This is a genomic window from Methylibium petroleiphilum PM1 (assembly GCF_000015725.1).
Lineage (GTDB): Bacteria > Pseudomonadota > Gammaproteobacteria > Burkholderiales > Burkholderiaceae_C > Methylibium > Methylibium petroleiphilum.
Genome location: NC_008825.1, coordinates 1,119,282 through 1,176,232 on the forward strand (window position 1 = coordinate 1,119,282; position 56,951 = coordinate 1,176,232).

Annotated in this window: 50 protein-coding genes and 1 tRNA gene (1 of these 51 only partly in view); 26 read left to right on the forward strand and 25 right to left on the reverse strand. The window is 67.2% G+C overall.

Translation table 11 applies throughout. From position 1 onward, the window contains the following. Positions 1-7: 7 nt before the first annotated feature. Positions 8-904: a LysR family transcriptional regulator gene (locus MPE_RS05230; RefSeq protein ID WP_011828646.1), complete on the reverse strand. Its 897-nt coding sequence runs from the start codon at positions 902-904 to the stop codon at positions 8-10. A 94-nt stretch (positions 905-998) separates the two neighbouring features. Between MPE_RS05230 and MPE_RS05235 the strand changes: the two genes are divergently transcribed. Continuing rightward, positions 999-1,187 carry a YjiS-like domain-containing protein gene (locus MPE_RS05235; RefSeq protein WP_011828647.1) on the forward strand — a complete coding sequence of 63 codons (189 nt, stop codon included), beginning with the start codon at positions 999-1,001 and terminating at the stop codon, positions 1,185-1,187. Positions 1,188-1,377: 190 nt separating this feature from the next. On the opposite strand, the gene MPE_RS23175 is transcribed toward MPE_RS05235, so the two are convergent. Beyond that, a complete protein-coding gene (locus tag MPE_RS23175) occupies positions 1,378-3,087 on the reverse strand; it encodes a right-handed parallel beta-helix repeat-containing protein (protein WP_083767941.1) in 1,710 nt (569 codons plus the stop codon). Positions 3,088-3,635: 548 nt separating this feature from the next. Between MPE_RS23175 and MPE_RS05255 the strand changes: the two genes are divergently transcribed. After that, a complete protein-coding gene (locus tag MPE_RS05255; RefSeq protein ID WP_011828650.1) occupies positions 3,636-4,790 on the forward strand; it encodes a glycosyltransferase family 4 protein in 1,155 nt (384 codons plus the stop codon). Positions 4,791-5,241: 451 nt separating this feature from the next. Then, entirely contained in the window at positions 5,242-5,841 is a 600-nt protein-coding gene (locus tag MPE_RS05260) for an acyltransferase family protein (RefSeq protein WP_083767942.1), read from the forward strand. 119 nt (positions 5,842-5,960) lie between these two features. Here the strand turns inward: MPE_RS05260 and MPE_RS05265 are convergent, their stop codons facing one another. Next, on the reverse strand, positions 5,961-6,974 hold the full coding sequence (locus tag MPE_RS05265) for an IS5 family transposase (RefSeq protein ID WP_011830032.1): 1,014 nt from the start codon (positions 6,972-6,974) through the stop codon (positions 5,961-5,963). Positions 6,975-7,049: 75 nt separating this feature from the next. Between MPE_RS05265 and MPE_RS05270 the strand changes: the two genes are divergently transcribed. Further along, positions 7,050-7,580: a hypothetical protein gene (locus MPE_RS05270; protein WP_011828652.1), complete on the forward strand. Its 531-nt coding sequence runs from the start codon at positions 7,050-7,052 to the stop codon at positions 7,578-7,580. Here the strand turns inward: MPE_RS05270 and MPE_RS22680 are convergent. Then, positions 7,572-8,390, reverse strand: a complete 819-nt coding sequence (locus MPE_RS22680) for a WecB/TagA/CpsF family glycosyltransferase (protein ID WP_083767943.1) — start codon at positions 8,388-8,390, stop codon at positions 7,572-7,574. The two genes, MPE_RS05270 and MPE_RS22680, sit on opposite strands and share 9 nt — an antisense overlap. Positions 8,391-8,475: 85 nt before the next feature. Further along, on the reverse strand, positions 8,476-9,705 hold the full coding sequence (locus MPE_RS24265) for a HupA family protein (protein WP_158304597.1): 1,230 nt from the start codon (positions 9,703-9,705) through the stop codon (positions 8,476-8,478). 20 nt (positions 9,706-9,725) lie between these two features. On the opposite strand from MPE_RS24265, the gene MPE_RS24270 reads away from it, so the two are divergent. After that, positions 9,726-10,040, forward strand: a complete 315-nt coding sequence (locus MPE_RS24270; RefSeq protein WP_158304598.1) for a hypothetical protein — start codon at positions 9,726-9,728, stop codon at positions 10,038-10,040. 44 nt (positions 10,041-10,084) lie between these two features. Here the strand turns inward: MPE_RS24270 and MPE_RS05290 are convergent, their stop codons facing one another. Beyond that, entirely contained in the window at positions 10,085-10,669 is a 585-nt protein-coding gene (locus MPE_RS05290; RefSeq protein WP_011828655.1) for a glycosyltransferase family 4 protein, read from the reverse strand. Between the two features lie 88 nt (positions 10,670-10,757). Here MPE_RS05290 and MPE_RS05300 point away from each other — a divergent pair. Then, a protein-coding gene (locus MPE_RS05300; protein ID WP_085984391.1) for an IS3-like element ISMpe1 family transposase occupies positions 10,758-11,950 on the forward strand; the annotation gives its coding sequence in 2 pieces (ribosomal slippage) (positions 10,758-11,013 and positions 11,013-11,950; 1,194 coding nt in all). An 8-nt stretch (positions 11,951-11,958) separates the two neighbouring features. Here MPE_RS05300 and MPE_RS22685 read toward each other — a convergent pair. From MPE_RS22685 to MPE_RS05330, 6 genes are all read right to left on the reverse strand, one after another. Next, the gene (locus MPE_RS22685) at positions 11,959-12,657 is read right to left on the reverse strand and encodes a hypothetical protein (RefSeq protein ID WP_011828658.1); all 699 of its coding nucleotides are present in this window, start codon (positions 12,655-12,657) and stop codon (positions 11,959-11,961) included. Beyond that, positions 12,654-14,192, reverse strand: coding sequence for an oligosaccharide flippase family protein (locus tag MPE_RS05310; RefSeq protein ID WP_011828659.1), 1,539 nt, complete (start codon positions 14,190-14,192; stop codon positions 12,654-12,656). The genes MPE_RS22685 and MPE_RS05310 overlap by 4 nt, the downstream gene beginning before the upstream one ends. Next, on the reverse strand, positions 14,189-14,995 hold the full coding sequence (locus MPE_RS23895) for a polysaccharide deacetylase family protein (protein ID WP_011828660.1): 807 nt from the start codon (positions 14,993-14,995) through the stop codon (positions 14,189-14,191). The genes MPE_RS05310 and MPE_RS23895 overlap by 4 nt, the downstream gene beginning before the upstream one ends. 56 nt (positions 14,996-15,051) lie before the next feature. Then, positions 15,052-16,404, reverse strand: coding sequence for a glucosamine inositolphosphorylceramide transferase family protein (locus MPE_RS05320; RefSeq protein ID WP_148210895.1), 1,353 nt, complete (start codon positions 16,402-16,404; stop codon positions 15,052-15,054). Positions 16,405-16,578: 174 nt separating this feature from the next. Next, positions 16,579-17,835, reverse strand: a complete 1,257-nt coding sequence (locus MPE_RS05325) for a porin family protein (protein WP_011828662.1) — start codon at positions 17,833-17,835, stop codon at positions 16,579-16,581. A gap of 184 nt (positions 17,836-18,019) precedes the next feature. Next, positions 18,020-19,414: an undecaprenyl-phosphate glucose phosphotransferase gene (locus tag MPE_RS05330; RefSeq protein WP_011828663.1), complete on the reverse strand. Its 1,395-nt coding sequence runs from the start codon at positions 19,412-19,414 to the stop codon at positions 18,020-18,022. 208 nt (positions 19,415-19,622) lie between these two features. On the opposite strand from MPE_RS05330, the gene MPE_RS05335 reads away from it, so the two are divergent. The 12 genes from MPE_RS05335 (at position 19,623) to MPE_RS05390 (ending at position 32,100) form a co-directional block, all read left to right on the forward strand. Beyond that, positions 19,623-20,186, forward strand: coding sequence for a hypothetical protein (locus MPE_RS05335; RefSeq protein ID WP_049820770.1), 564 nt, complete (start codon positions 19,623-19,625; stop codon positions 20,184-20,186). Next, on the forward strand, positions 20,183-21,760 hold the full coding sequence (gene ubiB / locus MPE_RS05340; protein WP_011828665.1) for a ubiquinone biosynthesis regulatory protein kinase UbiB: 1,578 nt from the start codon (positions 20,183-20,185) through the stop codon (positions 21,758-21,760). Before MPE_RS05335 ends, ubiB begins: the two co-directional genes overlap by 4 nt. 95 nt (positions 21,761-21,855) lie before the next feature. Beyond that, a complete protein-coding gene (locus MPE_RS05345) occupies positions 21,856-22,242 on the forward strand; it encodes an FmdB family zinc ribbon protein (protein WP_011828666.1) in 387 nt (128 codons plus the stop codon). A gap of 43 nt (positions 22,243-22,285) precedes the next feature. Beyond that, complete coding sequence (locus MPE_RS05350) at positions 22,286-22,936, forward strand: DUF502 domain-containing protein (protein ID WP_011828667.1); 651 nt, start codon at positions 22,286-22,288, stop codon at positions 22,934-22,936. A gap of 107 nt (positions 22,937-23,043) precedes the next feature. Then, positions 23,044-24,843 carry an aspartate--tRNA ligase gene (aspS, locus tag MPE_RS05355; RefSeq protein WP_011828668.1) on the forward strand — a complete coding sequence of 600 codons (1,800 nt, stop codon included), beginning with the start codon at positions 23,044-23,046 and terminating at the stop codon, positions 24,841-24,843. A gap of 67 nt (positions 24,844-24,910) precedes the next feature. Beyond that, positions 24,911-25,393: a dihydroneopterin triphosphate diphosphatase gene (nudB, locus tag MPE_RS05360; protein ID WP_011828669.1), complete on the forward strand. Its 483-nt coding sequence runs from the start codon at positions 24,911-24,913 to the stop codon at positions 25,391-25,393. Next, positions 25,390-26,202 carry an endonuclease/exonuclease/phosphatase family protein gene (locus MPE_RS05365; protein WP_011828670.1) on the forward strand — a complete coding sequence of 271 codons (813 nt, stop codon included), beginning with the start codon at positions 25,390-25,392 and terminating at the stop codon, positions 26,200-26,202. The genes nudB and MPE_RS05365 overlap by 4 nt, the downstream gene beginning before the upstream one ends. A gap of 4 nt (positions 26,203-26,206) precedes the next feature. Further along, positions 26,207-27,520 (forward strand): cardiolipin synthase ClsB, encoded by a 1,314-nt coding sequence (gene clsB / locus MPE_RS05370; protein ID WP_011828671.1) that lies wholly within the window; start codon positions 26,207-26,209, stop codon positions 27,518-27,520. A gap of 98 nt (positions 27,521-27,618) precedes the next feature. Beyond that, the gene (gene folE, locus MPE_RS05375; protein ID WP_011828672.1) at positions 27,619-28,350 is read left to right on the forward strand and encodes a GTP cyclohydrolase I; all 732 of its coding nucleotides are present in this window, start codon (positions 27,619-27,621) and stop codon (positions 28,348-28,350) included. Between the two features lie 5 nt (positions 28,351-28,355). After that, positions 28,356-28,784: a BLUF domain-containing protein gene (locus MPE_RS05380; RefSeq protein WP_011828673.1), complete on the forward strand. Its 429-nt coding sequence runs from the start codon at positions 28,356-28,358 to the stop codon at positions 28,782-28,784. A 135-nt stretch (positions 28,785-28,919) separates the two neighbouring features. After that, positions 28,920-31,151, forward strand: a complete 2,232-nt coding sequence (locus MPE_RS05385; protein WP_011828674.1) for a TonB-dependent receptor family protein — start codon at positions 28,920-28,922, stop codon at positions 31,149-31,151. A gap of 55 nt (positions 31,152-31,206) precedes the next feature. Further along, entirely contained in the window at positions 31,207-32,100 is an 894-nt protein-coding gene (locus MPE_RS05390; RefSeq protein ID WP_011828675.1) for an EamA family transporter, read from the forward strand. A 23-nt stretch (positions 32,101-32,123) separates the two neighbouring features. Here the strand turns inward: MPE_RS05390 and MPE_RS05395 are convergent, their stop codons facing one another. After that, positions 32,124-33,224, reverse strand: a complete 1,101-nt coding sequence (locus MPE_RS05395) for a DUF748 domain-containing protein (protein WP_049820771.1) — start codon at positions 33,222-33,224, stop codon at positions 32,124-32,126. Positions 33,225-33,261: 37 nt separating this feature from the next. Between MPE_RS05395 and MPE_RS05400 the strand changes: the two genes are divergently transcribed. Genes MPE_RS05400 through MPE_RS05410 form a run of 3 tightly spaced genes read left to right on the forward strand, consistent with a single transcriptional unit; the run spans position 33,262 to position 35,029 of the window. Further along, positions 33,262-34,134, forward strand: a complete 873-nt coding sequence (locus MPE_RS05400) for a DUF429 domain-containing protein (protein ID WP_049820772.1) — start codon at positions 33,262-33,264, stop codon at positions 34,132-34,134. Next, the gene (locus tag MPE_RS05405) at positions 34,131-34,526 is read left to right on the forward strand and encodes a YkvA family protein (RefSeq protein WP_011828677.1); all 396 of its coding nucleotides are present in this window, start codon (positions 34,131-34,133) and stop codon (positions 34,524-34,526) included. The genes MPE_RS05400 and MPE_RS05405 overlap by 4 nt, the downstream gene beginning before the upstream one ends. After that, entirely contained in the window at positions 34,523-35,029 is a 507-nt protein-coding gene (locus MPE_RS05410; protein ID WP_011828678.1) for a thermonuclease family protein, read from the forward strand. The genes MPE_RS05405 and MPE_RS05410 overlap by 4 nt, the downstream gene beginning before the upstream one ends. A 26-nt stretch (positions 35,030-35,055) precedes the next feature. Here MPE_RS05410 and rocF read toward each other — a convergent pair whose 3' ends face one another. The 5 genes from rocF to MPE_RS05435 all read right to left on the reverse strand — a co-directional run bounded on the left by rocF (position 35,056) and on the right by MPE_RS05435 (position 40,461). Continuing rightward, entirely contained in the window at positions 35,056-35,991 is a 936-nt protein-coding gene (gene rocF / locus MPE_RS05415) for an arginase (RefSeq protein ID WP_011828679.1), read from the reverse strand. A 13-nt stretch (positions 35,992-36,004) separates the two neighbouring features. Further along, on the reverse strand, positions 36,005-36,910 hold the full coding sequence (locus tag MPE_RS05420; RefSeq protein WP_011828680.1) for an LOG family protein: 906 nt from the start codon (positions 36,908-36,910) through the stop codon (positions 36,005-36,007). 9 nt (positions 36,911-36,919) lie between these two features. Then, on the reverse strand, positions 36,920-37,684 hold the full coding sequence (locus tag MPE_RS05425) for a HesA/MoeB/ThiF family protein (RefSeq protein ID WP_011828681.1): 765 nt from the start codon (positions 37,682-37,684) through the stop codon (positions 36,920-36,922). A 97-nt stretch (positions 37,685-37,781) separates the two neighbouring features. Next, positions 37,782-39,224, reverse strand: a complete 1,443-nt coding sequence (locus MPE_RS05430; RefSeq protein WP_011828682.1) for a S41 family peptidase — start codon at positions 39,222-39,224, stop codon at positions 37,782-37,784. A 145-nt stretch (positions 39,225-39,369) separates the two neighbouring features. Further along, complete coding sequence (locus MPE_RS05435; protein ID WP_041929554.1) at positions 39,370-40,461, reverse strand: ABC transporter ATP-binding protein; 1,092 nt, start codon at positions 40,459-40,461, stop codon at positions 39,370-39,372. Positions 40,462-40,577: 116 nt separating this feature from the next. Between MPE_RS05435 and MPE_RS05440 the strand changes: the two genes are divergently transcribed. Then, on the forward strand, positions 40,578-42,191 hold the full coding sequence (locus tag MPE_RS05440) for an ABC transporter permease (RefSeq protein ID WP_011828684.1): 1,614 nt from the start codon (positions 40,578-40,580) through the stop codon (positions 42,189-42,191). Positions 42,192-42,328: 137 nt separating this feature from the next. Next, positions 42,329-43,537 carry a tyrosine-type recombinase/integrase gene (locus MPE_RS05445; protein WP_011828685.1) on the forward strand — a complete coding sequence of 403 codons (1,209 nt, stop codon included), beginning with the start codon at positions 42,329-42,331 and terminating at the stop codon, positions 43,535-43,537. Positions 43,538-44,921: 1,384 nt separating this feature from the next. On the opposite strand, the gene MPE_RS05450 is transcribed toward MPE_RS05445, so the two are convergent. From MPE_RS05450 to MPE_RS05480, 7 genes are all read right to left on the reverse strand, one after another. Then, positions 44,922-44,996, reverse strand: a tRNA-Arg gene (locus MPE_RS05450). Between the two features lie 33 nt (positions 44,997-45,029). Further along, positions 45,030-49,334 (reverse strand): translocation/assembly module TamB domain-containing protein, encoded by a 4,305-nt coding sequence (locus MPE_RS05455; protein ID WP_011828687.1) that lies wholly within the window; start codon positions 49,332-49,334, stop codon positions 45,030-45,032. Continuing rightward, positions 49,334-51,280, reverse strand: a complete 1,947-nt coding sequence (locus MPE_RS05460; protein ID WP_011828688.1) for an autotransporter assembly complex protein TamA — start codon at positions 51,278-51,280, stop codon at positions 49,334-49,336. The genes MPE_RS05455 and MPE_RS05460 overlap by 1 nt, the downstream gene beginning before the upstream one ends. A gap of 14 nt (positions 51,281-51,294) precedes the next feature. Then, positions 51,295-52,476 (reverse strand): vWA domain-containing protein, encoded by a 1,182-nt coding sequence (locus tag MPE_RS05465; protein WP_011828689.1) that lies wholly within the window; start codon positions 52,474-52,476, stop codon positions 51,295-51,297. 138 nt (positions 52,477-52,614) lie between these two features. Beyond that, entirely contained in the window at positions 52,615-53,214 is a 600-nt protein-coding gene (locus tag MPE_RS05470) for a GNAT family N-acetyltransferase (protein ID WP_011828690.1), read from the reverse strand. Further along, the gene (locus MPE_RS05475; RefSeq protein ID WP_011828691.1) at positions 53,211-53,444 is read right to left on the reverse strand and encodes a hypothetical protein; all 234 of its coding nucleotides are present in this window, start codon (positions 53,442-53,444) and stop codon (positions 53,211-53,213) included. Before MPE_RS05475 ends, MPE_RS05470 begins: the two co-directional genes overlap by 4 nt. Before the next feature lie 11 nt (positions 53,445-53,455). Beyond that, positions 53,456-54,310: an AAA family ATPase gene (locus MPE_RS05480; RefSeq protein WP_011828692.1), complete on the reverse strand. Its 855-nt coding sequence runs from the start codon at positions 54,308-54,310 to the stop codon at positions 53,456-53,458. 83 nt (positions 54,311-54,393) lie between these two features. Here MPE_RS05480 and MPE_RS05485 point away from each other — a divergent pair, with 83 nt between their 5' ends. The 3 genes from MPE_RS05485 to MPE_RS05495 form a co-directional block, all read left to right on the forward strand. Then, a complete protein-coding gene (locus tag MPE_RS05485; RefSeq protein ID WP_011828693.1) occupies positions 54,394-55,056 on the forward strand; it encodes a c-type cytochrome in 663 nt (220 codons plus the stop codon). Positions 55,057-55,214: 158 nt separating this feature from the next. After that, positions 55,215-56,444: an HD-GYP domain-containing protein gene (locus tag MPE_RS05490; protein WP_011828694.1), complete on the forward strand. Its 1,230-nt coding sequence runs from the start codon at positions 55,215-55,217 to the stop codon at positions 56,442-56,444. 59 nt (positions 56,445-56,503) lie between these two features. After that, positions 56,504-56,951, forward strand: the beginning of a protein-coding gene (locus tag MPE_RS05495; protein ID WP_011828695.1) for an ABC transporter substrate-binding protein. Its footprint extends 1,139 nt past the window's final position; the window shows 448 of its 1,587 coding nt (coding positions 1-448); the start codon lies at positions 56,504-56,506; its stop codon lies off the right edge, out of view.

Genomic DNA, 56,951 nt, shown 5'->3' on the forward strand with positions numbered 1-56,951 from the left:
GCGGCGCTCAGCGCTGCCTGAAGCGTTCCAGCGTGGCGAGCACGATCCGCGTCGCGCCGTCCAGCGACGACGGCGCGCGGTGCGCCACGCCGAGGCTGCGGGTCAGCGCCGGTCGCAGCGGGATCAGCTGCACCGGATCGGCGCCCGCGGCCACCGCGACTGCCGAGCTCTCCATCGGCAGGATCGCGGCGCCATACCCGGCCGCTACCAGGCTCTTGATCGCCTCCGTGTAGTTGAGCTCGATACGGGCACGCGGCGCGTGGCCGGCGGCGGCAAACCACTCCATCGTCATCCGGTACATGCGGGTCGTCGCATCGTTGAAGATCAGCGGCTGCGCGGCCAGCCAGTCCGGCGTGGCCGCCCGGGGGGCACGCCAGCGCGGCGGCACGAAGGCCCTCATCGGGTCGTTGCGCCAGTGCGTCACCACGAGATCGCGCACCGGCGGCTGCGGCAGTGCGATCAGGCCGATGTCCAGCGTGCCGGCGGTGAGCCGCTCCATGCAGTGGTTCGATCCGAGGATGGCCACCTCCACATCGATGCCCGCATGCTCATGTTCGAGCACCTTCAGCACCTGCGGCAGCAGGTGCACGATCACACCGGTCGAGGTGCCCAGGCGCACGCGCCCGGCCTGACCGCGGGCGTGGCGCTGCACGGTGTCGATGGCCTCGTCAGCGTCGCGCAGCAGGCGCCGGGCACGATCGATCAGCGCGGCGCCGGCGGCCGTGGGCGAGACGCGCCGGCTGCCGCGCACGACCAGCGGCGTTCCGAGCCGCGATTCCAGCTCGCCGATGTGCAGGCTGACTGTGGGTTGAGCCAGGTGCAGCGCCCTCGCGGCGGCCGAGAACGTGCCCAGGTCGGCGATCGACACCAGGGTGCGCAGTTGGTCGAGGTTGAGCTCACGCATCAGGAAGTCTGATAGAAAGCCTCAGTAATCTCAACTTTCACGATATCACGCGCGGTTGCACGATGACGGCATGAATTTCCGAGGAGTGCTTGTCATGACACCGAGTTCCGACACCGGGTCCGGCCTGCGGCCGTCCCTGCTGCGCTGGCTGCGCGCGGCGTGGTCGACGCGCCGCCGACGCCTCGCCGCCGAACGCGCACTGCAGGCCCTGTCAGAGCATGAACTGAAGGATCTCGGCATCGGCCGCTCGGAGATCCCGGCATTGGCGCGGATGCCCCGTTAGCGTGAAGAGGCTGAGAGTCTGGCCGACGGACGGGAGGCCGGAGCTCAGAGCATGCCTGGCGTTGAACCTGAGCAGAATGGCCGCAACCCGTTTTCCATGACAAAGGGCGAACTTTCGTCCGCCCTTTGTCACCGCTCAAAATTCCGGACTCAGTCGATCCGGCTCACTCGTCCGCGTTGCGACGAATGGATCACTGGCATTGCGAGGGAACCTCGTTGAACATCGAGGAGGAGAGCGAGGTGTCGCCCCACACGTTGCTCACCAGTTCCACTGCACCACAATTGCCACCATTCCACCACGGATTCTGGGCACCGTTGGAACTGTTTACCCAGGCGCGGTTGCCGGTGACCGAGTGCCCGCTGCACGAGCCGCCACCTTGGCTCCACACGTACAGGCCGACATTGGTATAGGTGGCCGCCCGGTCCATGTAGATCCGATTGGATTCGACGTCAATGTTCGTCCCGCCCGCCACGCCGATCCCGACGTTGCGCACGTTGACGATCGTGTTGTGGTGCACCCAGGCGTTGCCGCCCGAAGCTCCATCGCCGACCATGATCGCCGTGCCGGAGTTGCTGGTGGGGGAACCACCGCGCAGACGGTTGTACGCGATCTCGGTGCGGTCGTTCGATAGCCCACCGGAATCGTACATGTTGATGTGATCCTCGACATTGCTGTACGTGGCGCCTTGCACGTCGGACACGTTGCACGTTACCTTGCTGCCGCTCGTTCCCGATTTCACGCCATTGAACTGCACCATCTGGCCGCGAGGGAAGGGACCACGGATGTTGGTGACGCGATTGCGATCGAAGATGATGGGATGGCGAGCCCCGGCCGCGTACAGCGCGGTCGCCATGTCGTGGATGTAGTTGCGCTGTACGGTGATATTCGACGCGCCGCTCTGGATGTCGATGCCCTTGGCACTGGTGTCACCCGGTTGCCCGCAAGGTCCGATCTCAGAGTCGCGGATCGTCACGTTAGTCACGCCGGTCGGAATGGTGATGCAGGAGCCGCTCGACGAGGTCACGCGCACTCGTTCGATTACCTGCCCCGTCCGAGCCGTGATCGGGCCGGAATTGGTGAACGACGTGACGCTGGGTCCCGCGCCGCCGGAGACCGATGAGGCGGACGACGTAGGCGTCGGTGACGTGACAGTCGAGGTGTTGGTCGGCGTCGTAGTCGTGGGCGTCGTTGCGGTGGTCGTCGTGCCGTTGTACCAGCACGTCTTGGTCTGCCCGACGGCGGGATCACCGAACGTGCTGTTGTTGCAGGCGACACCGCCGGTGTAGGTGGCTGTGACGAATTGGCTGGTTGTGCCGTAGCGGACGGACCGCGTTCCCGTGAAGGCGCAGCTCTGGTTCTCGATAGCGCACTGAGTCCAGGTCGTGCTGCTCGACGTGGTCGTCGTAGGGGCCGGCGCGGTCGTGGTCGTCGTAGCGGTCGTCGCTTGACTGATCCAGCACGTCTTGGTCTGTCCGTATGCCGGATCACCAAAGACGGCGTTGCTGCAGGCCACTCCGCCAGTGAAGGTGCGCGTGACGTAGTTCGTCGTCGTGCCGTAGCGGACCGAGCGGGTTCCAGTGAATGAGCACGTCTGGCGTTCGGTCGCGCAGGTTGCCCACGAGGTCGTCGTGGTTGTATCCGCAGCCGCCTTGACGTTCGGTGAAGCATTCTCGGCAGATGCGCTGTCGGTCGGCGCGTCTTGGGCCGTAACGCTGTCGCTGGCGCCGGAGCCGCCGCCGCCGCCGCAGCCGACGAGGAGCGCCGCGGATGCCAACGCCATGATCGACGCTGAACGTGAAAGCCAGTGACGATTCTTGGTTGCGCGAACGGAATAAATGTCTTGGTATTGCTGCCTGTCAAAATTAACAGGGGAAATGGAGGCGGCAAAAGTGAGTTTCATGCGGGTCAATCTCGAAATACACGCAGACAGTTAATGCCGTACACGTTGGGCCACTAGTTAATGCACCGTGCGAAGCTCGTAAGGCACATCCGATGAATGAACTTTCGCATCGTTCGGCGGAGGGGCTGTATCGAGATCTGCTTGGAGGTAACAAGGCGAACACACAGGCTCGCGCCGTCGACACGGATCGGTGGCTGTGGTCGTGTTGCGATACAAAAAAAGCGGATGCCGGTCGATCCGGCCGGACAGGCGCTGGGGCGCGTCAACGACCAAAGCTGGCGCCATGCTGACGCCACCCCCTAGATCGAGGGCGTAATGAAATGAGGATCCAAGGGGGCCGCCTTGCCCTCACAGTTGCGAACGATCTCGCAGTCTTCGTTACGAACTGCCGTTGGAGGCGCAGTGTGGATTAGTTACAACTCGCCACCTTCTGTTTCGTGACGAGGGTCCGGGCTGGCGGTCTTCCTGCCGCTTTGTGGCCTCCTGATGGACGCCTCATCGAGGCTGTCTGACAAAATTCCGGCCGAAGACATCTCCCGACTCCATCCATGCGCATCCTCATCGTCCACAACGCTTATCAGCAGCGCGGGGGGGAAGACGCTGTCGTCGAATCGGAGACCCGGTTGCTGCGATCGCGCGAGCACGAAGTCCGGGTTTTTACCCGGCACAACGATGAGATACAGGGTTTGGGCAAGGGCGCCCTGGCGCAGAAAACCCTATGGTCGCGAGATTCCGTGGCAGAGATCAATGACACGGTATCCAAATGGCGCCCGGATATCGTTCATGTTCACAATACGTTCCCGCTCATTTCGCCGTCGGTGTATTGGGCGGTGGCGGCCCAGGGAATACCAGTCGTCCAAACCCTGCACAACTTCCGCCTGATTTGTCCGCAGGCGATGTTCCTGCGTGAAGGTCGCGTGTGTGAGGACTGCCTCGGGCACAGCACCTGGCGGGCCGTCACGCGCGGGTGCTATCGAAATTCCAAGCTGCAAAGCGCCGTGCTGACGGGCATGCTGGGGTTGCATCGGTCTATCGGCACCTACCGAAACAAGGTCACCCGTTATATAGCATTGAACGATTTCTGCCGGCGCAAATTCATCGAAGGTGGATTACCCGCGGACAAGGTGGTCGTCAAGCCCAACTTCGTGGATTACCCTGCGCCCACCGCCGCTGATCGGCAAGGGTTCCTGTTCGTGGGGCGTCTGTCAGTCGAGAAGGGCATCGGTGCACTGGCCGAGGCGGCACGGCACGTACCCGAGGTGCCGATTCGCATCGCGGGAACCGGCCCGGAGGCGCACTTGCTGCAGGACGTTCCTAACGCCACGATGCTGGGCGCGTTGGGGGGCGACGACGTTCGCCGCCAGATGGAAACCGCAACTGCGCTCATCCTCCCGAGTATTTGGTATGAGAACTTTCCCCGCACGCTGGTCGAAGCCTTTGCCGCGGGGTTGCCGGTGATCGGCAGTCGCTTGGGTGCTCTGGAGGAACTGATTGAAGATGGGGTCACCGGACTGCTGTTCGATCCGGGCGACGCCGGTCAACTCGCAAGCAAGATTCGTTGGGCTCAATCGAACGTCACCGCAATGGCGGAAATGGGGCACCATGCGCGGGCGCGCTACGAAAAAAATTTCACCGCGGATAAAAACTACGAGCAATTGATTTATATATATCGGGACGCAATTTTAGCCGCCAAGATGAAGTAGTTTATGAAATAAACGTTGCTGCTTCCTCGGTGTTTATATTAATTTGCATTTATTTGCGATCTGTGTCGCGTGTCGTAAATAATGAGTTCTCATCAATCTGCCAAATGGTTGCATCCGCGAGATATTAAGAATGCGCCCCTGCAGCCGGCATTAGGGATGGCCGTGCTGAAAGGCTGTAGCTAAAGTCTGACAGGTCGCCCGTCCCCCTTCGTTCAGGGGCGTTGCCCGGTAGGCCGCGCCGTGCATAATGACTCTGCCATAGCCGACTGCGGCTCTCTGTGCGTCCTTGGTGGCGCCCCCCGGTGCATCGTAGGCAGGGCAAGGCGAACTATGTTCTTGCACAGGCCGGTTCCCGAAAGTTGAAAACGTGACCTCTGGTGGAATAGCGGTAAAGGAATGCAATGCCGGCAGTTCGAATGCGGTGGACATTGCTTTATCCGATAAGCCTGGGATGGTCGCCGCCATGCGAGCTGCAGTAGAAAATCCTGCGGTGAGCCTTATTCGTCGTCTCCAAGTCATTCGATTCCCGCTGGTGGTGAGCGTTATTTTCCACCACAACGGCATGGGGACAGTGCGGCTGGCCGATGGAGTCAATATGTCGGCGGGGCCCCTATCGCTCTGGGCGCAATTCATTCAGGGGTTTATATCGTACGGATTGGGGGGCATTCGGATGCCCACGTTTTTCCTGATCAGTGGATATCTCTTCTTCACTGGGTTCGACCGAGGTGGCGATTGGCTGTCCAAGAAGCTGGCCAGTCGGACGCGCAGCGTGCTGTTTCCACTGTTGATCTGGAATGCCATCGCCATCGTGTTGCTGCTGATCGCACAGAATGCGGGGCCGACCCGCGTGCTGTTTTCCGGGGCGGGCGCGTGGAGTCAATCCATCATCGGCTTTGGATGGTTTGACTACGTGAACGCCTTGCTCGGCATCCGCAGCGACCCCATCCTCTACCCGCTCTGGTTCTTGCGCGACCTGTTCCTGATGTGCCTGCTCGCGCCGGTGTACTTCGTGCTGCCGCGAATCGTCCAGCACGTCTTAGGGAAGCGCTGATCAACCCGCTTCGTGACCGCGACTCGGCCGACAGCGGGCGTTGATGGCGACTCGTGAACTCAGAAGTGGCACCGATGAGCCCCTTCTGCGGCACTTCGAGGCCGCTCTCAGGCCCCCGTTCATGCAGCAGACGCACTGAGGCCTTGGGCCAGCAATCGGCGCCGGGCGATGTACAAGTTGGCCAGCGCAGCGTGCGCCTTCGCGCGAGCTTCGTTCTTGGAGATCCCGCGGTAGCTGACCTTGCGGTAGCCGAACAGGTTCTTGATGACGTGGAACGGGTGTTCGACGATGGCCCGCACCTGAGCCTTGCGCCGTTCGAACCACTCGTGCATCGCCTTGGCCGGCCCTTCGGGCATGGCCTTGAGTTGGCCGCGCTTCATGGCGATACGCCAATCCATGTCCTGGCGCAGCCTGCCCTCTTCCTGCGCCGTCGTGATCTCGTCTCGCCTCTGGATGCCGGTGTAGCCGCTGTCGCCGTGAACTTGGCTCTCCTGGCCATGCAGCAGTTCGTGCGCGTGCGCCACGTCAGCCTCGTTGGCCGCGGTGCAGACCACGCTGTGGATCAGACCCGACTCGGCATCCACGCCCGAGTGCATCTTCATCCCGAAGTGCCACTGGTTCCCCTTCTTGGTCTGGTGCATCTCGGGGTCGCGCTTGCCGTCCTCGTTCTTCGTCGAACTTGGCGCGGCAATGATGGTGGCGTCCACCACCGTGCCCTGGCGCATCAGCAGCCCACGCTCGGTGAGGTGCGCGTTGACCTCGGCCAGGATGGCCGACGTCAAGTCGTGCTGCTCGAGCAGGCGGCGGAACTTCAGCAGCGTTGTGGCGTCGGGTACGTTCTCCCGCCCAAGGTCGATGCCGATGAACTCGCGCATGGCCTGGCTGTCGTACAGCGCGTCTTCCAGTGCCTCGTCGGCCAGCGTGTACCACTGCTGCAGGAAGTACATGCGCAGCATCCGCGGCACGCCAATCGGCGGTCGGCCCACCTTGCCGCTCTTCGGGTAGTGCGGCTCGATCAGCGCCTCAAGCCGCGCCCACGGAACCACCACGTTCATCTCGGCCAGGAAGCGCTCCCGGCGCGTCTGGCGCTTCTTGCCGGCGTACTCGGCAGTGGCAAAACTCGTCTGCTTCATGGCAGCATCATCGCCGCTGAATTCGCCGCACGCCATCGTGGCCTGCACGGATAAATCAGTGCTTCCTTAGTGGCAATGTTCGGGGCGCTGTGGCTGTTCGATGCTTGGCCGTACGAAGTGCCCACGGTGCAAGCGTGTTTCTTCTTCGCATTGGGCGCTTCGGCGGCGATGGCCAAGAAAGATCTGTTCGCGATGGATCCGTATTTGAAGTGGGTCTGTGCGGTGCTGCTGGGACTGGTGATTGCCGGTGCGCTCGTGCCCGCCGACGGCGCCGTCGCTTCGACCTTGACGCACCTGAAGCACCTGGCCGGTGTGATCGTCGTGTTGACGATTTCCCAGTACCTGCTTCGCATGCCTCGAGCTAGCGAGTGGTTGATCCGGCTGTCGGCGCCGAGCTTCCTGCTCTTCGTTGCGCACGAACCCTTGCTCACCATCGTGCGCAAGACCATGTACGTCGTGTTCACCCCGAGTTCCAGCAGCGCCGCGCTGTCGATTTATTTCGGTGCCGTGGCGTGCACCGTGATGTTGATCGTTGCCGCTTATTACTTGGCGGAGCGGTACGCGCCGCGGGCGCTCTCGGCCTTGACCGGGGGGCGTTCAGCCTGAGGAGGTTGCTGCGGAACGGCCGGGGCGAGAGGGGTGAGTGGCTGCAGCGAAGGCCGGGCGCAGGAAGCGGAGCTTGAGTAGCCCCTCAAGACCCGCGCGAACCACGAAGATCAGCGAGCGCCCATAACGGCGCCCGCGCAACCGAGGCTCCCGCGCTAGGCGGAACGCCCATTCGAGACCGACCGCCTGGAAGAACGGCGGCGCCCATGGGACGGTGCCGGCGTGGTAATCAAAGGCGGCTCCGACACCGATCATCCACGTGGCGTTGACGCGACCCAGGTGCTCCTGGATCCAGGTTTCCTGCTTGGGCAATCCGAGGCCGACCCAGACTATGTCCGGTTGCGTGGCATTGATGCAGTCGACGATGGCCTGATCTTCTTCGGGGCTCAAGGCCTTGAACGGCGGCGAGTACGTGCCGCAGACGATCAACTCGGGGTAGCGAGCCGTCAAGCGCTCGGCCATCTGTTCCGCCACGCCGTCCTTGCCACCGTAGAAGAAGTGCCGCCATTTCCTCGCCTGCCCGTAGTGCGAGGCCGCCAGTTGCAGGTGCGGGCCCGTGACGCGTTTGACGCTGTGCCCCCACGCCCAGCCCGCAACGACCACGCCGACCCCGTCGCACAAAGAGAAATCGGCCGTCCGGATGTGTCGTTCGATCACCGGGTTGTGGAGGCCGTGGTAGAGCGTTTCGGTGTTCGTGATGGACACGATGTGACCGGCAGACTTCTCAGAGATCTCACGCGCCATGGCTTCTAGTACCTCCGCCTCGGTCGCCGTGCTGATGGGAAGGCCTGCAATCAATGCGTTTTTCATTCTGTGTCCACGCTGAACATTCGATCGTTGCGAAGTCGGCCGCAACGAACCGCCGCGCCGCGTTTCGTCTCTGCCGAAGGCCGCATCAGCGATAGGCGATGTACCCGGCCACGACCGCCGCGCCACCTGCGCCGGTGAGCGAGAAGGCACCGCCTACCTCGGGCGTCGTGCCGCCGCTCACCGGGCCGAAGAAACGGTTGCTGATGCCGCCGCTCAGACCGCCGGCAATGGTGCCGGTCGCGTAGTTTTCTTCGCCGGCGGTTCCGCTGATGTTGATGACGGAAACGAAGCTGACAGGCACCGGCGTCGCGGTTCCCGACACCACGCAATTGAAAACCGTGACCGTGACCGTACGCGCCGCGTAATCCACCATGACCGTTGCGTCACCCGTGAAGTTTTCTTGGTCCTGGACGCCGTCCGGTGCGTACGACCCGTACACGAACCCGTCATAGCTGAAGGTGCCCGACGCTGGCACCGTAGCCGGATCGGTGACCTGGCCGTAGGTGACGATGCCCGAGCGGGCAGTGTTGTGTTCGAAGCTGCCCGGGACAGACCACTCCGCCAGATCGACGGTGTCGCGAGTGGCCCAGTAGCCGATGTTGCTGTACTGGTAGCTCCACTGGACGATCTCTCGCACGCCCTTGGAGCCGGGGAAGGGCACGCCCACGCCATTGCCGCCGGGCAAGAAACCGCCTCCGGGCGCGTCGCCGGCATGGATGTCGCCGTCTTCGTGCAGGCGTTGTCCGCCCAGGACGTTAGGGCGGGCTCCGCCAGGCCAACTGCCCGCAGTGAAGCTCAGTCCGGTTGTTTCCAGCTCCGTAGAGCACGGCGGCGTGTCGCAACGCGCTGGGTCGGAACGCGGGAAGTAGCGGTTGTTGGCGTAATGGGCCTGCGTGCCGTTCGCTCCGAGCGTTCCAAAATCGTAGAACCCCAGATCACTGCTCGGCGGCAACGTGCTGTAGACGAGCGCGCCACTGCCGCCGAGTTCGACCCGGCTGGTCGACAGCGAATCGAGCGGCCCCGTGGGGTCGAACAACTCGATGATCTGCGGCCGCTCGGTTGCGGCGTCCCATCGGATCCCCATGTTCTTCAGCAGCAGCACCACCTTGTCCGGATTGCCGCCGGTCCGGTGCGAACGGATCTCGGCCGTACCGCCCGTGGCCAATGCCAACCCAGTTGCAATGTTCGCGTTTGTCGGATTGAGGACATCGCCTGTCGAGCGGCCGTAAACCTGAACGCCCGAGCGGGTCAGCGCCACACCGTTGTTGGTTCTGAGGATGTCGGCGCCGCTGCACTGGTAGCTCACGCCTTCCACGCAGCTCATCGTCAGAGGAGTTGGAGCAGGCGCCGGAGCCGGAGCAGGAGCCGGAGCAGGAGCCGGAGCCGGAGCAGGAGCAGGAGCCGGAGCCGGAGCCGGAGCCGGAGCCGGAGCAGGAGCCGGAGCAGGAGCAGGAGCAGGAGCCGGAGCAGGAGCAGGAGCCGGAGCCGGAGCCGGAGCCGGAGCAGGAGCCGGAGCAGGAGCAGGAGCAGGAGCAGGAGCAGGAGCAGGAGCAGGAGCAGGAGCAGGAGCAGGAGCACCGCCGCCGCCGCCGCCGCCGCATCCCGAAAGAACACCCATGGCCAGCATCAAGAGACTGGCGGTTGAATTGATCCTGTTCGTGCTTTCCAAGTCGACTCCAGCGGCTTTCTATTTATTAATCATTGCCAATGACGTCATTGGCTTGATGGCGGCGAAAGATCGGTTGAGACGCGCAGGCCTCGACGCCGTTCGCAAAATTGACGGCCATGTTCTGAATGGTGTACTGGGCGGCGCTGCGTTCGCAGCCGGCACGCAGCCGATCCAGCGCCGTGGTGTCGGTGAGGATCGCGGCGACCGTGGACGCGTAGGCCTCGGCCGAATTCGCGGTCATGACGCCGTTCACGCCGTCTTGCAGGTACGCGATCTCCGGGCTGTGGAGGCCGCAGTCCGTTGTGATCATCGGCGTGCCAAGCACGAAGGCATCGAGGATGCTCAGGCCGACCAGGCCCGGATTGATCATGACCTTGGCCAGGCCGATCAGATCGACCTTCTCCTGGCCCTTGCGGATGCCGAGGTAGGTGGCCCAGGGGTGGGCGGCGCAGAACGACTCGACGATCGAGCGTTGCGGGCCGTCGCCAACCACGAGGAACTCGAACCCCGGGATCTTGTCGTGGATCTGCTGCGCAGTGGCCAACATGAACTCGATTCGCTTCTCTTCGTAGAGAGAGCCAACGTAGATGCCGACGGCATCGCCCTTCAAGCCGATGCGGGCGCGCAGCGAATCGTGACCTTGCCCCCGAAAAACGTAGTTCTTGGCTGATGATGGAATCAGAGACAGGAGCTACGAGATGAATGACAAGCAAGTGCGTGGGAAGTACACGCAGGAGTTCAAGCTGGAGGCCGTCAGGCTGGTCAGGGCAGGCCAGTCGGTGGGGATGACGGCGAAGGTGCTGGGCATTCCCAAGGCCAGCCTGAGCAACTGGGTGCGCTCCAGTGAGCAGGGGCAGCTTGGTGGCGCTGGCGACCGGCCGGTGACGCCAGAGCAGATGGAGCTGGCCAGGCTGAGGGCGGAACTGGCGCGCGTGAAGATGGAGCGCGACATCGCAAAAAAAGCGGCGGCGTACTTTGCGCAGGATGTTCTGCAAAGTACGCCTGGATCCGGACGATGAAGGAGAGCTGGCCGGTGAGCCTGAGCTGCGAGGTGCTGGGCGTGAGCGTCAGCGGGTACTTCGAGCACCAACGCCGCCAGTATCGACGCCAGCCGAGCCGGCCGGGCTCGGGGCGTCTGAGCGACGAGGCCTTGCTGGCGCACGTGCGTGCCATTCACGCCGAGGTCCGTCAGGAGTACGGATGGCCGCGGATGACTAAGGAGCTGTGCGCCCGGGGCCACCGCGTCGGCAAGGAACGGGTTCGACGCCTGATGCAGCAGCACGGCATCAAGGCTCGGGGCCGCCGCAAGTTCGTCGTCACCACCGACAGCAAGCACAACCTGCCGATCGCGCCAGACCTGCTTCAGCGGGACTTCGCGGCCGACGGCCCCAACGCGAAGTGGACGAGCGACATCACCTACATCGCTACCGACGAAGGCTGGCTGTACCTGGCGGCCTTCATCGACTTGCACAGTCGGATGATCGTGGGCTGGAGCATGCAGCCCCACATGCGCGCCAGCCTGGTGACGGACGCGCTGCGCATGGCGTGGTTCCGGCGTCGGCCACCGCCGGGGCTGATCGTGCACACGGACCGCGGCAGCCAATACTGCAGCGACGAGTTCCAGAAGGCGCTGACCGGGTACGGGATGCGCTCGTCGATGAGCCGCAAGGGCGACTGCTGGGACAACGCGCCGACCGAGAGCCTGTGGGGGCGCCTGAAGGTCGGCAGACTGCATGGGCGTAAGTTCGCCACCAGGAGGCAGGCTATGGACGAGGTCATCGACTGGATGGCCTTCTACAACCACCGCCGGCTACATTCCTCGCTGGGCTACCTCAGCCCCAGGCAGTATGAAGAGCGCTGGGTCGCGGCACAGCTCAACAAGGCCGCGTAACAAGGATGCTAAGAGCTACGGGATTCAGGGGCAAGGTCATCGAGCGACTCGCGGCTCGTTCTGGCTTTCAGCGTTTGGAGCTCCACGGTATCGACCGAGTTGTTGAGCGTGGTGATCCGGTCGGCGGGAAAGCCGCTTCGCAGGATGAGCGGCACGCTCATGTCGGTGTAACCGAACCACCAGTCCGCGCGCTTGGCGCTGATGCGCTTGAATCGCTCCCGCCAACTGTCCGTAGTGCCTTGCAGATTGGCGCCGTGACCCCACAGTCCCACGCGCACGTCGTCCGATCGGAAGAACTGCAGCGGAATGTTGTTGACGAGCTTGTTTTCCGGGGTGACGACGACCATGGCCGCGTCGCGGATCAGATGGCTGAAAGGTTGCCAGCAGAGCCGCCCGCCGAGCAGATAGCGCGTCTCCAGGGACTCCGCCCAGGCGATCGATCCGCTGTCGTTCTTGATCTGCTCTGCAGCCGTGCCCACGCCGTGAGCCAAGCGCAGGTCCCAGCCTCGGCGGCTCAATTCCACGCGCAGTGCTTCGAAATAGGGGACCCGGTAGTGCGGCAGCCGGCGTTGGACGACGAGGACCGACCTGCGAGCGCCCTGGCGCAATTCCATTCCGTCGGGCCGGGCGCCCGCACGATCTTCGCCCTTCCCGAGGCGCAAGCCCTTGCGCTTGGTCGTCAGATGACTGAAGGCCGACGCGCTCATACGGCGAACCGGCGTGCGGATTCAGCAAGATGACGCACGCCGGGCACGCGCATGAGTCCGGGATGGGTCGCGCAGAGTTGCTCCAGCAACTGCAACAGTTGCGTACCCAGAACCAACGTGGGCGCCCACGCGAGTGCACCGATGATCACGGCAGATGCGACTACGACGCCCAACAACAGATGGACCAGCGCAGGTCCGCCAGGCAGGTAGGCGGCGTGGGCCATATTCACCAGCGCGCCCACGCCTCCTGCAATGGCGGCGAGGAAGACCGGTCCGCGCAGAGCCTGACCCACTTCAGCATAAGAAAGATCGATTCGCTTCATGAGCGCAGCGTTCATCCAGAACCAGCGCACGACAAACACGAACGCCAACCCCCATGCTACCGCCACGATGGACCACTGAGATGTGACCAAAAGCACCGGGACCATGAGAAGGAGCGTGAACGCCTTGACGTTCAACTCCACGCCAGGATCTCCTCGCCCCGTCAAGACCGGGCCACAGAGCGCCTCGATGGAGTGCGCAATGGCGCCCAGCGCCAGCGGCAACAGCAGCGGCGCAGCACTGGTCCACTTTGAGCCCAGCAGCAGCGTGACCGTGGGCTCCGCCATCACGCCGATGAACAGAAACGTCGGGAACACGATGGCGGCCACGCCGGCGATGACCGTCAGATACGCGCGCCGAAGACCCGCATCGTTGTCCTGCGCACGGGAGGCCAATGGCAGCAGCACGGTCTGCAGATTGCGTATCAGATGGTCGGACGGCGTCTTCACCAGATTGTTGGCGACCGTGAACTGGCCCAGGGCGCCAGCCCCGAATGTTCTGCCCACGATCACGTGAGCCGTGCTGTCGATCGCCCAATTGACCACGTTGGTCAGCATGATCACGTTTCCGAAGCGAGTGATCGACAGCTTTCTGAACGGGTTACCGAGACGCACGGCACGCGGCGAGTAATAGATCATCACGATCAGTGTGATCACAGTGCACCCGTACCACGCCAGCACCAAGCTCCACACGCCAAGGCCCAATGAGGCGGCGACGACGCCAATGATCATGTAGCCGATGATGTAAGCGCCCAGCGCAGACAACTGTACGACCTTGAACTCGATATCGCGGCTCAATATCGCCGTGGCGGCCGAGATGCCGGCGCTTACGATCAAAGACGGTGCCATGGCGCGTATGACGGGCGCTGCGGCGGGGTTGGCGAAGGCATGCAATGCGATCTGATCGGCCAACACGAAAATGATCAATGAAGCCAGTGCGCCCACCAGCATCAAGCGCCCACAAGAGACGGCGATCATTTCGTCCGTCAAGTCCTGCGTTTGAATCAGGGCATGCTGCAGTCCCATCTCCACAATCAGCGATACCAGCGACACCGTCAGGAACGCATAGCCGAACGTCCCGAACGGTTCCGGACCCAGCAGCCGCGCCAAGATGATTTGGCTGGCAAACGTGGCGACTATGCGCCCAATCGTGCCGATATAGTTCCATTTAAGGGCGCGGAAGGCGCGACCCGTGATGCTGGAGGCTTCGCTCATGACACGCCCGCTTGGAAATGGTCATTCCCCCGCACCGGCTCCGGTTGAAGGGTATCAAGATGTTCAGACACGCTGCGAATCGGCAATCCTCGCTCCAACGCGTACTGCGTCAGGCGCTGGAGCATGGCCGTGTGATCGGGCGTGTGTTCGGTCGAACCTGGGTGCAACATCAGAATGATCCAGCGCGGCTCTCTGAGCGCGACATCGATCATGTCTCTGTACCAGTGCTCGGACGGTGCATGCTGGCTGGCGTAGGCGCCGAAAGGAACGCGACGAATAGAGTATCGATTGATACGTTTCCCCGAATTCACACCGAACCAGGTCGACACACCAGCGCGGAAGAAGGGCGCCAAGGCCTGCCGAATCCGTCGATTGTTATTGCCGCAGGGATAGACGACGGTCTGCGTCGACAAGCCTTGATCTTGAAGTCTAGACAGCCCTTCTGCGACGCTATCGGTCAGCTTCCTGAGCGGATGGATATCCGTGAACGGCGAATGATCGTTGCCGTGAAAGGCAAGCTCGTGCCCGCCGGCCTGCATATCGCGCAGTGCAGCATAGTCAAGAAATCCATCAGTGCCGACCAGATCGGGGGAGACCGAGATCACGCCCTTGAGATTCTGAGAGTCGAGCACTGAAACGATATCCTGGTCGCGCCGGGCACTGTCGTCGCATGTGATCGTCAGTGCAGACGAATCATGAGATTCGAGGCGCTCGAAGTCTCGCAGCCCCCCAATTCGCTCCTCCATGCGGTCCGCGAAATGAGCCGGCAAACGCCCTTTGATTGCATTGACGATGCGATTCATAAAATGCGGTTAGATTTGACTGAACTGACAATCGACGACTGAGAAGTCAATCGAGGTCATTTTGAGTGGTGGGTGATAGCCCTTTGCGCATCCACCACCACGTAATCTCCGCAAACATCGAGAGCGTGCAAACCATACTGAAACGGCCCTTCGGTTTGCGGCGTCCAATCGAGCAATAGCTTTTCCCTGTATTCTGTCGTGGTGAGGTTTTCAATCGAATAAAGCGCCAATCCATGACCATAACCGTTTCGCCCGTCTTGCGCGGGTCGAATTATTTGGCCGTCCTGCTCGAAAATCATTCCAGCCATCCTGGAGCCGAACAGACCTGTTTTGATGGGGTTCAGGGGGTGCGAAAAAAATTCGCCTGAAATTGAATCCGACCAAAAAAGATGAAGATTGTCGTCGACGCATGGAACAGCGCTGCGAGTGACGAAGAGCCACCATTTGCCGTCATGCCAAAAAAGCACGGGATCAAGGCCCGGAAAATCTGGCAGCAAGTCGCGATAGTGGGCCCACGCATTCGGGAAGGCGGTAGCGCGATAAAGGCGCACGGCTCCGCTCTCCCCTTGTTCGGGCAGCATGAACCAGTCCCCATCCCATCTGAACACGTTGGGGAACGACAAATGATGGGGCTCGCTGAGCACTTGCCGCGGGGCCGTCAATTCGCCGGTGCGAGGCTCGAGCCGCGCGGCGTAAAGCGTCGCCTTGGTGTCGGAGAACAGCATGTGCTCATAGAACAGCCAGTGTTCGTCCCCGTCTTTGACCAAGCAAGGATCGGCCATGATCCCGCCTGCCGGCGGCTCGATCCATTGCACGTCTTGCCAAGGGAAAGGACCATCTGCGTGAATGCTCGACCGCGGCAGTGCGCCGATCATCCATTGCTGGCGCTCCTGACGCCCGAGTCGCCACTTGATCGAAGTCCAGAGGCTGCGCGCGAACGGATCGAGCAGCCACGAAAGCGTCTTGCGCACCCCCGGTCGGGGGGCGGTCGTCAACCTCAAGTCGATTGGTTTGCCGGCCGTACGGCTCGCCACGCCTTGCCGCGTGAGAGCGATGGCGGCCCTGGCAATTTCATCTGCATTGCTCCACGGGCGCGTGGTGCTGATGCGAATCTCCGCTTCGCCCAGCAGTTCACCGACGGGACTTTCCGGTGCCAGTCGGACGGCGAGAACTCGCACCCGATTGCGCCCGGCGATCGCACTGCCTAGCCCGGCGCGACGCGTTCCCAGTCGGTACTGCTCGAGGCCGTCATCGATCAAGAACTCGACGCAAAAACGCTGTTGGCCGGCAGAAGAAAGATTGATCGTTGACGAAGCCGCGTCCGATGCGCTCCACTCCATTCGAAGCGCTTCGGCCACTTTGCACGCGTGAGAAGCGGGATGCGGATCCAGAAGTATTTCGAGTTTCATGTTTCCACTTTGGCCGCGACGCCTCGCCGACCGTCCCATGCCGACCGTCCCATGCCGACCGGAGTGCAGAGTGCGAATACCCGGATAGCGACCGGCATTCGCCGAGGATCGACCCAAAGTCGGCGTAGGTGCCTGCGTCTGCGCCGCGGCAAGGACTCAGAGGCCTGCAGTGAATCAGCGAAGCACGACCTGAGCGCCGCACATGGCGACCGTGGCGCTGTACGGGTAGGTCAGAATGGTGCCGGACGTGTTGCGTTCTTCACGGCTCACCTTGCAGGACAACTCCGCAATCCGGGTCGGTTTGTACGTGATGCCAAGGCCGAAGAGGTGCGTGCGATCGCTCTCGTCGACGTTGATGCCGCCTGTGTTCACGAGCGAGCGTCTTGCATAGCGACCGTCGGCGTCGAGGGCGATCTTCGAAGTGATGTCCCAGATCGCACCGATTTGGAGTGCCGTGGTCAACCGGCTCGTGTCACCGACCGCTTGGCCATTGTTCGTGCCGAACGACAGGAACGAAGATTCGAAGCCGGTATCCCGACTCAGCCGCGTATCGAAACGCAGTTTGCCCGTGGGTTGCCATTCCCACCGAATGCTGCCAGTGGTACCGGAAAAGTCGCGACTCGTCTGTGCGTCGTTCTCCTGCTTGCCGAAGCTGACGCGGGCATTCAGGATGCTAGCGCCGGAGGGGATCCATCGAGCCGTCAAATCCAGGTCGCGCCGCTTGTACTTGTCTTCGTCGAAGACACCAGGCGAAACGAGTACGCCTTGGGGATACTTGCCCTCGGTATAACGAACGCCTGCTCCCAGGCGGAGCGCACCGCTGACGCGATAGAGCAGGCCGGCGCGAACCGAATCCGACGTGTTCTCTTGAGCCGTAAACGCCGAAGCGCTGTAATCGAGCGAGCGGTGAACATACTCACTTTCGAGCGCCAGGATCGCCTCGCCGCCGTACTGAGCACGCGCGAGAAACTCCCGCGCTGTTTCCAGGTTCCGTTCGGTCACGACCGCAGCGTCCAGATTTTGTTGCGAACGCGCGCGCGTCATGCCGTAGCGCAACGTACCGGACAGGCGATCCAACGCCGACCAATCCATTCCGGCATTGAGGTCGTAGCCGGTGTTGCTGAGCGCGTCCAGATCTCGGAACTCCGTCCGTCGCACCGTCGCATCAGCGAAAAAACGTTGGCGGCCGAACGGCTTGTCAATGCCTGCCAGCACAAAGGCGCTTGTATATGAGTCGCTCTGATCCTGCGGACTACCCTCCGGCGCACGGAATACGTTGGAGTCGTGTCCGGCGGAGAGGCCGGCACCGAAATACAGCGGGCTGCGTTCAGCAAACGCGCCGGTTGCAAGGCACAGCGTCAGTGCGGCAACGAGCGCCGTGCGGCGTGTCTGTGAAGGAGGGGGGAGCACGTGGAGCGATGAAGCAAGCATGTCGGTTGTTCTCCGGTAACGTGGCAGATTCGGGCAGATCGGACACCGGGGTTTGGCAGCCGCGCGGGGACTAGCGTGAGCGTAACGAGACCATTCTGCTTTATCGCCTTCCGACAGGGAATCTAGGTCGGGGCGCTTGGCCATCGGATCGTCATGCAGGGGCCTCACGGGCAGACGCAGCCGGTCAGTACGCGTTCCTGTCGAAGAACATCATGCGGACCGTCCGGATGATGATCTGCAGATCAAGAGCGAGCGACCAATTGCGTAGATACTCCAAATCGTATTCGACACGAGCTTGCATTTTTTCGACCGTGTCCGTTTCGCCACGGAAGCCGTTGACTTGGGCCCAACCCGTGATGCCGGGTTTGACCTTGTGCCGAACCATATAGGCCTTTATCAACTCGCGATACATCTGATTGTGGGCGACCGCGTGCGGGCGCGGACCAACGATGCTCATGCGGCCCTGGAGGACATTGAAGAACTGCGGTAGCTCGTCCAACGAAGTGCGTCGGATGAAGGCACCGAACTTCGTGATCCGGCTGTCGCCCTTGGTGGCCTGCTTGATGACCGCACCGTTGTCTTGAGTGGTCATTGAGCGAAACTTGTACACGGTGATCTCGTCACCGTCGAGACCGTTGCGCTTCTGCCGAAAGATGATCGGGCCCGGCGAACTGAGCTTGACGCCGATGGCGACGGCGATCAGGACTGGCGAGATCAACACCAGAATGATCGACGCGATCACCATGTCACTCACTCGCTTGACCAGATCGTTAGTGCCAGTGAAGGGCGTCTCGCAAATGCCGACGACTGGGACCCCGTTGACGTCCTCGAATCGCCCTTGAATGATGCTGATGCCGAAGACGTCCGGCACGAAGTAGAGCGAGGCCGTCGTCCCCTGCACCGATTCGAGAAGTTCGACGATGCGAGGCTGTGAGCCCAGCGGCAACGTGATGTAGACCTCGCGGATGCCGTGGGTCGAAACATACGACGCCACGTCGGCCAGTCCGCCCAGACGTTTGGCCATTCCGTCGACATGCACGCGCTCGTCTGTTCGGTCGTCGAAGTAGCCGACGAAATCGATGCCGGCGTCGCCGCCCGTGGTGAGGGCTCGAGCGACCTTGACGCCGAGCGGGCTTGCGCCGACCACCACTGCAGTACGTCGAGCTTCGGGCAGTGCGGAGCGGCGCCGGATGACGACCTTGCCGATCCAGACGGCGACCCACTGCAAGACGGGGACGAGCAGGGCCCAGCTGATCAGGACGTCGCGGCTGAAGAACTGCAAGCTACGTGTTGCATACCCGCACAATGCCAAGATGGCCAGCAAGACGAGCCAGGACGACACGATGTCGATGCCGGCCGCGACCATGTTGTCTCGGAACCTATTGCGCCCCGGGAACGTGAGCACGAAGACGAGCAGGCACAGCGTAAGCGACGCACGAAGGATAGGATCATCGAACCAATGGCTGACCGCGACATAGGTCACCACCGATACCGTCGGCTCGAGAAACGCGGCAACCAGCGAGGTCACCGACTGCGGCGCGCTGTAGAACGTTCTCTTGTAGCTGCGGTCTTCGAACATGCGTGTTGGTCAGAGCTATCGCTTGGGGCATCGCCACCGATCGCCAACTTTTCGCTTCGCGGCGAAGCGGCGGTTTGCCTGGCGGCTGGTGCGATCGACGAAATCCGCGCTACCTTGGCCTCGTCTCAGGGAATTCTCGCGCAAGTCCCGAGGGCGTCAGGCCCCTATACCCGGGGGCGCGATGCGGGCGCTTGCCTACAATTCGCAAATGCTTCACGCTTTCGACTCGCCGTTGCTCGGCGCCGCCGCGGCGTCGCTCGGGCCCGCCCTGGCCGAGCGGCTCACGCTGTGGCTCAACCATCTTCTGGCTTCCGAGCCTGCGGCGGCTGAGCGTCTGGTCCGGCACGCTGGCCGGTGTGTGACCTTGCGAGCCGATGCCTTGCCGTCCTGGTTGCCGCGATCGCCGGTGCTGAGGTTCCGCGTGACGCCCGCCGGCATGCTGGAATGGGCACCGGAAGAGGGCGGCCTCGAAACGAACGACGACCTGCAGATGAGCTTCGAGGCGTCGAGCCCGGGCCAGGCGGCGCTGGACTGGTTGAACGGGCGCCGGCCGAGCGTGACGATCCAAGGTGATGCGACCTTCGCCGCTGACTTGCACTGGGTGGTCGAGAACCTGCGGTGGGATGTGCAAGCTGATCTCTCCCAGCTGTTCGGTCCGGTGATTGCCGAGGGGCTGGTACGTGCAGGGCAGGGCATCGCCGCCGCGTTGCGGGGCGCCACCCAGGCGGCTGCCAGGCTCGTCGCCGGCGCGAACGGATCGCCGTCGCGATGAGGGATCTCGCGCGCCTGGTCTACATCGTTTTCATCGTCCTCCGGTACGGGCTCGACGAACTGGCGCTGTCGAGTTTCCGCCAGCGCTGGGTGCGTGGGCTGGCCCGGCTGGTCGGCGTGGGGCGGCGCCTCGATGCGCCGCGCGGTGCGCGCCTGCGCATGGCCCTGGAGCGACTCGGCCCGATCTTCGTCAAGTTCGGGCAGGTCCTGTCGACCCGGCGCGATCTGCTTCCGGTCGACGTGGCCGACGAACTGGCCAAGCTCCAGGACGACGTGCCACCGTTCCCCGCCGAACAGGCGGTGGCGTTGGTGGAGGCGGCTTTCGGTCGACCGCTGGACCAGCTGTTCGCCAGCTTCGAGCACGAGCCGGTCGCCAGCGCGTCGATCGCGCAGGTGCATTTCGCGGTCCTGAAGAATGGCCGCGAAGTGGCTGTCAAGGTCCTGCGCCCTGGCGTGCTGCAGATCATCGACTCGGATCTGGCGCTGCTGCGTGTCCTGGCCGGCTGGGCCGACCGCTACTCGGCCGACGGCAAGCGGCTGAAGCCGCGCGAGGTGGTGGCGGAGTTCGACAAGTATCTGCACGACGAGCTGGACCTGGTGCGCGAGGCCGCCAATGCCACTCAGCTGCGCCGCAACATGGAGGGACTGGATCTCGTGCTGGTGCCCGAGATGATCTGGGACCTCTGCACGCCCGGCGTGATGGTCATGGAGCGCATGACGGGCGTGCCGATCAGCCAGGTGGCGCGGCTGCGAGAGGCGGGTATCGATTTCCAGAAGCTCGCGCGCGACGGCGTGACGATCTTCTTCACGCAGGTCTTCCGTGACGGCTTCTTCCATGCCGACATGCACCCGGGCAACATCCAGGTCAGCGTGGCGCCGCAGACCTTCGGGCGCTATGTCGCGCTCGACTTCGGGATCATCGGCACGCTCACGGAGTCCGACAAGGACTACCTTGCGCAGAACTTCATCGCCTTCTTCCGCCGAGACTACAAGCGGGTGGCCGAGCTGCATCTCGAGTCGGGCTGGGTGCCGGCCGGGACCCGCATCGACGAACTCGAGGGCGCGATCCGCGCTTGCTGTGAACCCTATTTCGACCGCCCGCTGAAGGAAATCTCGCTCGGCCAGGTGCTTTTGCGGCTGTTTCAGACCTCGCGGCGCTTCAACGTCGAGATCCAGCCGCAGCTGGTGCTGCTCCAGAAGACCTTGCTCAATGTGGAGGGCCTGGGGCGCCAGCTCGATCCCGAACTCGACCTGTGGAGCACCGCCAAGCCCTTCCTCGAGCGTTGGATGCATGAGCAGATCGGCTGGCGCGGCCTGATCGAGCGTCTCAAGGACGAAGCGCCGCGCTACGCGAAGATGCTGCCCGAGTTGCCGCGGCTCCTGCACGACGCGCTCGAGGCGCAGGCCAGGGCGCGCCCGGCGGCCCACGGCGACGGCCCGTCCGACGCCCTGCTCGCCGCGCTGCTGGCCGAGCAGCGGCGCACCAACCGCCTGCTGCAAGCGGTGCTCTGCACCGGCGTCGGCTTCCTGATGGGCCTGTTGGTGGTGCAGATCTGGCAGCGCTGGCCCGGTTGATGCGGTGCAGCGCTCGAGGCGCGCATGGTCCGCGGAGCCGGCGCCGCGCGGGGCCGCACCCTTACAATTCCGGTTTTCGAATCAAGGGTTTGGTCATGCCGATCTACGCCTATCGCTGCGAGTCCTGCGGCCATGCGCAGGACGTGCTTCAGAAGATCTCCGATCCGTTGCTCACGGTCTGTCCTTCCTGTGGCGCCAGCGCGTTCAAGAAGCAGCTCACCGCTGCCGGGTTCCAGCTCAAGGGCTCGGGGTGGTACGTCACCGACTTCCGCAATGGCGCCCAGCCCGCGGCTGCGACGGCCAAGGCGCCCAAGACGGATGGTGTCGCCACCGCCACGCCAACTGCTGCACCGGCTGCCGACAGCAGCGGTGGAGGCGCCGGCGGCAACAGTTCGGGCGGCGATGCGGGTGGCGGCGCCACCCCGGCCTCCACGACATCGGCGGCCGCGGGCGGCTGCGGCTCGTCCTGTGCCTGCCACTGAACTGCCCAGGCGCGCCGCGTTCCGCCCTGTCCGAAAGCCCTGATTGAAAAAGTACCTGATCGCCGGCCTGCTGGTCTGGCTGCCGCTGGCCATCACCATCTGGGTCCTGCATTCGGTGCTCGGCCTGCTCGACGGCGTGTTCGCCTGGCTGCTCAGCGCTTCGCAGGCGCTGCTGCCGGCGGCCGCGCATTCGCCGCTCGAGATGCTCAAGCAGATCCCCGGCCTGGGCGTGATCGTCATGTTGGTCGGCCTGCTGCTGACCGGCATGTTCGCGACCAACATCGTCGGCCAGTGGTGGCTTCGCCAGGGTAGCCGCGTGCTCCAACAGATCCCGATCGTCAAGTCGATCTACAGCTCGGTGAAGCAGGTCTCGGATACGCTGTTTTCGAGCAGCGGCAACGCCTTCCGCGAGGCGGTGCTGGTGCAGTACCCGCGCCAGGGCTCGTGGACCATCGCCTTCGTCACCGGCCGGCCGGGCGGCGAGGCGGGCGAGCACCTGAGCGGCGACTATCTCAGCCTCTATGTCCCCACCACGCCCAACCCGACCTCTGGCTTCTTCCTCATGGTGCCGCGCGCCGATGTCGTCGCGCTCGCGATGAGCGTCGACGAGGCGCTGAAGTACATCATCTCGATGGGCGTCGTGGCGCCGCCGACGCACCTTCCGGCACAGCCGGTGCGAAATCTGGCGGGTTGAACGCCGCGGCCCGCGTTCAACCCTGAGGGCTTGCGAGACAGCCTGCCAGCGCCCAACATTGCGCCGCCACGGCGGCCTTCGATTCCAGAGTTCCGGAGCCTTTTTCCATGCGTACCACCTACTGCGGCCTCGTCAGCGAAATGCTGCTCGGCCAGACCGTGACCCTGATGGGCTGGGCCCACCGCCGCCGCGACCATGGCGGCGTGATCTTCATCGACCTGCGCGACCGAGAGGGCCTGGTGCAGGTCGTCTGCGACCCCGACCGTGCCGAGATGTTCAAGGCCGCCGAAGGCGTGCGCAACGAGTTCTGCCTGAAGATCGTCGGCAAGGTCCGCGCTCGGCCGGCCGGCACCGAGAACGCCAACCTCGTGAGCGGCAAGGTCGAACTGCTGTGCCATGAGCTCGAGGTGCTGAACCCGAGCGTCACGCCGCCGTTCCAGCTCGACGACGACAACCTCAGTGAAACCACGCGTCTCACGCACCGCGTGCTCGACCTGCGCCGCCCGGCGATGCAGAAGAACCTGATCCTGCGCTACCGGGTCGCGATGGAGGTGCGCAAGTTCCTCGATGCCAACGGCTTCATCGACATCGAGACGCCGATGCTGACCAAGAGCACGCCCGAGGGCGCGCGCGACTACCTCGTGCCGAGCCGCGTCAACGAGGGCATGTTCTTCGCGCTGCCGCAGTCGCCGCAGCTGTTCAAGCAGCTGCTGATGGTGTCCGGCTTCGACCGCTACTACCAGATCACCAAGTGCTTCCGCGACGAGGACCTGCGCGCAGACCGCCAGCCCGAGTTCACACAGATCGACATCGAGACCTCGTTCCTCGACGAGGAAGAGATCCGCGGCATGTTCGAAGGCATGATCCGCACGGTGTTCCGGGCGGTGATGAACGTGGAGCTGCCCGGCTACCCGGTCATGAAGTACGCCGAGGCGATGCACCGCTTCGGCTCCGACAAGCCGGACCTGCGCGTGAAGATGGAGTTCACCGAGCTCACCGAGGTGATGAAGGACGTGGACTTCAAGGTGTTCTCGGCCCCCGCCCAGGCCAAGGGTGGCCGCGTGGTCGCGCTGCGCGTGCCTGGCGGCGGCGAGATGAGCCGCAGCGAGATCGACGGCTACACCGAGTTCGTCAAGATCTACGGGGCCAAGGGCCTGGCCTGGATCAAGGTCAACGACGCGAGCAAGGGCCGCGAGGGCCTGCAGAGCCCGATCGTCAAGAACCTGCACGACGCGGCGATCGCCGAGATCATCGCGCGCAGCGGCGCGCGCAACGGCGACCTGCTGTTCTTCGGGGCCGACAAGGCCAAGGTCGTCAACGACGCCATCGGCGCGCTGCGCGTCAAGATCGGCCACAGCGACTTCGGCAAGTCGGGTGGCCTGTTCGAGGACAAGTGGGCGCCGCTGTGGGTGGTCGATTTCCCGATGTTCGAGCACGACGAGGAGGGCGATCGCTGGGCCGCGGTGCACAACCCGTTCACGGCGCCGAAGGACGGCCACGAGGACCTGATGGACACCGATCCCGGGAAGTGCATCGCCAAGGCCTACGACATGGTGCTCAACGGCTGGGAGCTCGGTGGTGGTTCGGTGCGGATCCACCGCGCCGAGGTGCAGAGCAAGGTGTTCAGCGCACTCAAGATCGGCCCCGACGAGGCCCAGCTCAAGTTCGGCTTCCTGCTCGACGCGCTGCAGTACGGCGCACCCCCGCACGGCGGCCTCGCCTTCGGGCTCGATCGTCTGGTCACGCTGATGACCAAGGCCGATTCGATCCGCGACGTGATCGCCTTTCCGAAGACCCAGCGCGCCCAGGATCTGCTGACGCACGCGCCGAGCCCGGTCGACGAGAAGCAGCTGCGCGAGCTGCACATCCGGCTGCGCAACCCAGCGGCAGGCCAGAGCGGCGTCTGAGCTGGCGGCTTGCCGCACAATCGAGGGGCGCCGGTCGGCGCCCCTTTTTTCGCCCGCCTCCCACGACGTGACGACGCCATCCCGCCCGTACAAGATCCCCGAATCCGTGCTCGTGGTGATCCACACCCCGGCGCTCGAGGTCCTGCTGATCGAGCGGGCCGACCATCCGGGCTTCTGGCAGAGCGTCACCGGCTCCAAGGACACCGCTGGCGAGACCCTGCTGGAGACCTGCGTCCGCGAGGTGGCGGAGGAAACCGGCATCGAGGTCGGGTCGCGCGAGGTGCCTGCGGCCGCGCTGCGCGACTGGCGGCTCTCCAATGTCTATGAGATCTACCCGGTCTGGCGCCACCGCTACGCGCCGGGAGTGACCCACAACACCGAACATGTGTTCGGGCTCACGGTGCCGCGCGACATCGCGATCCGTCTGGCACCGCGCGAGCACCTTCGTCACGTGTGGCTGCCGTACCAGGAGGCGGCCGACCGCTGCTTCTCCCCTTCGAATGCCGAGGCCGTGCTGCAGCTGCCGCGGCTTTGGCAGGGTGGAGCATGAACCCGCTGCAGTCCTCGGTGCTGCCGCCGGCCTCGGGCGACGAGCGGCGGCTGCGCGTGGCCACCTACAACATCCACAAGGGGGTGCGTGGCGTCGGCCCGGCCAAGCGGCTGGAGATCCACAACCTCGGGCTCGCGATCGAGGCGCTGGACGCCGACCTGGTGTGCCTGCAGGAAGTGCGGCGCTTTCACAAGCGCGACGCGCGGCGCTTCGACCGCACGTCGTTCGGCTGGCCACAGCAGGGGCAGGCCGAGTTCCTGGCGCCGGAAGGCTACGACGTGGCCTACCGCACCAACGCCATCACGCGCCACGGCGAGCACGGCAATGCGCTGCTGTCGCGCTGGTCGATCGGTGAGCCGAACCACCACGACGTGTCGGACCATCGCTTCGAGCAGCGCGGGCTGCTGCACGTGCAGGTCAATTGGCAGGGGCGGGCGGTCGACACCATCGTCGCCCATTTCGGCCTCAGCCACTCGAGCCGCCTGCGGCAGGTGCAGCGTCTCGCAGCCTTCGTGCGGCAGGAGCTCGATCCCGCCGTGCCGCTGCTCGTGGCCGGCGACTTCAACGACTGGGGCGAACGCCTCGACGGTGCGATGCAGGAGGCCGGTCTCCGGCGCGCCGTGGCGCCGTCGGCCAAGGGGCTGCAGCGCAGCCTGACGTTTCCGTCGCTGGCGCCGGTGTTCGCGCTGGATCGCGTCTACACCCGCGGCTGGCGTTGCGTGTCGACCTTCGTGCCGCGTGGTGCCACGTGGGCCCGCATGTCGGACCATCTGCCGCTGGTGGCCGAGTTCGAGCCGCTGGAGGCGTGAGGGCATGACCGCTCCGGCCGGCGCCCCGCCGCCGGACGACCCCGTGCTGTCCGAGGCCCTGGCCTGGTATGCCCATGCCCGGGCCGTGTTCAGCGGCGGCAACGAGGTGCAGTTGCTGCGTGGCGGCGATGCGCTGTTCCCGGCCATGATCGAGTCGATCGGCCACGCCACGCACGAGGTCTGGCTCGCCACCTACATCTATGGCGACGACGTCGCGGCGCAGGCCGTGTCGGCGGCGCTCGTCGCGGCGGCCCGGCGCGGCGTGCGCGTCCGCGTGGTGGTGGACGGCTTCGGTTCGCTGCATGCGCTGGCGGCGCTGCGCGAGCGGCTCGAGCCCGCGGGCGTGGCGCTGGCCGTGTTCCGGCCGACGCAGCGCTGGTGGAACTGGCTGCAGCCCGGCCAGCTGCGCCGCCTGCACCAGAAGCTCTGCGTGGTCGACGGGCAGGTCGGCTTCGTCGGCGGCATCAACGTGCTCGACGACCGCCACGACCTCAACCACGGCTGGGGCGACACCCCGCGGCTCGACTACGCGGTGCGTGTGCGGGGCGCGGTGGTCGGGCCGGTCGAGCAGACGGCCCGCGCGATGTGGACGCGTGCCGCCTTCGGTCGCGACTGGCGTGACGAGGTGCGACAGATCGCGCGCAGCAGCCAGCCGATGGCGCGCGCGCGCCGCCTGCTGCGACGCCTGCGCATCGCGGTGCGGCGCGGCTCGCCAGGAGGCTTCGGCGCCGGTGCGCTGCAGCCGGTGCGAGTCGCCTTCGTGGTGCGCGACAACCTCAGCCAGCGCCGCAGCATCGAGCGCAGCTACATCGACGCGCTGCGCCGTGCGCAGCAGCGCATCGACATCGTGTCAGCCTACTTCTACCCCGGCTTCGAGTTCCGCCGCGCGCTGCTGGCCGCGGCGCGGCGCGGCGTGCGTGTGCGGCTGCTGCTCCAGGGAAAAGCCGACTATCGCTTCGCCGCGCTGGCGGCGCAGGCGTTGTATGACGAACTGCTGGCGCACGGCGTGGCGGTGTTCGAGTACACCCCGGCCTTCCTGCACGCGAAGGTGGCGCTGGTCGATCAGCGCTGGGCCACGGTGGGCAGTTCCAACATCGACCCGCTGTCGCTGTTGGTCAACCTGGAGGCGAACGTGATCGTCGATGACCGCGGCTTCGCGGCCACCCTGTCGCGCGAGCTGGACCGCGACTTCGCCGTCTCGCGCGAGATCACCGCACCGGTGCCGGTGGCCGGCTGGCGGCGCTGGCTGCGCCGGGGCTTCGTCGCCTGGGTGGCCCGGCTCTACCTGCGCGCAGCCGGCGCCGGCGGGCGCTACTGAGCCGGCGGTGGCCGGGAATACCGCCGGCCGCCAGGGCGATCCGACAAACGTTAAGCTAGTCGACCGCAGTCGCTGCTCGCCCCGCGCGAGATGCTCCGATGAACGCTCCCCACACCCTGCCCAGCCTCCGTGCCGTGCCCGACGACGAAGGCGTGCCGGTTTCCGTCAAGATCCGCGAGCGAATCAAGTCGCAGCGCGAGCGTTTCCACGCCAACGACAACATCGCCGAGTTCATCGAGCCGGGCGAGCTGGAGCAGTTGCTCGACGAAGTGGCCGGCAAGATGCGCGGCGTGCTCGACAGCCTGGTGATCGACACCGAGAGCGACCACAACACCCAGGACACCGCGCGCCGCGTCGCCAAGATGTACCTGAACGAGGTCTTCAAGGGCCGCTACGTGCACGAGCCGGCGGTCACCGAGTTCCCGAACGTCGAGCACCTGAACGAGCTGATGATCATCGGCCCGATCACCGTGCGGAGCGCCTGCTCGCACCATTTCTGCCCGATCATGGGTCGGGTGTGGATCGGTGTGATGCCCAACGAGCACTCCAACCTGATCGGTCTTTCCAAGTACGCGCGTCTTACCGAGTGGATCATGAGCCGGCCGCAGATCCAGGAGGAGGCCGTGACCCAGGTGGCCGATCTGCTGCAGGACAAGATGAGCCCCGACGGCCTGGCGATCGTGATGGAGGCCGACCACTTCTGCATGCAATGGCGCGGCGTGCGTGACCTGGACTCCAAGATGATCAACAGCGTGATGCGTGGCGTGTTCCTGAAGGACGCCAACCTGCGACGCGAGTTCCTCTCGCTGGTCAACAACAAGAAGGGCTGACGACCATGCTGGTGCGTCTTCTGTACGCGAGCCGCGCCGCCGGGCCGGTGACGCCGGAGATCATCGAGGGCATCCTGGCCCAGTGCCGGGCACACAACCCGGCGCTCGGCATCACCGGCATCCTGTGCCATGGCGGCGATGTCTTCATGCAGGTGCTCGAAGGTGGCCGTGACGTCGTCAACAGCCTCTACGCGCAGATCGTGCGCGACCCGCGCCACCGCGACATCGCGGTGCTTCACTTCGAGGAAGTGACCGAGCGGCGCTTCGCGGGCTGGACGATGGGCCAAGTCAACCTGGCCAAGATCAACCCATCGATCGTGCTGAAGTACAGCGAGCGCCCGGCACTCGACCCGTTCACCGTGTCCGGCAAGGTCTCGATGGCCCTGCTCGAGGAACTGATCGCGACGGCGTCGATCATCGGCCGAGCGGGCTAGGGCGGCAGGCTGCTGCCGTCTGGTTGCTCCGCATCATCCCCGATCCCTTTTGCAGATTTTCTCTATTGGGCAGGGGTGTTCCTGAAGGTAGAGTCCGCGCGCTTTCGCATTCACCGGACATCTTCAGGAGTATTCATGTCGTCAGCCCAGCGTCCCGCCCTTTCCCGGCTGCGGGTGAACCCGGTGGTCGCCGCCTGCGCGCTGATCGGTGCAGCGCCGTTCGCCCAGGCGCAGGACGCGGCGAGCGGGACGCTCGCGCCGGTGGTCGTCACCGGCAAGGGCTTCGAGCAGCGCGCCTTCGACACCCCGTACTCGGTGGGCACGGTGGACGAGGAGGCGCTGCGCAACGCGGGCCCGATGATCAACCTGTCGGAGGCGATGGCGCGGGTGCCGGGCCTGACGGTGGCGAACCGCAACAACTACGCACAGGACCTGCAGATCAACTCACGCGGCTACGGCGCCCGTTCGACCTTCGGCGTGCGCGGCATGCGCCTGTACAGCGACGGCATTCCCGCGACCATGCCCGACGGCCAGGGGCAGGTGTCGCACTTCGACCTCGCCGGCGCGCAGCGCGTCGAGGTGCTGCGCGGTCCGTTCAGCGCGCTCTACGGCAACAGCTCGGGCGGCGTCATCGCGCTGGTGAGCCAGCCGGTGCGCGAGCGCTATGGCGAGCTCGGTGCGGACATCGGCCGCTTCGGCCTGCGCCAGGGGCGCGTGACGGTGCAGGCGCCGCTCGGCGACGAGCCGGGCCGCGGCTTCGACCTGCGCTTCGGCGCGAGCTATCTCGACTATGACGGTTTCCGTCCGCAAAGCAGCGCCCGCCGCACGCTGGCCAACCTGCGGCTGGGCTGGACCGGCGAGCGCGACACCGTGGTCGTCAGCGTCAACCACGTCGACCAACCCGCCGACGATCCGCTGGGCCTGAACCGTGCGCAGTTCGACGCCGATCCGCGCCAGACGGCCACGGTGGCGACCCAGTTCAACACCCGCAAGACCGCGCAGCAGGAGCAGATCGGTGCCACTTGGCGGCATCGCTTCGCGGACCTCGGTGCGCTGAGCGAGAGTGCCGTCACCGCCTATTTCGGCCAGCGGTCGGTCACCCAGTGGCAATCGATCCCCGTCCTGACCCAGCGCAACCCGACACCGCCGCCGAACACCGACCGCCACCCCGGCGGCGTGATCGACTTCGATCGCGACTACCAGGGCCTGGATGGCCGGCTGATCTGGCGCTGGACGCTGGACGGCGACCGCAGCGCCCAGTTCGTGGCCGGCGCGGCGCTGGAACGCAGCACCGAGGACCGCCGCGGTTACGAGAACTTCCTCGGCGATCCGCTGGCCCCCACGGCGCTCGGCGTCACCGGCAACCAGCGCCGCGACGAGAAGAACACCGTGAAGACCACCGACGTCTACGCGCAGGGCGAGCTGGAGTTCGTCAAGGACTGGGTGGCGACGCTCGGCGTGCGCAGCGGCCGCGTGCGCTTCGAGGCGGAGGATCACTATGTGTCCGGCCTCAATGGCGACGACTCGGGCTCGCTGAAGTACAGCTACACCAACCCGGTCGCCGCAGTGCAGTGGCGCGGCCTGCCGGACTGGAACTTCTATGTCAGCGCCGGCGAGGGCTTCGAATCACCGACCTTCGGCGAGCTGGCCTACCGTCCCGACGGCGGCAGCGGCTTCAACAACGGCCTGAAGGCGCAGACCAGCAAGCAGATCGAGCTCGGCGCAAAGTGGCGCAACGATGCGCGTGGCCTGGCTGCGGACTTCGCCGTGTTCGAGGCGCGTACCGACGACGAGATCGGCGTGGCGACCAACGCCGGTGGCCGCTCCACCTTCCAGAACGTCGGCTCGACCACGCGGCGCGGCGTTGAGCTGGGTGCGGGCTGGAGCATCACCCCGAACTGGCGCACCGCGCTGGCGTTGACCTGGCTGTCGGCGACCTACGACGACGCCTTCGTCACCTGCACCGCCGTGCCCTGCAACGGCGCCAACCCTGGCAACCAGGCGACCGTGCCGGCCGGCAACCGCATCGCCGGCACCAGCCCGCGCAGCGCCTTCGCCGAGCTGGCGTGGCGGCCCTTCGGCACGTCGACGACCGAGCTCGCCGCCGAGCTGCGGGCGCAGGACGAGGTGGCCGTCAACGACCGCAACACCGACTTCGCCGGCACCTGGGCCACCTGGGCCCTGCGTGCCACCCAGAGCTGGAAGCTGGCCGAAGGCAGCCGGATCGACGCGCTGGTGCGCGTGGACAACCTGTTCGACCGCGAATACGCCGGCAGCGTGATCGTCAACGACGGCAACGGCCGTTTCTTCGAGCCTGGCATGCCGCGCAACTGGCTGCTGTCGGTGAAGTGGCGGCAGGCGTTCTGAGCTGAGCCGGCGGCGACGCTAAAGTCGGGGCTTCCCGACTCGTACGACCCGCCGTTTGCCTGCCTCCGCCCTTGCTCTGGTTCTGACCGCCGCGCTGCTGCATGCGCTGTGGAATCTCGTTGCCAAGCGTGCAGGAGGTGACCAGCGCTTCGTGCTGCTGACAGCGCTGATGGTGGCGGTGCTGTGGGCGCCCGTCGGCCTGTGGGTGGCCTGGGACGAACTGCCGCGCTGGGGCCTGCTGGCCTGGGCTGCGGTGCTGGCCAGCGGCCTGACGCACCTGGCCTACTTCACGGTCCTGCTGCGGGGCTACCGGGCATCGGATCTCACGGTCGTCTACCCGGTTGCGCGTGGCACCGGGCCGCTGCTGTCGGCGCTGGGCGCCGTGCTGCTGCTCGGCGAATCCCTGTCGGCGGTCGGTGCGGCCGGTGTCCTGGCGGTGACGGTCGGCATCGTGCTGATCGCCGGTGGGCCGCGGCTGCTGCAGGCCCTGAGGGGCCGCGATGGTGACGGCGACACGGCATCGCAGCGCGTGCGCGCCGGTCTCGGCTGGGGCGCTGCGACCGGCGCGACCATCGCCGCCTACACGCTGATCGACGGCGCGGCGGTGAAGCTGCTGGCGGTGTCGCCGATCCTGGTGGACTACTTCGGCAACCTGCTGCGCATTCCGTTCATGCTGCCGCTGCTGCGCGACCGCGCGGCGCTGCGGTCCGCGTGGCGAGCGCAGTGGCGTCACGCCCTGGCGGTGGCGGTACTCAGCCCGGCGGCCTACGTGATGGTGCTGTACGCGATGCAGCTCGCGCCGCTGTCGCATGTAGCGCCGGCCCGCGAGGTGTCGATGCTGTTCGCGGCGCTGCTGGGCGGCCGGCTGCTGGGCGAGGGCGAACTGGGCTGGCGGCTGGTCGGGGCGGCGTTCATCGCACTGGGCGTGGCGGGTCTGGCCCTCGGCTGACCGCGCTGCACATTCGGGATGGCTCAACGCCCGAACAGCCCCTTCACGACACTGCCCACGCCTTCGACCACGCCTTCCACGCTCAGACCCACCACGTTGCCCAGTGCCGAGGCGACGCGCGTCGCGAAGTTCTCGTTGAGCGAGAACGCCGGGTCGTCGAGCCGGCCTTCCAGCGTGAACTCGAGTTCGATGCGGTCGTGCCGGCTCATGAAGGCCAGCATGGCCTTGCGTGGCAGGCCGGCGAAGTTGCCGTCACCGAGTTCCAGCTGGCTCAGCGTCATGTGCCCCGGCGCGTGCAGCTGCTGGCTTTTCACGGTGGGCGCCAGATCGAGATCGAGCGTGCCGCGCTTCACGCCGCCTTGGGCCACCTGGTTCACGTAGGGCTGCAGTGCGAGCAGATCGACGCGGCGCAGGCTGAGCTTCAGAGCGGCATCGCGGGAGGCACCGGTCACGCTGCCGTGCAGCTCGAGCCGGCCCTCCTGGCCTGCCCGCGCGCCGCGGACCCCGGCGGTGATGTCGATCTGCGTCGCCCCATCCAGCGCCGGCAGCGCGAGCGGCCCGATGCTCGCCTGCATGTCCACCAGCCGCAGGGCCAGCGGCGGCCGGCTCACCGAGGCGTCGTAGAACGCGATCTCGGTCCCGCGCAACTGCACGTCGCCGATGCGCACTGCAGGCAGGCTGCCGCCGCGACGCTCGGCCCCGGCTCGCTCGCGCCGACCCAGCAGCGCGGGCAGCACCTGCATCTGGCCGTCGCGGCCCCGCAGCAGCGAGATGTAGCCGTCCTCGATGCGCACGCTGTGCACGCCGATGCGTCCGCGCAGCGCGGACCACAGGTCCGGCGCCACCACCATGCGGGGTGCACGCAGTTCGTCGGCCGCCGGCCAGCCGCTGCCCGGCGCGGCGGCGATGCGCAGGCCGCGGATCTCGACGCCGCCCCAGGCGAGGCCGACCGAGCCTACCTCGCTGCGCGGGCCGAGGGCAGCCACCAGTTCCTGCTGCAGCCGGTGTGCCGCCAGCTGCCAGACCACTGCCAAGGCAGTCAGCACGACGGCCAGACCGATCAGCAGGCCGCGCGCCAGTCGACGCGGGGCAGGGCGGGGCAGAGGCTCGGTGGCAGTCGGCATGCCGGGATTGTCGCGGGCCGGTAGAGTCCCAGCGTCCATGTCAGCACCCCCTTCACCTCCCGCCGCCGTCGTGCCCCTGCCTTTGCTGGGTGTCGACTTCAGCAGCGCGCCCACGCGGCACAAGCCCATCGTGCTGGCGCGAGGCCATGCCGACGGCCACCTGCTGCGTCTCGATGCGATCGAGCTGCTGCCCGATCTTTCCGCCTTCTCGGCCCTGCTGCAGCGGCCCGGTCCCTGGCTGGGGGCCTTCGACCTGCCGTTCGGCCTGCCGCGCGAACTGGTCACCGAACTGGGCTGGCCGCAGGCCTGGCTGCCGATGCTGCGTCTCTATGCGGCGCTGCCGCGCAGCGAGATCCGCGAGCGTTTCGCGGCCTTCTGCGCGGCCCGGCCCGCCGGGTCCAAGTTTGCTCACCGCGCCACCGATGGCCCCGCCGGGTCGAGCCCGTCGATGAAGTGGGTCAACCCGCCGGTCGCCTACATGCTGCACGCGGGGGTGCCACGGCTCGTGGAGGCGGGCGTGACGCTGGCCGGTCTGCATGCCGGCGATCCGCAGCGCGTGGCGCTCGAGGCCTACCCCGGGCTGCTGGCGCGCGAGTTGATCGGCGCACGCTCGTACAAGAGCGACGAACGCGCGAAACAGACACCCGAACGCCTGATCGCCCGCAAGGACCTGGTCGACGCGCTGGAGCAGGGCCGGTCGCGGCTGGGCTTGCGGCTTAAGCTGCGCCATGCGCAGCGCGAAGAACTGGTGGCCGACGCGCGCGGCGACCGCCTCGACGCCGTGCTCTGCATGCTGCAGGCCGCATGGGCCGCAACGCAGCCGAACCACGGCTTGCCGCCGGTGATCGATCCGCTGGAAGGCTGGATCGTTACCGCGCCCTGGGCTGCCGATGCCAGGAGCGCGGCATGAAGCTCGGCCCCTTGTTCGGCCGGGCGAACCGGGCGCGGCTCGCGATCTACCTGCTGGCACTGTGGAAGCTGTTCAAGCACCCGGACACGCCGCGCGCGCCCAAGCTCATCGCCATCCTGGTGATCGCCTACGCGCTGAGCCCGATCGATCTGATCCCTGATTTCATCCCGGTGCTGGGGATGCTCGACGAACTGGTGCTGCTGCCGCTGGGGGTCGCACTGGCCGTCAAGCTGACCCCCGATGCACTGTGGCAGGCCCGGCTGCGCGAGGCCGAGGCCAGTGGGGAACGCGTGCCCAAGATGCTGTGGGGCGTGTTGCTGATCGCCGCGGTGTGGCTGCTGTGCGGCGGCTTGCTGGCGTGGTGGGCGTGGCGCACCTGGGGTGCGCCATGAGGCTGTTGATCGCCTGGCTGGTCGCATGGATGGGGGCGACCGGTGGCGCGATGGCCGACGAGGTCCGTTTCGAGGGCGTGGTCACGCGCATCACCGACGGCGACACGGTCTGGGTGAGGCCCGACGCGAGCGACGGCCAGCAGGCTCGCCGCAAGCCCGTGAAGCTGCGTCTGGTGGGCTTGGACGCGCCGGAACGCTGCCAGCCGCATGGCAGCGAAGCCGGCGCCGCGCTGGCAGCGCGCGTGCGGGATCGCCACGTTACGGTGCGGCGGCGCGCGACCGACATGCATGGCCGTGCGCTCGGGACGCTGTGGCTGGGTGACCAGGATGTGGGCGCCTGGCTGGTCGCCGAGGGGCACGCATGGTCGGCTCGCTACGGCCGCGACCCGGGCCCCTACGCCGGCCAGGAGCAACGGGCCCGCGCTGCGGGGCGGGGCCTGTTCGCCGCGCCGAATCCCGAACTGCCGCGCGATTTTCGGCGGCGCCATGGGCCCTGTGACTGACAGATCGGCCGCCCGCGAGACGGCGACTACTTTCGCATCAACGTGCTCTTGCCGAACAGCGACTCCACCAGGTCCACCGCAAGCACCGCTGTCGCATTGCGCACGTCGAAGGCCGGGTTCAGTTCCATCACGTCGAGCGAGGCGAGGCGGCCGGTGTCGGCGATCATTTCCATGCACAGCTGCGCCTCGCGGTAGGTCGGGCCGCCATTGACGGTGGTGCCGACGCCGGGCGCGATGGGCGGATCGAGGAAGTCGACGTCGAAGCTCACGTGCAGGTGAGTGTTGGCGTCCAGCGTCGCGAGCGCGAGCTCCATCGTGTGGCGCATGCCCATCTCGTCGATGTAGCGCATGTCGAACACCTCGAGGTCGACCTCGTGCACCAGCCGCCGCTCGCCGGCGTCGACGCTGCGGATGCCGATCTGGCGCACCCACTTCGGATTGATCGCCGGCACCTGGCCACCGATCTCGATCAGCGCCTGCGGGCCGCGGCCGCACAGGCACGCGACCGGCATGCCATGCACGTTGCCGGTGGGCGTGAGCACGTTGGTGTTGAAGTCGGCGTGCGCATCGAGCCACAGCACGCGCAGCTTCTTGCCCGCCTCGCGGCAGTGGCGCGCCACCGCGCTGATGCTGCCGATCGCGAGGCAGTGGTCGCCGCCCAGCAGGATGGGCAACCGCCCCAGGCCGAGCTCGGCATGCACCGCTTCGTGCACCGCGGTATTCCATGCCACCACCTCGGCGAGGTGGCGGTAGCCCTCGGTCGGCGGCAGCCAGGGGTTGCGGGGTCCTGCAAGGTTGCCGCGGTCGACCACCTCCAGGCCGTGCGCCTCCAGCGTGCTCTGCAGGTTGGCCACGCGCAGCGCTTCCGGACCCATCGACGCACCGCGCGCGCCGGCGCCGATGTCGGTGGGCGCACCGATCAGAGAGATCAGCGGCGCGAGGCGGCGGAGGTCGGCGCTCATGGGCTCTCCGGTGTCAGACGTCTTCCGCGAAGGCGCCGGTCTGGGTGTCGAGCGCGTCGAGCCCGTAGTGGCGCTCGATCACGCCCCAGGCCTCTTCGGCGCTCTCGACGAAGTGGAACAGCTTCAGATCCTCGGCATTGATCATGCCGGTGCCGACCAACAGGTCGAAATTGATCAGCTTGGTCCAGAACTCGCGACCGAACAGCAGCACCGGTCGACGGCGGATCTTGCCGGTCTGCATCAGCGTCAGCGCCTCGAAGGTCTCGTCGAGCGTGCCGAAGCCGCCGGGGAAGCACACCAGCGCGATCGCGCGCATCAGGAAGTGCATCTTGCGCAGCGCGAAGTAGTGGAACTGGAAGCACAGCTCCGGCGTGATGTAGTCGTTGGGCGCCTGCTCGTGCGGCAGCACGATGTTGAGGCCGATGCTCGGGCCGTCGGTCTCGAAGGCGCCGCGGTTGCCGGCCTCCATGATGCCGGGCCCGCCGCCAGTGACGACGGCGATCGGCTCGTCGAGCTGCTTCGAGGCCGTCGTCACGATGCCGGCGAAGCGCCGTGCTTCTTCGTAGTGATGCGACATGGCCAGCTGCATCTCGGCGCGCTTGAGCGCATCGGCGTCGCCCAGCGCCTGCGCTGCAGCGACGCGCTGCAGCGCCTCGTCGCGCGGCAGGATGCGCGCGCTGCCGAAGATCACGATGGTCGATTCGATGCGGTGCTCGCGCTGCACCAGCTCGGGCTTGAGCAGCTCGAGCTGCATGCGCACCGGGCGCAGTTCCTCGCGCAGCAGGAAATCCTTGTCGTCGAAGGCCAGACGGTAGGCGCTTTCGGGGCCGGCATAGCGCGAGGCCGGCGTGACCGCGGCCACGTCTTCTTGGGCCGAGGGGAAATTGCGTGCGCGCAGATCGTGGGTCGTGTCGTCCATGCGCCCAGCTTAACCCGCAGGCCCGCGGTGCGGCCCGCACACCGGGCAGTCGGCGCGGCGGGCGAGGCGGATCTCGGTCCATTCCATCGCTCGGCCGTCGAGCATCTGCAGCCGTCCCGCCAGCGTCGGCCCGATGCCGGCCAGCAGCTTCAGCGCCTCGGCCGCCTGCATGCTGCCGATGATGCCGACCAGCGGCGCGAACACGCCCATCGTGGAGCAGCGCACTTCTTCGAAGGCGCTGTCCTCGGGGAACAGGCAGGCGTAGCAGGGGCTGGCGGCGTCGCGCACGTCGTAGACCGAGATCTGGCCATCGAAGCGGATCGCCGCGCCGGCCACCAGCGGCTTGCGGTGCACGGCGCAGGCCCGATTGACCGCGTGGCGCGTCGCGAAGTTGTCGCTGCAGTCGAGCACCACGTCGGCCTCGCGCACCAGGGCGTCGAGCCGCGCGGCGTCGGCGCGCTCGGTCAGGGCCCGGACTCGCGCCGCGGGGTTGATGGCAGCGATGCTGCGGGCGGCTGATTCCGCCTTCGGCATGCCGATGCGCGCCATGTCGTGGACGATCTGACGCTGCAGGTTGGTCAGGTCCACCGTGTCATGGTCGGCCACGGTGATCGTTCCGACCCCGGCCGTGCCCAGGTACAGCAGGGCTGGCGAGCCCAGCCCGCCGGCACCGATGACCAGCGCATGACCGTCGAGGAGGCGCTGCTGGCCCTCGATGCCGATCTCGTCGAGCAGGATGTGGCGGCTGTAGCGCAGCAGCTGGTCGTCGTTCATGGCGCGAGGATAGCGTCGCGGGCTTCCTGCGGCGCCGCGCAATGCGAAGAGCCCGCCATGGCGGGCTCTTCGCTTGGGACCCCGAGAGGGCGCTCCGTCAGTTGGTCTTGGTGTCCTCGGGCTTGCGCTCGGTCTGCGTCTTCGAGGCCAGCACCGTCTTGCCCTTCAGGCGATTCAGCGCCTGCTGCAACGGGAAGTCCTCGGCGCTGCCGAACTCGGGCAGCGGCTTGGGCGCCTTGTCCTTGTCCTTGCCGTTCGCCTCTTCCAGCTTCTTCAGCGCTTCCTCTCGGGCCTTCTCGCGCGCCGGGTCCTTGACCTCCGGGCCCTGGCCACTGGAGATGTGCTTCTCCAGGTCAGCCTCGCGGGTGCGGATGGCGGCGAACACGTTGCCTTCGGCAGTTTCGTCGAGCCACACGTCGGGCACGATGCCGGTGGCCTGGATCGAGCGTCCGCTCGGCGTGTAATAGCGGGCGGTGGTGATCTTCAGCGCCGTGTCGGGCGAAAGCTGGCGCACCGTCTGAACCGAGCCCTTGCCGAAGGTCTGGCTGCCCATCACCGTGGCGCGCTTGTGATCCTGCAGGGCGCCGGCGACGATCTCGCTGGCGGAGGCCGAGCCTTCGTTCACCAGCACGATCAGCGGCACGCTCTTCAACCCCTCGGGCAGCTTCTTCAGCGGGTCGCTGCCACGGCGCGAGTAGAACTCCGGATTGGCCTTGAACACGGCCTTCGATTCGGCGATCTGCCCGTTCGTGGAGACCACTGTCACGTCCTTGGGCAGGAAGGCGGCCGAGATCGCCACCGACGCCTCGAGCAGACCGCCCGGGTCGTTGCGCAGGTCGAGCACCAGGCCCTTCAGGTTGGGGTCCTGCTTGTACAGGTCGGCCAGCTTGGTGGCGAAATCCTCGACGGTGCGGTCCTGGAACTGGCTCACGCGCAGCCAGGCATAGCCGGGCTCGATCATCTTCGCGCGCACGCTCTGCACGCGGATCTCCTCGCGGGTGATGGTGACCGGGAAGCTGCGGCTCTCGGCCTTGCGGAACACCGTCAGCACGACCTTGGTGTTGGGCTCGCCACGCATCTTCTTGACGGCCTGGTCCATCGTCAGGCCCTTGACGAAGCTGTCGTCGATCTTGGTGATCAGGTCGCCGCTCTTCACGCCGGCCCGGAAGGCCGGCGAGCCCTCGATCGGCGAGACCACCTTGACCAGCCCGTCCTCCATGCCGATCTCGATGCCGACACCGACGAAGCGCCCGCTGGTGCCTTCGCGGAATTCCTTGAAGGTCTTCTTGTCGAAGTACTGGGAGTGCGGGTCGAGGCCGGCGACCATGCCGCCGATGGCGTCGGTGATCAGCTTCTTCTCATCGACCGGTTCGACGTAGTCGCTCTTCACCATGCCGAATACCGCGGCGAGCTGCTGCAGCTCCTCCAGCGGCAAGGCCGCAGACGGGTTGCGCGCCGTCGCGGTCAGTTGCATCGTGGTCAAGGCACCCGCGACCGCCCCGACGACGATCCAGCCAGCCACTTTTGTCTTAGCACCCATGACGTCCGGGTTCCTTTTCGATTGCTGCAGTCCAGTATAGGACCGGCACTTGCGCTGTGAGTCTGCTCCAGACCCCAAAGTTGCGTCGTTTGGAAGGCTTTGCAGGCTTTTACCGACGCTTCCGGCTGCGCAGGCGGGCCAGCCTTCAGCTCGGCTGGCGTGGGAAGGTGACCACGTGGTCGACCTCGGCGCGGATGCCGATCCATTCGCCGAGCTGGTGATCGTGGTGCGAGGGCACGTGGGCGAGCACGCGTTCGCCGCTGGCGAGCTGCAGCGTGTACAGGAACTCGGAGCCGCGGAAGGCCTTGCGTTCGATGCGGGCCTTCACCGGCGAGCTGTCGTCGTGGACGATGTCGTCCGCCCGCAGCAGCACCTCGCACTCGCCACCCGGGTAGGCGGCGGACAACGGGCATTCCTCGAGATCGCTCAGGTCGCCCACGGGGGTGTGCACACGCGGACCGTCGGCGCCGTCCACGATGCGGGCCGGCGCGAACACGCCGTGCCCGATGAAGTCGGCCACGAAGCGTGTCGCCGGACGGTGGTAGAGCTGGTAGGCGCTGTCCCACTGGTCGAGGCGGCCCCGGTGCATCACGCCGATCACGTCACCCAGCGCGAAGGCCTCGAGCTGATCGTGGGTGACGAAGAGCGCCGTCGTGCCGGTCCGCTTGAGAATCGCGCGCAGCTCCTGCGCCAGGCGTTCGCGCAGATCGACGTCGAGGCTGGAGAAGGGTTCGTCCAGCAGCAGCAGCCGCGGCGCCGGCGCCAGGGCCCGGGCCAGGGCGATGCGCTGCTGCTGCCCGCCCGACAGCTGGTGCGGCGCGCGCTTCGCGGCACTGCCCAGGCCCACCAGGTCGAGCAATTCGGCCACGCGTTGCTCGCGCTGCGCCCGCGGCAGGTCGTGCAGGCCGAAGGCCACGTTCTGCGCCACGCTGAGATGGGGGAACAGCGCATAGTCCTGAAACACCATGCCGATGCGGCGCTGCTCCGGTGCGAGGTGGCGGCCGGTGGCCGCGTCGCCGAGCCGTTCGTCGCCCAGCGAGATGCTGCCGCCGGCCAGCGGCTCCAGGCCGGCGACGGCACGCAGCAGCGAAGTCTTGCCGCAGCCCGACGGGCCGATCAGCACACCGATCTCGCCCTCGGCCAGACCGAAGGACACGCCGTCGACCGCCGGCCGTTCGCCGCCGCCCGGGTGCGCCGCCGGGTAGCGGATCGAGACATCGGCGAGACGCAGCAGCATCCCTCTATGATAGCGAGCTGACTTCAAATGAATTTCGTTCGCATTCCCGTATTCGCCCCGCTGCCGCGCCTTGAGCACGGCCGTCGCGGGCCCCCCGACCGCGGCCTCGACTGAGCATGCGCCGTCTCGCCGTCGTGCTGTGCGCGCTGCTGGCGCTGCCCTTGCTGGGCGTGTTCGGGGCCTGGCTGGCCCCGCAGGCGCAGAGCCTCGAATTGCTGCGTCACCAGGCTGCCACGGTGCTGCCTGGCTACGCCTTGAGCTCGCTGCTGCTGGCGCTGGGCGTGGCGATCGGCGTGGCGCTGCTGGGCGGGGCCACTGCCGCCGCGGTCAGCCTGTTCGACTTCCCCGGGCGGCGCGTCTTCGAGTGGGCGCTGCTGCTGCCGCTGGCGATGCCGGCCTATGTACTGGCCTATGCCAGCACCGATTTCCTGCAGTACAGCGGCCCGCTGCAGACCACGCTGCGCGCGCTGACCGGCGCGCAGGGGCCGCTGTGGCCCGACGTGCGCAGCCTGCCCGGCGCCATCGTGCTGTTCACGCTGGCGCTCTACCCCTACGTCTACCTGCTGACCCGCGGCGCGCTGATGGAGCGCGGCCTGCATCTGATGGAGGCCGCGCGCCTGCTCGGCGCCGGACTCGGCCGCCGCGTGCGCGCCGTCGCGCTGCCGCTGGCGCGGCCCGCGCTGGCGGCTGGCGTGGCACTGGCCCTGATGGAGACCCTGGCGGACTACGGCGTCGGCTCCTACTTCGGCCTGACCACCTTCACCACCGGCATCTACAAGGCCTGGCTGGCGATGGACGACCGCATCGCCGCCGCACAGCTCGCCACCTTGCTGCTGCTCGTCGTTGCGCTGCTGTTGTGGGCCGAGCGGCGTGCGCAGCGGAGGCTGCGCTATGCCAGCAGCCGCGCTGGTGCGGCGGCGCGCGAGGGCCGGCCGGTTCCGCTGCACGGCCGGCGCGCCGTGCTGGCCTTCTCGCTGTGTGCAGCGCCGGTGCTGCTGGGTTTCGTGCTGCCGGTGGCGGTGTTGCTGCGCGCGGTGTGGCTGGAGGCGCGCCATGGCGAGTTCGGCCTGCCCTGGCTGCGCTTCGCCGGCTGGGCGTGGACCAGCCTGCAGCTTGCGACCATCGCGGCACTCGCCGCCGTCGCGCTGGCGGTGCTGCTCGCCTTCGTGCTGCGGGGACGCGCCGGCGGTGCGGTGCGGCCGCTGGCCCGGCTGGTGTCGCTGGGCTACGCGGTGCCGGGCGCGGTGATCGCGGTCGGCCTGCTGTTGCCGGTGGGCTGGGTGCAGGCCGCGGCCCCCGGCTCCAGCGCGTCCGCCTGGGTGACCGCGGCAGCGACCGGCAGCATCGGCGGCCTGCTCTACGCCTACCTGGTGCGCTTCTCGGCGGTGGCGCTGCAGTCGGTGGAGGCGGGCTATGCGCGCATCCCGGCCAGCTTCGACGACACCGCCCGCACGCTCGGGGCGGGGGGCGGGCGGCTGTTCTTCGGCGTGCACGCGCCGCTGCTCACGCGCTCGGCGCTGGCTGCGGCTCTGCTGGTGTTCGTCGACGTGATGAAGGAGCTGCCGGCCACGCTGGTGCTGCGGCCCTTCAACAGCGATACGCTGGCCGTGGTGGCCTACCAGTTCGCACGCGACGAGCGCCTGGCCGAGGCTGCGCTGCCTTCGCTGGCGATCGTGCTGGTCGGCCTGATTCCGGTGCTGCTGCTGTCGCGCGCGATGCGGGTGCGGTGAGCGGCACCCCGCCGCGGCTGGTGCTCCGACAGTAACGATATTCTGGCCGGAAAGCCGCATGGATGCTCACTCTTAGTCTAAGGGGGCTACGATGTGCCCCCAAATGTGCCCCCAGGGCGGGGTGGGTAAGGAGTGGCATGAAGCTGACTGACTTGAAACTGCGGACGCTGACTCAGTCGGGAAAGCACTTCGATGGCGGCGGGCTCTACCTGGAGGTGACGGCCGCGGGCGGTCGTTACTGGCGCATGAAGTACCGCCATGGTGGGAAAGAGAAGCGTCTGGCGTTCGGCGTTTATCCAGAGGTCACGCTGCGTGCCGCGCGCGATCGCCGCGACGAAGCCCGCAGGGTGCTCGACCAGGGCGGCGATCCGGGCGAGCTGCGCAAGGCAGCCAAGGCGCAGGCCGCGCACGAGGCGTCCAACACGTTCGAGGCCGTGGCGAGGGACTGGCTCACGCACCAGGCCGATAGCTGGGAGGCCGTCACCCTGGCTCGCATCAAGGCGGCTTTCAAGGCGGACGTGTTCCCGCAGCTCGGCGCGCGGCCCATGGCGCAGATCAAGCCGCGCGAGGTGGCGACCGTCGTCAAGGCGATCGAGGCGCGTGGAGCTGGCGACATGGCGGCGCGCGTGCTGCAGCGGATCCGGGCCGTCTTCCGATTCGCCGTGGTGCATGAGCGCATCGACTCCAATCCGATGCTTGACCTGCAGCCCGGCGAGCTGCTGAAGCCGCGCCAGGTGCGGCACCGCGCCGCGCTGGCCGATCGTGATCTGCCGGTGTTTCTGGAGAAGCTGGCGGCCTATGACGGCGACGTATCCACCTCGGCAGCCCTGCGACTGCTGATGCTCACCGCCGTCCGACCTGGCGAGCTGCGCGGCGCGCGGTGGGACGAGATCGACATGGATGCAGCCGAGTGGCGCATTCCAGCCGAGCGCATGAAGATGCGCTCCCCTCACGTGGTTCCGCTGTCTCGGCAAGCGCTCGATGTGCTCCAGTTGATGCAGCCGCTCAGCGGCGAGCGCGAGCTGGTGTTCCCAAGTCCCTACTACCCGGGCAAGCCGCTGAGCGAAAACACGCTGAACAGTGCGCTGGCACGCATGGGCTACAAGGGCCTCGCCACGGCACATGGCTTCCGGGCGCTGTTCTCGACGGTGGCCAATGAGTCGGGCCATTCACCCGACGTGATCGAGCGCCAGCTCGCGCACGTGGAGCGCAATGCGGTGCGAGCCGCCTATCACCGCTCGACCTACCTGAAGGATCGTGCGCAGCTAATGCAGTGGTGGGCCGACTACCTTGATGGTCGACGCAGCGGCAAGGTGGTCCCGCTGTCATCTGCTCGCGTGGCCTGACGGCACTGCGCCTCGCAGACGGCACGCCCGGTTAAGCCGGGCGTTTTCGTTTTTGCTGTGCTGCTCAGCGGCCTTTGGCCGAAGGCCGTTGCGGTGCCGCGGTAGGCGGCGGGGCGGAACCTCTTTCGCGCGGCGTGCCGTCTTTGCACCAGGCTCGCAAGAGCGGCGGATGCTGTGTTGGCGCGATGCGCGAGGGCGCCGATCCGCTCAAGTTCGAACGCGCAGGCACTCGCCTTGCGCGGAAAACCGGGCCGGCTGCGCAGATCGAGCGGGGACAGCGGGGACAGCAACCCGCCATGTCGCTGCAAGCTGCGCCGGTGATGGGCTGGGCGTCGGTAGGCCTGCGTTGCAGCGAACGGGGACAGAGCGGGGACACGGCGGGGACAGCGGGGACAAACCTTCGTGCTCAATCAACCCGCCAGCCGGGACACGCAAGTGCAGGTGGCCGCTGCCGCGCAGAACGGCCTGGCGGTAGGCGCCAGGAACCTCTAACAACTCGCATGCAAGGTGCGTCCCGACGTGGGGGCCGTCCGCGGGGCGAGGTGCGCATGGCGTTGGCTGCCGCGGCCGCCGAGTTGACTAGGGAGAGCGGTGGAGCGACTTGGCGCGAGATGGCTATTCGCGCGTGTGTAGGGTTCACTGTCGCACGAGACACCACGCGCAATATGGCGCGGGCCGGCGAGCTGGTGGTGCTGGGGCGCCGGTGCGCATCGGGCACGAATCGGCCGGCGGTAGTCTTTGCGTCGGGCCAGCTTGACGAGTCGGCTTCCGACACAGGGGTCTCACTGGGCGCAGTGCTGGGCGCGTGGCGCGCGACTACTTCCTGCGATTCAGAGTAGGCCGATTGGAGCAACCCGCCTGCGTGACTTCCGAGCACCGTCTTGCATGCCATGCAACACGTGCTGACTCCACTGAGTCCGTCGGACGCCCTCACACTTTGTTGGGATGATTTGTCCCCGCTGATGCTTTCCAGCGGGGACAACTTCTATTGAGGCGGGGACAGCGAGCGCGAGTATTCATGCGGGTTTGCGGGCAGTGTCCCCGTGCCCCCGCTGTCCCCGTTCGCTTTTGGCTGGAGCGAGATCTGTGCCCCGGATTCGCTGGGCGGAGAAGCCTATCGAGCGCTTGGAGAGGCGCTCAGTTGGGACGCTTGGCGGTCACGGCCAATCTCGCTGCTGGCGGGGCGTCTGGAGCGCATGGCTCTTGCATCATGCGGTCGTGAGAACTTGTGCCCCCAAATTTCGTTGGCATGCCCCCAAATGTGCCCCCTGATGCCCCCGGATTGCAGCACACTTCAGCGCACTTCTTCGAGCGTTGGGGCGGTGCTATCCCATTGGTGGATGTGTCTTGCTCGGAAGATGGTGGATGCTATCGGGCGTCTATTTGGTGCCTCCGACAGGAATCGAACCTGTATCTGCCGCTTAGGAGGCGGCCGTTCTATCCATTGAACTACGGTGGCGGCGGGCTGGATTGTAGGAGGCCAGCTGCGGCCTCAGTTCCAGCGGAAGATCCAGATCAGGTCGACCGCCGGGTCCTCGCCCGACTGGGCGCGCAGCGTGAAGCGCTGCGCAATGCGGTAGATCAGCTGCCAGTTGCCGGCGGTGGCGTTCAGGCCGCGCTCGTAGCCCACGTAGACCCGGTCGGAGATCTGCTTGCCGACCGTGACCACGGTGTCCTTGACGGCGCCGTCGCTCTGCCGCACCGACAGTTCGTCGAGTCGCAGCAGGCCCGCCACGTCCAGCGGGTTCTTGCCGTCGGCGCCGTCGCCGGCCAGCAGCGCGAACGCGGCGCGCTGCAGCAGCAGCACATCGCCGCCGGCCAGGCTGTCATAGCTGCGGCCGGTGACCAGCAGCGCCAGCTTCTCGGTGCCGGGCAACTCGGGGTCAGAGAACAGCCGCACCCGCGGCGACTGCACGTTGCCGCCGACGATGACGCCGACGCGGGTGTCGGTGTTGGCGCGCACCGCCTGGATGTCGAGCCGCGGATTGGCGATGTCGCCCACGAAGGTGATCACGCCGCGTTCGATCGCCAGCTTCTGGCCGTAGGCCTCGTAGGTGCCTGCGTCGGTGCGGATCTCGCCGTGCGCTGCCAGCCGGCCACCCGGCGTGGTGAGGCGCAGGTCACCTTCGAGCCGCGTGTCGAGGCCGCGTCCGCGCAGCTTGAAGCGCGGACCGAGGTTGACCGCCAGGCGCAGGTCGACGGTGCGCGGTGCGCGCGGCGCCGCCGTCTCGGCCGCCGCCGGGGCGTCGCCGGCGCGGCGCACGGTCACGTCCTCGCCGAGCGTGGGTGCGTCGCTGCGGCTGATGTCGATCAGGCCCTCGTCGGCCCGGAAGTCGCCGTCGATCTTGATCGTCTGCGTATCGAGTGCCAGGCTGGCCTGGCCACTGGCGACGACACGTCGGTCGACGCGGCCGAGCACCGTGGCGCGTTCGGCCGTGAGCTGCAGCCGAGCCTGGGGCGCGTCGCCCAGACGCGCGTCGCCGCTGGCGCGCAGTTCGCCTTCCCCGGCCTTGAACCGCAGCGTGGTCAGCCGGGCGGTGTCGCCATCGAAGCGGGCATCGAGTTCGCCGTCGGACAGGGCCACGCCTTCGAGTGTGTTGCGCAGCGCGAGCTGGCGGCCGGCGAGCTGCCCTGTCAGATCGGGACCGCCGAACCGCCCCCCGACGAGCAGGGTGCCGTCCATCTGCCCGCCCAGGCGCCAGCCGGCCGGCACCCAGGCTCCCCAGGCGCCCAGGTTCTCGACCTGCACCCGCAGCGCGCCCTCGACCGGTGCGTCAGGGGCGGGCCACAGCAGGTCGGGCGCGGTGCGCACGGTCTGCGCGCCGACCACGCGCCCGAGCTGGGCGCCGGCGACGAGCTGGTTGAACTGCCACAGGCCGGACTCGGCCGTGAACTCGAGTCGGGCGTCCGTGAGGCCCAGCGGCTGGATGCTGCCGAACTCGTTGACCTGCAGGTCGCCGCCGGTGCGGGCGATCTCGATGTGCGCGCTGACCGCCGGATCGCTGCGCACGCGCACTTGCGCGCCGACGCGCAGATCGCCGACCCATCCGAAATCGGGCTGCAGCCGCCGCAGCAGGCGCGCCACCTCGAACGGTTCGACGTCGGCCTGCAGGTCGAGCTGCGGAGGCCGCTCGCCCTGGCGTTGCCAGCGCAGCGTCTGCCAGCGCAGCACCGCGCCCAGCACGTCGACGCTGCCCGGCGTCATTTGCCAGCGCAGCAACTGCTCTCCCTGCTGCAGTTCGAACGCGAGCTCGCGCGCGACGACCAGCGGCAGCGGCGCGACCTGGGAGCGGACCGCCGCTGCGTCGGCGCTCTCGGCGCCCCCTGCCGCCGCGGGAGGGGGCGCCGGCCCCGCGCTCTGTGGGACTGGCAGCAGCGACAGCTCGGGCAGGCGCGCGCGCCAGAGGTTCGGTGCGCCGTTCTCACCGGCTTGCCAGGCGCCGGTCAGTCGTGCCACCAGGCTCAGCGGTGCGGGTTCGGCGGCGCCGGCCTCGCTGCCCGGGGCCTGCGGCTGCCGCAACGTGGCGCGCAGGCTGGCGCGGTGCTCGCCGAGCGTGCCGTCGGCTTGAAGCGCGACGGTCGGGAGCGTCAGCGCCGGCGTCCGGATCTGGGTGGCAGTGAACTCGCCCTGCAGCGCGGCGCGCGCCAGCGCGCTGCCGACGGCTTCGCTGCCGGGCAGCGTGGCGTCCCAGCGCCCCTGGGCCGCATCGAGCCGGAGGCTGCCGAACTGCAGGCGCTCGAGTTCGAGGCTGCCGCGCGTGACGAGGCTGCCGCTGGCCGCGCTGCCGAGCAGCCACGCGCCGAGCGCTCCGTCGGTTCGGGTTTCGAGGCGGGCGCGACCGGTCAGCGGCCCCAGCCCCAGCGCATCGGCCAGCGGCGCGAGCTGCGCCAGGGCCGGCGCGTCGAGTTGCAGCCGCAGTTGCTCGGCGTCGGCCGCCGGTGCACTGCCGCCGCGGACTGGCGCCCGCAGTTTCAGGTCGAGTTCGGCGCGGTTGTCGGCGGCGCGGGCGCTTGCGGTGGCGTCGAGCCGGCCCTTGCCGTCGGCATCGGCCTGCAGTTGCAGCGCGAGCGGCTGGCCGGCGAAGGCGCTGTCGCTCAGGTCGGCGCGCAGCGTGCCGCGCAGCGCCGCCAGCAGCGCACCCGCGTCGGCCGCCACCACCGGCACCTGTGCGCGCAGATTGAGCTGGCCGTTGAGCGCATTGCGGCTGCGCCGCCAGGCGGCCGTGGGTTCTCCGGGTAGCCAGGCCGCGGGGTCGAAGTCGGCGAGCTTCAGGTCGGCCTCGGTATCCCAGCGCTCGCCGCTGCGCTGCGCGCGCCCCTTGCCGTCGAGCCGTGCGGCGCCGGCGCGTGCGCTCAGCGTGTCGATGACGGCGAGCGTGGGCGTGGCGCTGCCACGCAACGCGAGCTGCGCGGTGCCGCGCAACGGCACGGGGGCATTGTGGCGGGCGGGACCGAGCAGCGCGCCTTCGAGCCGGGCATCGAACGCGAGACGACCGAAGGCCGCTTCCGCGTTGGCGGGTGCGGCGTGTTTCAGATCGACCGGCCCGCTCAGCCGCAGCGGCGGGGCGCGCTGATCCAGTCCCTGCAGCAGCACGCCGTCGAGCCGGAGCCGGGCCTGCGCGTCGGGTCCCTCGACGCGGCCGGTGGCCTCGAGCAGCCCGGCCGCGGTGCGCGCATCGGAGGCCAGCTGCACGCGGGCGCGCTCGATGTCCCACGCCGTGCCGCGGCCCCGCAGCAGCAGGTCGATCTCGCGCAGCGGCGCGCGCCGCTGGTCCCAGCGGCCGGGGACCTCGTTGCGCACCTGGGCCCGCAGCACCAGCGGCTGGTCGTTGTTGAGCTGCAGGACCGCGCTGCCGTTCAGCTCAGTGGTCGGTGCGGGCGTGCCGGCGGACAGGAGCGGGGCGAGCAGCCGCGCGAGGTCGAGCTGCACGAAGTGCGCGTCGAGCTGCGAGACGGGCAGGGGATCGAAGGGCGTGACCTGCGCCTTGACATCGAGGCGCTGCGATTGCATCACCACCGTGGCCTGGGCGTCGAAGCGGCTCAGCGGGCCGGCCGCCTGCAGCGCCAGTGTCACGTCGCGGGCCCAGGGTGGGACCTGGGCTTCGCTGGCGTCAACTGCGCCGTGCAGCGCGAAGCGCGCCCGCAGCGGCAGCGGCGCGGCGGCCTCGATCTGGCCGCCGCCCTCGGCCTGCAGCCCGTTCCAGCGCAACGACAGCGCTTCGATGCGGTGGGTGCTGCCGGCCTCGACACGCGCGCTCAGGGCCTCGATCGGCGCCGCGAGCCCCGGCAGTTGCAGGCGCTCGATGCGCAGCGTGTCGATGCGCGCGCTCAGCGGGAGCTGCAGGTCGGACGGAGCGCCCGCGGCAGGCGTCGGCGCGGGCGTGGGGGAGAGCTCGACCGCCACGCTGTGCGCGGCCAGCGTGCGGGCCTGGAGATGAACGAAGGGCGCGGCGAAGCGCCAGTCGACGAGCTCCAGACCGCTCGATTGCAGGCCGTCGATGCGGACCGTGCTGCGGCCGGCACGGATCGACAGCTGCGCCAGCGAGAACTCGCTGGTCGGCCCGAGCAGCGCGCCGCGTGGGGCTTCGAGCGTGAGCCCCGGCACATGCATGCCGATCTGATCGAGCCACCAGCGCGTGCCGGCCTCGGTGTGCAGCGCCTGCCACGCCGAGGCGATGACCGCCGCCGCGGCCAGCGGCAGCGCGAGCACCGCACCCAGCAGCCACGGCCAGCGGCGCGCGACGCGCGGCGCCGCAGCGGGCGAGCCCGCGCCGCGCGGGGCAGGCGTGTCGGCCATCAGAACGTGACCCCCACGCTGATGTGCAGCCGCACGGCCTCGACCTGCTGGCCGTAGGCCAGGTCGATGCGCAGCGGGCCGATCGGGCTGCGCCAGCGCACGCCGACGCCGTAGCCGACGGCAGCGTCGTACTCACCCCAGGTCAGTGCCGCGTTGCCGGCGTCGACGAACACGGCGCCGTACCAGTTTCGCCATTGCGGCGAGCTGTCCGACAGCCGGTGGGCCAGTTCGATGCTGCCGGTGGCCAGCACCGGGCCGCCGACCACCGCGCCATCGCGCACCGGGCCGAGCGTGCGGTAGCCGTAGCCGCGTACCGAGTCGTCACCGCCAGCGCGAAACAGCAGGGAATCCGGGATGCCCAGCGTGTCACGGCGCAGCACCTGCCCGACCTCGCCGCGCAGCTGCCCGAGCCAGCCGCCGATCAGCGGGCGGTACCAGACCGCCTGCAGGTAGAGGCGCCCGAACGGCCCGCGATCGCCATCGCCGTCGTAGGCCACGCCGGCGCCGCTCTGCGCGTTCAGGATCAGGCCGCGCGTGGGGAACACGAGGTTGTTGACGTCGCGGTGCACCCATTCGTAGTTGGCGAGCAGCGCGCGGTCGGTGGTCCGGGTGGTCGCCGTCTCGACCGTGGTGCGGTTGAACTCGAGGTAGTAGAGGCGGTCGATGCGCTCGGTGTCGCGCGTGCGGCCGACGCGCGCTCGCTGGGTCTGCGTCACCGCGCCGCCGGCGTCCAGGTAGTCGGCCTTCAGCCCCAGCAGGTTGCGGTAACCCTCGGGCTGCGGGTAGGTGAGCAGGTCGAACGAGGCCTCGCGTTCGTCTCGCCCCACCTTGAGTTTGGTGGTGGCCACGAGGTCATAGCCGAACACGCGGCGGTGCGTGTGCTCCACGCCGACCCGCGGGCCGGTGTTGCTCGAGAAGCCGACGCTGAACGTGGCGTTCTGCATCTTGTTCTCGCGCAGCTTCGCATAGACGATCGCGTGGTCGGCGCCCTCCGGGCTCTGGTCGAGCTCGACCGCCACACCCTCGTAGAGACCGGTCTTCTGCAGGGCCTCCTGGTAGTCGAGCAGCTTCTTCTCGGTGTACTCGGAGCCGATCTGGAACGGCAGTACGTTCAGCGCGGCATCCTGCGGCGTGCGCTCCAGCCCTTCGACGCGGATCTCGCCGATGCGGTAGAGCGGCCCGCTATCGACCACCAGGAACAGGCGGGCCGTGTTGCTGGTGGCATCCACCTCGGCGCTGGTGCCCGAAAAGCCGGCCGTCGCGTAGCCACGCGTGCGCAGGCTGGCCAGCAGCGCGTTCTTGGCGCCGGTCCAGGCCGCCTGACTGAACGGTGCCCCTTCCTTCAGCGACCAGCGGGCGCTCAGCCGCTGCCAGCGGGTGCGCAGGGCGGCGTTGCCAGCATTCATCGCGTCGGCATAGGGCCCCTGGACCTCGATCTGCACCCTGCCCACCCGCACCTGCGGACCGGGATCGACGCGCACCCGCACGGTCGGCGGGCCGCCGGCCGGTGCATCGTCGCGCGTCACGTCGATGCGTGCATTGAAGTAACCCTCCGGTTCCAGCAGGCTGCGAGCCTGATCCGGGGCCGCAGCGATCAGTCGGCCGATCTCGACCACCGAGATGTCGCGCTGCTCGCGAAACCGCGCCAGGTCGAGGTGGCGCACCAGCAGGTCGCGCAGCGGGTTCGGCGCCCGCACCTCGAGGTGGTAGGCAGCATGCCTGCCGGTCGTCAGCGTGGTGACGCCGCTGTCCAGCAACGGGGCACGGGCGGCTGCCTCGGTGGCGTCGGCGGCGCCTTCGCTGGCCTGGTCGGCACGCGCTTCGTCGCGGGCCGCCGTGTCGTCCTCTTCGGCCTGTGCCCATGCCACCTGCACGGACAGCAGGGTGGCGCTCCAGGCCACGGCGATCAGCGCCGTCGCGATGGCGTGTCGCAGCGTGGCGGTCAACGGCCGCGGTCCGGTCACTTGCTCAGCAGGCGCATCGCACCTTCGAGCCCCTGCAGCGTCAGCGGGAACATGCGCTGCTGCATCAGCTGCTGGACGATCGAGATGCTCTGACGGTAGCCCCAGACGCCCTGCGGTTCCGGATTGATCCAGGCGTACTTGGGGAAGGCGTGGGTCAGGCGCTGCAACCATTCGGCACCGGGCTCCTCGTTGTTGTATTCGACGCTGCCGCCCGGTTGCAGGATCTCGTAGGGGCTCATCGTCGCGTCGCCGACGAAGATCAGCTTGTAGTCGCGGTTGTACTTGCGGATCACGTCCCAGGTCGAGTGCTTCTCGCTGAAGCGGCGCCGGTTGTGCTTCCACATGAAGTCGTAGACGCAGTTGTGGAAGTAGTAGAACTCCAGGTGCTTGAACTCGGTCTTGGTGGCGCTGAACAGCTCTTCCACGCGGTGGATGTGCTCGTCCATCGTGCCGCCCACGTCCATCAGCAGCAGCACCTTCACCCTGTTGTGGCGCTCCGGCACCATCTTGATGTCGAGCAGGCCGGCATTGGCGGCGGTGCGGTGGATGGTGTCGTCGAGGTCGAGTTCGAGTTCGTTGCCCTCTCGAGCGAAGCGGCGCAGCCGGCGCAGCGCGACCTTGATGTTGCGTGTGCCGAGCTCCTTGGTGTCGTCGTAGTCCTGGTAGGCGCGCTGGTCCCACACCTTGACCGCGCTCCTGTTCCTGCCCGCGCCGCCGATGCGGATGCCCTGCGGGTTGTAGCCCGAGTGGCCGAACGGCGACGTGCCGCCGGTGCCGATCCACTTGCTGCCACCCTCGTGGCGCTCCTTCTGTTCCTCGAAGCGCTTCTTCAGCGTCGCCATCAGCTCGTCCCAGCCCATCTTCTCGATCGCGGCCTTCTGCTCAGGGGTGAGCTCCAGCTCCAGCGTGCGGCGCAACCAGTCGAGCGGCACCTCCTGCGTGAAGTCAGCCAGCATCTGCGCGCCCTTGAAATAGGCGGCGAAGGCACGGTCGAACTTGTCGAAGTGGGCCTCGTCCTTGACCAGCGTCGTGCGGGCCAGGAAGTAGAACTGCTCGACCGAGGGTTGGCCGTCGCGCTCGGCCAGGCCGGCCTGCAGCCCCTCGAGCAAGGTGAGGTATTCCTTGATCGAGACGGGCAGCTTCGCGCTGCGCAGCGTATAGAAGAAGTCGATCAGCATGGCATCGCGGGAGTGCGGAGCGCGGGGTGCGCCGGCCGATGAGCATCGATGGTAGCCCCAGCCCTTGCGGCTCGTGCGGACACAGCAGGTAACCCTGTGTCAATGGCCGACTCGGGCATCGGCCGGCGGGTGCGGGTTTCAGCGCGGCCGCAGCAACTGCCACTCGAGGTGCGTCTTCACGGTCGGCCATTCCGCCGCAGTGATGCTGTACACGGCGGTGTCCCGCAGCGTGCCGTTGGCGGCGCGCTGGTGGGCGCGCAGCATGCCGTCGAGCTGGGCGCCGAGCCGCTCGATCGCGCGCCGGCTCTGGGTGTTGAGCCGGTGGGTGCGGAACTCGACGGCGATGCAGTCCAGCGATTCGAAGGCATGCGTCAGCAGCAGCAGCTTGCATTCGGTGTTGAGTCCGGTGCGCTGCACGCGCTGCGCATACCAGGTCGAGCCGATCTCGACGCGGCGGTTCACCGAGTCGATGTTCATGTAGGTGGTCATGCCGGCCGGCGTGCCGTCGGCATCGAGCACGGTGAAGGGCAGCATCGACCCGGCCGCGTGCAGAGCCAGTCGGCGCGCGATCTCGGGTCCGATGGCCTCGGGAGCCGGGATCGCGGTGTACCAGAGCCGATGCAGCTCGCCTTCCGCGCTGGCGCGGGCCAGCGCATCGGCGTGCGCATGCGAGAGCGGCACCAGGCTGGCGTGGCGACCCTCGAGCGTGACCGGCGAGGTGAGGGGCAGGGCACTCATGGACGATCCCGGGTGAAGGTTTGCGCCAGCGTGCGCGCCAGCCACTTGCCGAGCCCGCAGCCCAGCACGATGAATACCAGCCCGATCATCTGGGCGCCGCCGTAGCCGGGCGTGCCGACGAAATCGAAGCCCAGCAGCCGGCCGAGGCCCCAGCCGGCCAGCGCCCCGAGCACGAAGCCCAGGGCGTCGGCCACGCCGACGAGCAGGTCGCGACGGGTGTCGTTCTGCATGCGTACCCCGCTCAGCGGTTGCGCTGCTGCATGAACACCAGCTTCTCGAACAGGCTCACGTCCTGCTCGTTCTTCAGCAGCGCGCCGAGCAGCGGCGGGATGGCGACCTTGTCGTCCTGGCTCTGCAGCGCGTCGAGCGGAATGTCCTCGGCCACCAGCAGTTTGAGCCAGTCGAGCAGTTCGCTGGTGCTGGGCTTCTTCTTGAGGCCGGGCAGGCCGCGCACGTCGTAGAAGCTCTTCAGCGCCGAGGCGAGCAGCTCCTTCTTCAGCGTGGGGAAGTGCACCTCGACGATCCTGCGCATCGTCTCGGCCTCGGGAAACTTGATGTAGTGGAAGAAGCAGCGGCGCAGGAAGGCGTCGGGCAGTTCCTTCTCGTTGTTGGAGGTGATGAACACCAGCGGCCGGTGTCGCGCCTTGACCATCTCGCGCGTCTCGTAGACGTGGAACTCCATGCGGTCGAGCTCGCGCAGCAGGTCGTTCGGGAACTCGATGTCGGCCTTGTCGATCTCGTCGATCAGCAGCGCCACCGGTTGCTCGGCGGTGAAGGCCTGCCACAGTACGCCCTTGACGATGTAGTTGCGGATGTCGCGCACGCGCTCGGCGCCGTCGGGCCCCGCGAGCTGGCTGTCACGCAGGCGGCTCACCGCGTCGTACTCGTACAGGCCTTGCTGCGCCTTGGTGGTGCTCTTGATGTGCCATTGCAGCAACGGCAATTTCAGAGCCGCGGCCACCTCTTCGGCCAGCATCGTCTTGCCGGTTCCGGGCTCGCCCTTGATGAGCAACGGCCGCTGCAGCGTGATGGCGGCATTGACCGCCAGCATCAGGTCGGGCGTGGCGACGTACTGGTCGGAACCTGCATATTTCATGGCGGGGAGAGTCGGCTGAGGGTGTCCAAATCAGTATAGGGGGCCCGTATACTCCGCCGCTGAACTCAACCCACCGCCGGACCATGAAGACACTGTTCCCCGCGATGATCGCGCTGCTTGCGATGACCTTTGCCGCCACGACGCAAGCGCAAGACAAGGCCGGCGACGCCGCGGCCGGCCAGAAGAAGAACGCCATGTGCATCGGCTGCCACGGCATCGTCGGCTACCAGGCGAGCTTCCCGGAGATCTACAAGGTGCCGATGATCGCGGGCCAGAACGCGAAGTACATCGTGGCCGCGCTGACCGCCTACAAGAAGGGTGACCGCAAGCACCCGACGATGCGCAGCATCTCCGAGTCGCTGAGCGAGCAGGACATGGCCGACCTCGCCGCGTACTACGAAGCCGAAGGCGGCGCGCGCGCCGAGCTGCCGGCCGAGCCGGCGAAGGCGCCGGATCCCGCGATCGCTGAACTGCTGACCAAGGGCAGCTGTGCCGCCTGCCACGGTGCGAACTTCAGCAAGCCCATCGACGGCAGCTACCCGAAGCTGGCGGGCCAGCACGCCGATTACCTATACGTCGCCCTGAAGGCCTACGCGACCCAGGGCAACCCCAACGTCGGCCGCAGCCACGCGATCATGGGCGCCCAGGTCAAGGCGTTCAGCCACGCCGAGCTCAAGGGCCTGTCGAACTACATGGCCGCGCTGCCGACCGATCTGAAGACGGTGCCGCAGTCGAAGTTCAAGTAGTCCGCCGCATCCTGCGTCGGCAAGGAGCCGCCCGACCGCCAGGTCCGGCGGTTTTTTCACGCCCGCTGCGTGTTTGGTGTGCGGATGCGGCGCTCCGGCTTCAGTGCGCCCGGCTGCGGTCGATAGCGCAGCATGACCACGTTCGACGGAGAAGCGGCGTGCTGAAGAGAATCACGGTGGACCAGCTGCGGCCCGGCATGTACCTGCACGAGCTGTGCGGCTCTTGGATGGAGCATCCGTTCTGGCGCTCCAAGTTCGTGCTGCGCGATCCGGCCGACATCGCCAAGATCCGCGATAGCGGGATCGGCGAGGTGTGGATCAACGTCGAGGTCGGCATGGATGTCGAGGGCGGCATCAGCGAGTCCGACGTGCGCGAGGAGATCGAGCGCGAACTCGAGGCGGCAGCCACTGCGCCCAGCCCCTTGATCGAACTGCCGCGCTCACGGGACGAGGAGCTGGCGCAGGCTCGCAAGGTGATCGGTCGTTCGCGCGAGGCCGTGCAATCGATGTTCGCCGAGGCCCGGCTGGGTCGCGCGATGGATGTCGAGCAGGGGCGGCGCCTGGTGGAGGAGATCGCCGGCTCGGTGATGAGCAGTCCGGGCACCCTGGTGAGCCTGGCGCGCCTCAAGACAACCGATACCTACACCTACCTGCATTCCGTGGCCGTGTGCGCCCTGATGGTGTCGCTGGGCCGCCAGCTGGGCCTGCGCGAGGCGCAAGTGCGCGAGGCGGGTCTGGCCGGCCTGATGCACGACCTGGGCAAGGCGGTGATGCCGAGCCCGGTGCTGAACAAGCCGGGACGCCTGACCGACGAGGAGTTCGCGATCATCCGCACCCATCCGGAGCGGGGCCATGCGCTGCTCCTCGAGGCCGGCAATGCGCCCCCGGACGTGCTCGATGTCTGCCTGCACCACCACGAGAAGGTCGACGGCAGCGGCTACCCGCACCGGCTGGCCGGCGACAAGATCTCGCTGATCGCCAAGATGGGTGCGGTGTGCGACGTCTACGACGCCATCACCTCGAACCGCCCCTACAAGGCCGGCTGGGACCCCGGCGAGTCGCTGCGCCAGATGGCGCAGTGGAAAGGGCACTTCGACCCGCTGGTCTTCCAGGCCTTCGTCAAGACGGTCGGCATCTACCCGGTCGGTTCGCTGGTGAGGCTGCAGACCGGGCGGCTGGCGGTGGTGATCCAGCAGAACCCGGCGTCGCTGCTGACGCCCAAGGTCAAGGTGTTCTTCAGCACCAAGTCCAACCAGCGCATCCTGCCGGAGGAGATCGATCTCGGCGGACCCTGGTGCCAGGACAAGGTGATTGCCTGCGAGCCGCCGGACAAGTGGCCGTTCAAGGACATCGACCGGCTCTGGGCTGGGGAGGCCGCCAGACCCTGAGGGGATTGCAGGGCCTGTCTACACTGCGCGCTCCGCCGCCCGCGCGCACGAGACCTGCCATGCCGACCTTCCTTCGAGCCGCAACGTTGCTGCTGCTGGCCGCGCTGGCCACAGCCGGCTCGGCGCAGACGCTGCGCTGGGCCAGCCAGGGCGATGTCCAGACCCTGGACCCCCACTCCCAGAACGAGTCGCTGACCAACCAGATCAACGGCCAGGTCTACGAGTCGCTGGTCAATCGCGACCGGCATCTCGCCATCGAGCCGGTGCTCGCCGCCGAGTGGCAGCAGATCTCGCCGACCGTGTGGCGGCTGAAGCTGCGGCCCCAGGTCCGCTTCCACGACGGCAGCCCGTTCACCGCGGACGACGTGGTGTTCTCGGTGCTGCGGGCGCGCGATCCCGCGTCGGCGATCCGCGTCTACGCCAGCGCGTTGGGCGAGCCGAAGAAGCTCGACGCTCTGACGGTGGAGTTCCGGCTGGCGCAGGTGAACCCGATCTTCCTGCAGCACC

What these genes read in the sequence shown, in the direction of transcription:
- MPE_RS05365 (WP_011828670.1), top strand. Translation starts at nt 25,390, where the DNA reads ATGAACCCGCTGCAGTCCTCGGTGCTGCCGCCGGCCTCGGGCGACGAG.
- ubiB (WP_011828665.1), top strand. Translation starts at nt 20,183, where the DNA reads ATGAGGGATCTCGCGCGCCTGGTCTACATCGTTTTCATCGTCCTCCGG.
- MPE_RS05385 (WP_011828674.1), top strand. Translation starts at nt 28,920, where the DNA reads ATGTCGTCAGCCCAGCGTCCCGCCCTTTCCCGGCTGCGGGTGAACCCG.
- aspS (WP_011828668.1), top strand. Translation starts at nt 23,044, where the DNA reads ATGCGTACCACCTACTGCGGCCTCGTCAGCGAAATGCTGCTCGGCCAG.
- MPE_RS05405 (WP_011828677.1), top strand. Translation starts at nt 34,131, where the DNA reads ATGAAGCTCGGCCCCTTGTTCGGCCGGGCGAACCGGGCGCGGCTCGCG.
- MPE_RS05455 (WP_011828687.1), bottom strand. Translation starts at nt 49,334, where the DNA reads ATGGCCGACACGCCTGCCCCGCGCGGCGCGGGCTCGCCCGCTGCGGCG.
- MPE_RS05310 (WP_011828659.1), bottom strand. Translation starts at nt 14,192, where the DNA reads ATGAGCGAAGCCTCCAGCATCACGGGTCGCGCCTTCCGCGCCCTTAAA.
- MPE_RS05485 (WP_011828693.1), top strand. Translation starts at nt 54,394, where the DNA reads ATGAAGACACTGTTCCCCGCGATGATCGCGCTGCTTGCGATGACCTTT.
- MPE_RS05380 (WP_011828673.1), top strand. Translation starts at nt 28,356, where the DNA reads ATGCTGGTGCGTCTTCTGTACGCGAGCCGCGCCGCCGGGCCGGTGACG.
- MPE_RS05420 (WP_011828680.1), bottom strand. Translation starts at nt 36,910, where the DNA reads ATGGACGACACGACCCACGATCTGCGCGCACGCAATTTCCCCTCGGCC.
- MPE_RS05465 (WP_011828689.1), bottom strand. Translation starts at nt 52,476, where the DNA reads ATGCTGATCGACTTCTTCTATACGCTGCGCAGCGCGAAGCTGCCCGTC.
- MPE_RS05325 (WP_011828662.1), bottom strand. Translation starts at nt 17,835, where the DNA reads ATGCTTGCTTCATCGCTCCACGTGCTCCCCCCTCCTTCACAGACACGC.
- MPE_RS05430 (WP_011828682.1), bottom strand. Translation starts at nt 39,224, where the DNA reads ATGGGTGCTAAGACAAAAGTGGCTGGCTGGATCGTCGTCGGGGCGGTC.
- MPE_RS05445 (WP_011828685.1), top strand. Translation starts at nt 42,329, where the DNA reads ATGAAGCTGACTGACTTGAAACTGCGGACGCTGACTCAGTCGGGAAAG.
- MPE_RS05395 (WP_049820771.1), bottom strand. Translation starts at nt 33,224, where the DNA reads ATGCCGACTGCCACCGAGCCTCTGCCCCGCCCTGCCCCGCGTCGACTG.
- MPE_RS05235 (WP_011828647.1), top strand. Translation starts at nt 999, where the DNA reads ATGACACCGAGTTCCGACACCGGGTCCGGCCTGCGGCCGTCCCTGCTG.
- MPE_RS05335 (WP_049820770.1), top strand. Translation starts at nt 19,623, where the DNA reads ATGCTTCACGCTTTCGACTCGCCGTTGCTCGGCGCCGCCGCGGCGTCG.
- MPE_RS05270 (WP_011828652.1), top strand. Translation starts at nt 7,050, where the DNA reads ATGTTCGGGGCGCTGTGGCTGTTCGATGCTTGGCCGTACGAAGTGCCC.
- MPE_RS05435 (WP_041929554.1), bottom strand. Translation starts at nt 40,461, where the DNA reads ATGCTGCTGCGTCTCGCCGATGTCTCGATCCGCTACCCGGCGGCGCAC.
- MPE_RS05330 (WP_011828663.1), bottom strand. Translation starts at nt 19,414, where the DNA reads ATGTTCGAAGACCGCAGCTACAAGAGAACGTTCTACAGCGCGCCGCAG.
- MPE_RS22685 (WP_011828658.1), bottom strand. Translation starts at nt 12,657, where the DNA reads ATGAGCGCGTCGGCCTTCAGTCATCTGACGACCAAGCGCAAGGGCTTG.
- MPE_RS05255 (WP_011828650.1), top strand. Translation starts at nt 3,636, where the DNA reads ATGCGCATCCTCATCGTCCACAACGCTTATCAGCAGCGCGGGGGGGAA.
- MPE_RS22680 (WP_083767943.1), bottom strand. Translation starts at nt 8,390, where the DNA reads ATGAAAAACGCATTGATTGCAGGCCTTCCCATCAGCACGGCGACCGAG.
- MPE_RS05475 (WP_011828691.1), bottom strand. Translation starts at nt 53,444, where the DNA reads ATGCAGAACGACACCCGTCGCGACCTGCTCGTCGGCGTGGCCGACGCC.
- MPE_RS05425 (WP_011828681.1), bottom strand. Translation starts at nt 37,684, where the DNA reads ATGAACGACGACCAGCTGCTGCGCTACAGCCGCCACATCCTGCTCGAC.
- MPE_RS05410 (WP_011828678.1), top strand. Translation starts at nt 34,523, where the DNA reads ATGAGGCTGTTGATCGCCTGGCTGGTCGCATGGATGGGGGCGACCGGT.
- rocF (WP_011828679.1), bottom strand. Translation starts at nt 35,991, where the DNA reads ATGAGCGCCGACCTCCGCCGCCTCGCGCCGCTGATCTCTCTGATCGGT.
- clsB (WP_011828671.1), top strand. Translation starts at nt 26,207, where the DNA reads ATGACCGCTCCGGCCGGCGCCCCGCCGCCGGACGACCCCGTGCTGTCC.
- MPE_RS05400 (WP_049820772.1), top strand. Translation starts at nt 33,262, where the DNA reads ATGTCAGCACCCCCTTCACCTCCCGCCGCCGTCGTGCCCCTGCCTTTG.
- MPE_RS05230 (WP_011828646.1), bottom strand. Translation starts at nt 904, where the DNA reads ATGCGTGAGCTCAACCTCGACCAACTGCGCACCCTGGTGTCGATCGCC.
- MPE_RS05470 (WP_011828690.1), bottom strand. Translation starts at nt 53,214, where the DNA reads ATGAGTGCCCTGCCCCTCACCTCGCCGGTCACGCTCGAGGGTCGCCAC.
- MPE_RS05260 (WP_083767942.1), top strand. Translation starts at nt 5,242, where the DNA reads ATGGTCGCCGCCATGCGAGCTGCAGTAGAAAATCCTGCGGTGAGCCTT.
- MPE_RS23175 (WP_083767941.1), bottom strand. Translation starts at nt 3,087, where the DNA reads ATGAAACTCACTTTTGCCGCCTCCATTTCCCCTGTTAATTTTGACAGG.
- MPE_RS23895 (WP_011828660.1), bottom strand. Translation starts at nt 14,995, where the DNA reads ATGAATCGCATCGTCAATGCAATCAAAGGGCGTTTGCCGGCTCATTTC.
- MPE_RS05320 (WP_148210895.1), bottom strand. Translation starts at nt 16,404, where the DNA reads ATGAAACTCGAAATACTTCTGGATCCGCATCCCGCTTCTCACGCGTGC.
- MPE_RS05345 (WP_011828666.1), top strand. Translation starts at nt 21,856, where the DNA reads ATGCCGATCTACGCCTATCGCTGCGAGTCCTGCGGCCATGCGCAGGAC.
- MPE_RS05265 (WP_011830032.1), bottom strand. Translation starts at nt 6,974, where the DNA reads ATGAAGCAGACGAGTTTTGCCACTGCCGAGTACGCCGGCAAGAAGCGC.
- folE (WP_011828672.1), top strand. Translation starts at nt 27,619, where the DNA reads ATGAACGCTCCCCACACCCTGCCCAGCCTCCGTGCCGTGCCCGACGAC.
- MPE_RS05480 (WP_011828692.1), bottom strand. Translation starts at nt 54,310, where the DNA reads ATGAAATATGCAGGTTCCGACCAGTACGTCGCCACGCCCGACCTGATG.
- MPE_RS05440 (WP_011828684.1), top strand. Translation starts at nt 40,578, where the DNA reads ATGCGCCGTCTCGCCGTCGTGCTGTGCGCGCTGCTGGCGCTGCCCTTG.